Raw genomic sequence first — 57,671 nt, 5'->3', positions numbered from 1 at the left:
TCAAATCAAACAACAGACTGCCGGAATTCGGCAGAACCGAGATCAAACGGGTCACTTAACGACGAAGGGAATCGTTGACAAGATCAGTAATGTTTTGATCGTGATCATCGTGGTCACCTTGATCGTCTTGTTTGGGATGCTTGCAATTGGCCGGAAATTATACCTGCGAATGTTTAAGAATCGAAATTTAAAACGAACGAAAGGAGCGAAGAAGAAATGACAAATGTTTGGAACGGAATGGTAATTTTTTCGACGACCATTATTTGGACGTTGTTGTTAGTGTCAATTGCCTTAGTAACATTTGGCTACATTTATTATTTAAAATGGGCCAAAACACCGTTGCCGCAACTTGATGATCAGCACGCACCGTTTGTGACGATCATGGTTCCGGCTCACAATGAGGGGATCGTAATCGTTAAGACCGTTCAGGCGCTGTTGAATTTCAATTATCCGCATGACCGGTATGAAATTATCGTGATCAATGATAATAGCGATGATAACAGTGCGGAACTGCTCGCCAATCTGCAGAAAGAAAATCCGACTCGCAATTTTAAGGTGATCAACACGGACAGTGTTACTGGGGGGAAAGGAAAGTCAAACGCGCTAAACATTGGGTTCAAGTCGGCAATTGGGGACGTCATTGCAATTTACGATGCGGATAACACCCCCGAACCGAATGCGTTGCGGTACTTAGTTGCGGAATTGGAACAAAACGATGAATACGGGGCGGTAATTGGCAAATTTCGGACGCGGAATAAGGACGTTAATCTGCTTACCCGGTTTATCAACGTTGAAACCTTGTCATTCCAATGGATGGCCCAGGCTGGTCGCAGTCAGATGTTCAAGTTATGTACGATCCCGGGAACGAATTTTGTAATTCGGCGGAAAATCATTGAAGAAATTGGCGGCTGGGATGAAAAGGCTCTAGCAGAAGATACCGAAATCAGTTTCCGAATCTATAAAATGGGCTACCGGATCAAGTTTCAACCAGCAGCGGTTACCTGGGAACAGGAACCGCAGACCGTTGACGTATGGTTCCATCAACGGACACGCTGGGTCAAAGGAAATATTTACGTGATCGTCAAAAACGTTAAGTTGTTGTTTGATCCGAAAGCTAAACGGATTCGCTTCGATATTTTGTACTTCTTATCAACGTATTTTTTGCTGTTAACGGCGTTGATCATGTCCGACGTGACGTTTATCATGTCGGTTTCAGGATACGCGAAGGTGACGGTCCCGGGATTCAGTAATACGTTGTGGTTACTCGCAATCATCCTATACGTCGTCAGTGTTTTTGTTTCGATCACGACGGAGAAGGGCGAAATGAAATGGTCGAACATTTTGGTGATTTTACTGATGTATGTGATTTATACGCAGATGTGGCTGATCGTTGCATTGCAGGGAATGTACTTATACATCAAGGAAAACGTCTTTCACCTCGAATCGGCAACGAAATGGTATAAAACCAAACGATATAAATAAGGAGGCCAATCATAATGAAAAAAATAATTCGCGCAGCAGTCGTTGCATCAGGTTTAATCTTAATGACTCCGGCAATCGCGGCGGCTGCACCGGCATCAAATCAGCAGGGCTTAGTTAATCAGCAGATCGAACCGGCGCAGGTCAAAGATGCCCAGCCTCAAAATAAAATCAATAATCAGCCGGCTCAAAGCGCAAACGCCGCTTCGTCAAATTCAAGTTCACAGGCAAGCGATCAGCATTCTTTCAATCAGGGAAATGGTCAGGGAAGTCAAACATATACCCAACAGTTTCAGAATACCAATACAACGTTAAGCGGGAAGAGTGTCCGGTCAACGACCTACTTTAATAAAATTGATTATTGGGATGTAAAGAAAGCAACGTTTAACTTAACGTATGCAACAACGCAATTACGTGATGATCAAACATCGAACATTACGGTATCGCTTAATGGGGTTAAGTTTTATTCATTTAAGCCAAGCAATAATGATGGTCAGCAAACGATCAGCATTGACTTGCCGTTAAATTTACTTCAAAGTTCAAATGTGTTAACGATTCAGGGGCAAATCATTGATCAAAACCAAAGCGGTGATCCGGAATCAACGCCGGCTAACTGGTTAACGATCTATAACGGCAGCAACGTTAATTTTTCGTATGACGTCAAGCAGCCAGATAATCAAATTAGTGCGTTTTATAACCATTTTACCGGTAACGATACGGTTTCAAATCACCAAAGTGTTATTTTGGTTCCGGCTAAAGCATCAAATGATGAACTTGCAGCTGCAACCTATGCCTTAACGGGAATCAGCCGGGTTTTAACAACGAATGATGCAAAGGTCAATATCAGCAGTTTGGCAGATTCATCAATGAATGATCAACCGTACCAAATCGTGATCGCTAAATATGACCAATTGCCGCAGGAATACCGCAAAGCAGTCAACGCAGGCGATTTACAAAACGGGAAGGCGGTGTTGAAATTCGTCAATGGCAAAGATAAGAAAGTGCTGGTTGTGACGGCTAAAAATGCTTCAAGTTTGATCCAAGCCGGAAAATACATTTCAAATGAAGAGTTGATGAAGCAAACGACTGCCGATTCGAAGATGATCGATACTGATACGGAAGTGTTCAGTTCGCAAATGCAAAATAATGGCGATTATCCGCTTGCAACGGATGGAACGAAATTAACGGGAAGCGGTCATCAGGAACAGGTCTTTTTCATTAACTTGCCGCACCACCAAAATAATTCGAAGGGCAGTTACATCAATTTGAACTTTAAGTATGCCGATAACATTGATTTTAAAACGTCATTGATAACGGTGTATGTGAACGGCAAACCAATTGGAAGCAAACGGTTGACGGCAGCGAAGGCCAACGGGGATCATTTGAAAGTCAACATTCCAAATAACACGAATTTAAGTAGCGCATGCACCGTTCGGGTCGCATTTGATTTGAATATGAAAGATGACCACGTTAATGGTCAAACGCCGTGGGCATACATTGAGAATGATTCAAATGCCTACATTAACTCAACTGATAAGACGGATTTGCTGTTTAATAATTACCCGTCATGTTTCATTAAGGATTCCACGTTCAATAACATTGCCGTTCAATTACCGCGTAAAATGAACCAAGATTACTATCAAGCACTATCAAACATTTTTAATTTGATTGGATGTTATGCAGAAACAAACGTGGGGAATATTACATTCCATTCAGGTGAAATGGCCGATAGCGAACTGGCAAACCATAACGTAATTGTTTTGGGAACGCCGAAAGATACATCGTTGATCCGAAAATGGAACTCAAAGTTATTCTTCAAGTTTAATAAACACTTTAACCGTTTTGTTTCAAACGAAAAAATGAGCATTGAATCGGATTACGGAAAGCAAATTGGGGTCGTTCAATTGCTGTTTAATCCTGAAAATAAGGATAAAGCAGCGTTAGTCGTTTCAGGAGCAACGCCGAAAGATGTTGAGTTGGCTTCGACCCAAATTGATACCCAGGCGCATGCGGGAACCTTAAAGGGCGATGCCGCGGTGATCGATCAAAATGGTCAGCAGTTCATGTACCGCTTCAAGAAAAAGGTCAATAACCAACATGGACCATCAATTTATAAACGGATCAAATCTAACCCAGCGTTTATGACCTATATGATCATTGGAAGTCTAACCTTGATTTTGATTGCGGTCATCGTCTACCTCTTTATCCGGAAGAATTTTAGAAGAGAGGAGCAAGCAAATCATGAATAAGAAACAGAAGAAAATGGATATTGAACTTCCAGAAAAGCATAATGCCAGCATGGCAACCGATTTGGCAATGCTGGCAATGGTTACGGAATTTGTGATCATGTTGTGTTTTGATATGTTTGTTCGCAATGACCTGTTCGGAAATCTGTTATGTACGATAATTACTCTTTTTCTAGTTGTGATTACGTATTTTATCGGGCTTGTTCCGGCACTAGCAACGAGCTTGATTTTCTTACTGGTGCTGATTCTTGAAAGTGCGCGGGAATTTGTAACTGGACACCATTTCTTTGGAACGGCATTTTTTTGGACCATTTGGCCGCCATTGATCTGCATTACGTTTTACATCTTGACGGTTCAATTGCGAAAACTGCAAGGTGAAAATCTTCGCTTGCAAAACCGATTGAATCAGGCAAGTACGTTGGATTCAGAAACTAACTTGCGGACGGTGGAAATTTTCCGGGAACATTTCCATGTTTTTACGAATTTGTCAAAAGACTATCATTTTCCGTTGTATTTATTCTCATATCGAATTAAATATTGGAATTCGATCAGTGGAATTTTATCGCGCAAAGAACAGCACCATTTAATTCAAGTTGTAACGGAGGTAGTTAACGATATTACAACAGGCCATGAATTTGTTTACAGTATTGGAAATCAGCCGCCGACATGGGCAGTGTTGTCTTCCGAAGCAATCGATAGTAACAAACGGCGTTTCCGGGATGAAGTCAAGCAGGAGTTGGCTCAACGGGTTAACGATGATCCGCTTTTGAACAAGGTCGATATTCAACTGGAAGCTTCACGGGTTCAGTATGATCCGCAAGAACACCCGGATGCATCATCATTCTTGCAAGATGGAATTCATGAATTACAATATGACGTTTCAGCCGGAAGTGCGGATAACCGGTAATTGTGAAAGTTGGGCTTATTGAACTCCAAGAAAAAGTTATGATTTCGTAGCAGAACGTTCACAGATAATTCATAGGTCGTCATTAGTATTATAGACATAGTAATTCATAAATATATTCCACTGATTTCTATCCCTCTTGAAATGGTGGAAGATGAAATTACAATCCTAAAATAATATCCTAAATATACTTCCTTTTCACAAGGTCTGGTAGTTGGCGTCATTGGAGCGCTGGCTGACAGGCCTTGTTTTTTTAGAACATTTTGGGCGATAATAGGAAAAGTGATTTAAAAAGCAAAGAGGTAATATCATGAAACAGAAACATGGCAAAGGAAGTTTCTGGGGACTTGTTCCGTTGCTTACTTTCTTGGTGCTGTATATTATTACAGGCGTTTCAACTCAAAATTTTAACAGTATGCCATTGATGATTGGGATTCTGATCGCATCGGCTGTGGCATTGATGATGCATCGAAAGGGTGAAATCGACCGGACAACGTTTGCGGAACGGGTGACAAAGTATTGCGTCGGCGGCGGAGATGATGGCTTGATTTTAATGGTGATCGTCTTTTTGCTTGCTGGTGGATTCTATGGCGTGTCGAAGGGGATGCACGCGGTTGATGCAGTTACCAACCTGGGATTGGATATTTTACCAGTCAAGTTAATATTACCCGGGTTATTTGTGATCGGTTGTATTATCAGTTTCGCAATGGGCACATCAATGGGGACCGTGGCGGCATTAATGCCGATTGGAGTTTCCTTAGCGTTGAAAATTCACGGCAACATGGCATTGTTTTGCGGAACGGTCGTTGGAAGTGCGATGTTTGGCGATAATTTGTCGATGATCTCGGCCTCGGTAATTGCGGCAACGCGGACCCAGGATGTTAGTATGATGAAGAAGTTTAAAACGAACATCGCGATGCTTTTGCCAGCAATCATTGTTAACTTGGCTTTATTAGCGATGCAACCGGTCGGCCAGGGCGTTCATTTAAGCGAAAATCACCCGTATGACTTGTTGAACCTTTTGCCGTATATCTTGGTTATTATTCTTTCATTTACGGGGATGCACGTTATTTTAGTATTGACCTTGGGCATTTTGACTGGGGTTGCAATTGGCGTCTTCCATGGCGATTTTTCACTTGTAAAATCAATGACGGTTATTCACAACGGAATGATGAGCATGGAAGACATGGCATTGATTGCGATTTTGGTTGGCGGCTTAGTCGCCTTAATGGATTATCTGGGCGGAATCGACTGGATCATCAATGCACTGACCCGCAAAATTAAGTCCGCAAAGGGTGGCGAATTTGCAATTGCCGGGCTGGTAAGTTTACTGGACATTATTACAACGAATAACACCGTTTCAATCATTACGGCGGGGCCGCTTGCCAAAGATATTGGCGATCAATTTGGAATTTCAGCCCCACGGATCGCAAGCGACCTGGTTACCTTTTCATGCGCCTTTAACGGATTGATTCCATACGGCGGGCAGTTACTGGTCGCTGCGGGGTTGGCGAAGATTTCGCCAATGCAGATCGTGCCGTATAGTTGGTACTGCTTGCTAATGCTGGTATCAAGTATCGGATTTATTTTGTTGAGTCGGGATAGGAGAAAATAATGAAAATAAAGAACCAAATTCAAAGAGTAATTTATACACTAGCATTTGTTATTGGTGTGATTATTTTTTATAATGCTTGTTTTTATCCAGGGCAAATTTATGGGGATAATCGCAGTTTACCGGATGTTTTATTAATAATTTGTTCTGCAATTGTTCTATTTATTTCAATTCTACGTTTTTCAAATTTTTTCAATAAATTCAAATACCGAAAAGTTATTTATGGAATAGTTATTGCTTTACAGATTGTTATTCAAGGTTATTTGGCTTTCCATATGATTGGGGTACTGGGAACTGATGATATTCATGTACGATTACAAATAGGAAAACTTCTTCAAAATAAGTATTCATGGCTGCCTTATTTTTCGTACGCTCCCAATAATATTGGAGTGGTTATTTTTGCAACCTGGTGTGTTCGATTTATTAAGTTATTAGGATTTTCTACAGGTGTTGCCATTAATATTTTCAATTTGGTCTGCATTGACATTGCAATTATTTGTGGGTGGATAACTTTAAAGAAATTAAAGCATTTTAAAGCTGCAGACATCTATTTTGTATTGGTAAATTGTTTTAGCCCACTTGTCCTAATGGCATTTATTATGTATGCAGATGTTCCTTCAGCAATGTTTTGTATCTTAGGAATCACATTGTTTATTTTTTATTTGAAGGGAAAAGAAAAAATAAAGTATTTGTGGCTTGTTTTATCAGCTTTCTTTATTGCGTGGGCTTCCTTTACTAAAGAAAATGCAATTATTTTATTAATTGCAGCGATATTAACAATCTTGTTGGCGCTTAAACCGAAAAAAGCAATTATTACGTTAGGAATATTTTTGAGTGTTTTTGGGATTACCTCAGCAACGCAGCAAACTTTAAAAAAAGCAGATAACTTTCAAATGATAAAATCAATGAATTTTCCATATACATATTGGATAGCTTTAGGATTAAACCCAGGGACAAATGGGACATGGAAACCTAATTCACCGTCGATTCCAGATCCGAATAGTGATACCGCGCGCTTTGCGACGAAGGAAGAGAAAAATCGCCATGATGTTTACTTAATAAAAAAAGAAATACATGAAATGGGATTTCGCGGTCTTCTCGGTTTATATTCCAAAAAAGCTAATGAACAATATTCTATGGGAACAAATGGAGTAGAAACAAAAAGCTATTCGACTCGGAGTAGTTATTTTCCAATTTATGAATATTTATATGGCAACAAAAGAGATTTCTTGTTCTTTATTGATCAGATTATTTGGTTGATTTTTCTGATTGGATTTATTATTGAAACTGTTTTTTTGGCTAGAAACTTAAATGAAGATGGTAAATTTTTACTTATATTAAGCCTTTTTATTATCGGAATTTTCTGTTTTCATATTTGTATGTGGGAAGTTCAACAAAGATACGGTTTCATTGCATTATTGCCATTAATCATTATGGCATGCTTAGGATTAGAAAAGATTTCAATGGAAAAAGTTTCGGTGAAACAACATGTTTTGCTTCCAAGTACTGGAGTAATATTAATCGGATTAGTGTTAGGGACAATTAATTCTTTCCCATTGACAAATAATACTCAAAGTACAGAGATTGTTTATGGTCACAATTTCCCAACAGATTCAATTGAGCTGAAGCCGGGAGAAAAGATAACGGAATCCAATACTGTGAATACTTGGTTTAATCGGGTTAATCTTAATGTTCCTAATGATAAGAAGTTAGAGATGGCTATTCAACGAAAAAATTCATCAGATATAAAGATAAAAAATGGGGTAGTAAAACATTATTTTCCTGCAGGGACTTATAATATAACCATAAAAAATAATGGAACAAAACCAATTAAAATTGGAGTTCTAAAAAGTTCGCCATTGGATGTTTTAGGAAATCCAATATCTGGAAGTAAGGAAAATTATTTGTGTTATAATTTCTTCCAAAATAAAAAGGTTGTTCCAATTTCAAGTGTAGATCTTTATGGATGGTTAATTCTAATGATGATATTATTGTGGTCAAACTATTTAGAAATTAAATCAAATGAATAAAAATCAGTTGTAATTCATTTTAGGGTGAATTACAATTATTTTTTTGTTACCGTGCAAGAATAAGATAAATTATATCTGTCAAGTTGCTTTTGATGTGCATTTAATAAAACAGCTTTATTACTATGGTAAGGATAGATATATTTTTAAGGAGAAGATAGTCAATATGGAAAGAAAAGGAAAGATCGTTAGCTTTATTAAAATACTGTCGATCATGGTGGCCTTTTCAATAGTTTTTATAATTGTTGGCGGTGGCCGGCGGTGCTTAACACTTTATAATTCAGATTTAGCTTTTCATCTTAATCGAATAATTGGAACAGAAAATGTTCTTACTCACCCAATAAACTATGCAGTGTTTCACCAATTGGGTCTCGGAGTAAATTATTTTTATCCATGGTTAACGATTTTGCCGATTATTTGGCTAATGAAATTGACGCATTCGATGGCAATGGGGTACATGTTATTTCTGATACTGTTTAACACAGTAACGGGAGTCATCGTGTACTATTCAATGAAACCGATATATAAAGACAATTTGAAATCTTTAACCTTTTCAATTTTGTATCTCTTTTTATTTTATCGTGGATTGGATTTGTATCGAAGAGCTGATATTGGAGAGTTTATTGCAATGACATTTATGGTCGTTGTTTTTAGTGCTTTATATCAACTGATAATGGGGGAAAAGAAAGCTTGGATGCCATTATCATTAGGAATGGCCCTGATAATTTATTCGCATCTGTTATCAGCGATAATTACAGTTATCATGTGCTGTTTAATGCTTGTTTTGACTTGGAATTACGAAAAAAATTGGAAATTTGCGATTGTTGAATTATCTAAGAGTATTGGTGCAACTTGCTTATTAAGTTTGGGATTCCTGTTTCCATATTTGCAACAAATGAAATTCGGAATAAATCCGCCTGCTACTGGAAACTTGCCTAAACTGGCTTTAAGTGTAACAAACTTGGTTAACAATTCTTTGAATAATTCCTGGGGCGATAGTTTATATACCGTTCCATCTTTGGGAATTATCTGCTTGATCTTCTTGGTGATTGGAATCGTTAAAGCCAAAAACACAAAATTTGAAAAGACAATTTATTTGTTAGGCATTATTAGCGTAATTTTGTCGACAAAGCTATTCCCTTGGAATTTATTTCAAAAGCATTTTGCTTTATTACAGTTCCCATGGAGATTTTTGGAAACGGCCTCGATCTTTTTATTGATGTATGGGGTTTCTGCTACGATAAGTTCGAAGAGCTTTTTCAAATCGATTGGATTAATTGTTTGTTCGATCATGTTTTTCTATTTTAGTGCGAATAGTATTGAGAATACAGTTAAAACGAGTGATCAGGCATCAAGCCAAAATATCACTAGTATTTTGTCCTACGATACCGCCGACTATATTCCTCAAAGAGCTGTAAACAATCACAGTATAAACGAACACCAATTTTTTAATGAGAAAAATGAAAAAGTGAAATTGGCTCATACCGAAACTTCTACGAAATCCATAATTAATTTACATTCATATAAAGGATCGGTAATTAACACGCCAATCTTATATTACAAAGGTGAAAAGGCGATGATTAATGGTAAAGAACTTCCAGTCAAAGAATCATCAAGAGGAACAATTGAAATTTTAAATGTTCCTCAAAATGGAAAAATCGAAATAACGAGTCAGTATACAAAATTTGCAAGAACGGGGCAGATTATTTCTATTATTTCGCTTCTTGGCTTAATGGTTTTAATGACTCGAAGTTATTTTAGAACTAAGAACTATTAAGAAGTAAATATAAAAGAAGGTGTGACAAAACGTTAAAAACGAGCGTGGTGGAAGCAGAAAAGCGAACGAATCGCGCAGCATAGATTCGGAGGTTTTCGAACTTCCAAGTAGCTCGTTTGTTTTGGAACCCGATTATGCGGATATAACAAAGAGGTTGCGACTTAAGTCACAACCTCATTTTTTATGCTTTATATATATTTTTTAACGCTTCCAACGTATGCTTTCCTGCTCTTAATTCTTCTGCAACGCGGTGAACATTCTTTTTCATTTCATCGTATTGTTCAGGTGTGATTTGAGCGATTTCATTATCCAAGTTAGCTAGATCATCAATTGCGATTCCAAGATTATTTTTAGTAATGAAATCAGCTAAAGCAGCCTGTTTCCATAGGATTACCGGAAGACCAGAACTTAAGTATAACGAAACTTTATGCGGGTCATTGTACTTTTCGTAGTTTCCCATTAACCCGTCACATTCGTGAATACTGTCGCCATCCCAAACGAGTCCAAAACTTTGAGTAAGAAATTTCGCCAGTTCGTCAGGCTTTTTAATTCCTTGGTAAGTGATATTTTGCGGGTAATGTTCAGCCGGTTTCGGGCCAAACAAATCAATTTGGGTGTTAACATTCAATTTCGTTAAAAACGTTGATTTTTCCAGGTTACCGGCAAAAACAACTTTCCGGTTAAAGTCATTATCGTTGATTGGCAAGTCAGTCAAGTAATCAAAAATTTGAAGAGTGACCATTGGCGTTGTGATTCCATGATCTTCAAGCCAGTGCTTCATTTTGCTGTTGTGAACGATCAGGCCGTCAACAGAATTGAAAATTTTTGATTCACGTTGCCAGTCCTTATCTTGTTGATAACGTAATGCTGCAACGTCATGAATTAGTAAAACAAGTTTAGCGTTCGGGTTATATTTGCGCAATTCTTTCAACGAAATATCGGTTGTGAAATTAAAGTAACCGGCATACTGGAAAACAATCAAATCAGCATTAGTTTGGTATTGCTTTTTCAATCCGCCGCAATAAGATTTAATTAAAAATGCAAGTTTGCTTAAATGTGAAGGCGGGTTGGTAATGATCATTGGTTTGAACCCGGCTTTTTGGGAAATTTGAATAATATCGTCTTTCGCTTTAGATCCAGCGTTTGTCCCGTTAACGGCACTTTCGCTGATCGTTGCGATTATTTTTTCCATAACTAAGAAACCTCGTTCTTTTTAATATCTTCAGTAATCTTACTATACTTCAACAAAAAAAGGAACAACGGCCAGAACCGCTGTCCCCTTTGAAAAATTTAATTAGTCGTTCAAATCATAAACATCATTGATTGGCTTAATGATAATTGAATTAATGTCATTCAACAATTGGTTTAATGATTGTTCAGCTGCCATCAAGTTCTTAACGGCATCCATGTCGTTCATCTTTTTAGCCAATTCTTGAAGTTTTTTAACGTCTTCTTCTTTTGGTTGTTGACCGTTTAATTGAGCGTTGCGTAAAACTTCTTGTAATTCGCTGAATTCTTTGTACATGCTGAATGCAACTTGGTCTTGTTTTAAAGCTGCAAATGCGTTTTGAACAGCCATAAATTGTTGGGTTTGTGGTAAGTCACTTGCAACTTGGTTTACTGAATCATAAATATTTACAGTCATGGATAATTCCTCCTTTGAGCTTATATCTAATTCTATCATAATGTGAAAATAGTTGATAGAATCGCGATTGCCGATGTTGACCGTTAAATGAAATCATGCTTTAATAAAAACAGAATATCAGCATCGGAAATTCAGTAGAGCATCACCCACTGGTTCAGAAAGTTAGCGGTTGCTGGAAGCTAATCCATGGTGAGAATCGAATTACACTTTCATTTAGTGATGCACCGGACTGGCGTTTTCCAGTAAGAGGCACGTTTGTGTAAAGTTGGGTGGTACCACGACTGAGTTCGTCCCTGGATTAATTTCCGGGGACTTTTTATTTGGATGCGAGGTAATGGAGGTCAAACATGGACATTTTAGAAGATTTAAAATGGCGCGGCGCAATCAATCAGGAAACTGATGAAGAAGGTTTACGCGAATTATTAAACGAAAAGAAAATTTCATTATACTGCGGAACAGATCCAACCGGTGATAGTTTGCATATTGGGCACTTGATTCCGTTTATTATGTTGAAACGGTTTGAAATGGCTGGGCATCACCCATACATTTTAGTCGGGGGCGGAACCGGTTCGATTGGAGATCCCAGTGGACGTAAGACTGAGCGGCAACTCCAAACCAAGGAACAAGTTGAACACAACGTTCAAGCATTAACAGAGCAGGTTACTCGGCTTTTTGGCGGCAGCGGTCACGTAACATTTGTGAATAACTTTGATTGGCTTTCACAATTTAACTTGTTAGATTTCCTCCGCGATTATGGGAAAGAATTTAACGTTAATACCATGATTCGGAAAGACGTTGTTGCTAGCCGGTTGGAAAACGGAATTTCATTTACTGAATTTACATACCAAATCCTGCAATCAATCGACTTTTTGACATTGTATCGTGATCATGATGTGCAATTACAAATTGGCGGTTCTGATCAATGGGGCAACATCACTGCCGGAATTGATTTGATCCATAAAAAGGAAGGTCAGGATGCCAAAGTCTTCGGTCTGACGATTCCATTGATGTTGAAGGCTGACGGAACTAAATTTGGAAAGACTGCCGGCGGAGCGGTATGGCTTGATCCAAAGAAGACATCACCATATGAATTCTACCAATTCTGGTTGAACCAAGATGACCGTGATGTTGTGAAATACTTGAAGTACTTCACTTTCTTAAGCCATGATGAAATCAATGCGTTGGCTGAAAAGGTGCAGACCCAACCTGAAAAACGGGAAGCACAACGTGCATTGGCTCGAGAAGTTACAACCTTTGTCCACGGTGAAGAAGCAATGCATGAAGCTGAAAAGATCTCTGAAATTTTATTCAGCGGCGACATTAAAGAATTAACGGCTGAACAAGTTGAACAAGTCTTTGGTAAAATGCCATCCGTTGAAGTTTCACGTGAAAAACAAAACCTTGTAATTTGGTTGGTTGATAATGGCATTGAACCATCACGGCGGCAAGCCCGGGAAGATGTTAAGAACGGGGCGATCCGAGTCAACGGTGAACGGATCCAAGACCTTGAATATGAACTTGACCCAACCGCTGCTTTTGACGGTAAATACGTTGTTATCCGGCGCGGAAAGAAGAAATACTTCTTGGCAAAGGTTAAGTAAGAAGGTGTGACAAAACAGTAAAAACGAGCGTGGTGGAAGCAGAAAAGCGAACGAATCGCGCCAGCGTAGATTCGGAGGCTTTCGAACTTCCAAGTAGCTCGTTTGTTTTGGAACCCGATTATGCGGGTATGGAAAAGAGACTGTGATTGTCACAGCCTTTTTTGTTTTACATTTAAAATATCATCACCGCCGATTGACAAAGTTTTTAATGTTAAAAATATGAGTTAAAACAATCTGCGGTGTCTGCCTGATTTTCTTTATGATATACTTCTAAGCGATAAGTCAGAATATTATTTAGGTAGGAAATTTAAAATGGACGAAGCAAAGAAAAATAATTCAAACCGAATCAATAACCTAATTGCGGTCGTCATTTTCGTCATTATGGCGATCGGAATGGTCTTACCCTTGATTCATACTGGAAAAATTGCAATCGATATTGACTGGTGGTTCCACTCTTCAAGGGTTGAGCAGATTTACCGGAATTTAAAGGCGGGAGTGCCATTTACGTACATTGCAACGTCGACGTTTGGGAAGACAGGTGTTGGTTCATTCCTGTTTTATCCGGATGCCTTCATGTATATTTGGGCGCTTTTACGGTTTATTTATTCACCAGTGACCGCGTATTACCTTTGGGTTGGAATCATCTTCTTTATGACCTTGACGGTTAGTTATTTTTGTATGCAAAGCTATGCTCATCGACCGCTTCGAAGTTTTATCTTTGCAGTGTTATATACGGTCGCACCGTATCATTTGTACTTAAGCCCGGTAAACTGGGTTTTAGGGGAATTTGTTGCATATGCATTTTTACCGCTTGCCTTTTTAGGAATATACAAGATTTTAGTTGGGGATGCCCGTCAATGGTATCTTTTGGCATGCGGAATCGGATTGATTTTTTATTGTCATATTTTGAGTGTTCTTTTAACTGGCGAAATCATGGCAGCGTTTTTGATTTACCGGATCATTAAGGAAAAGGGGATGGAACTTGAACGGTGGCTCGCATTGGTCAAGGCGGGAATCGTTGCATTAATTCTTGCTTTGCCAATTATTATTCCGTTGATCACTGACTTCTTTGGAAAGGGAATTACCGGAACGTATTCTGGTGTTCGAATCGTTCAACAACTCGGAACAATTACAACTGATTCGATTGGAAACGTGGCAACAAGTGGAAGCATCGGATTAGTTTTGTTGCTAGTAATTTTAACGGGATGGAAATGGGTTGACCACAAGAGCCTTGAAATGCCGATGTATATTGCGGCGGTTGCCTTATTGATTTTGGCTTCATCGGTTTTCCCATGGGAGAGTTTTAACCATACACCATTAACGATTTTACAATTGCCTGTTCGTTACCTGTCATATTCGATTCTTTTTGCTGCCGTCGTTGGTTCGCAGGGAATTGTAAAAATCTTGGATACGCATTTTGTCTTTGCACGGGCGAAAGTCCCGGTGTTGATGATGGCAATTCTTGCGGTTGCTGGAACAATGAGTTACTTCGGTTCAATTCTTCCAATGACAACTAAATTGCAAAACCGGCAGATCAATAAGCCGTTAATGCTGAATAAATTAAACCCTGGGCAGCATCAAGTATTGATGAACAAAGTTGTTACGAATGCAAACTATCAGGATCAGTTTGCATATTGGGGATCAACCGGGACCGCGGATTATTATCCAACGACGGTTTTAAAACATGGTCATTTCTTTGATTACACGGTTTCACAACCACAACAGGCTTTAACCCGGGATAAGCCGTTAAATGATTTGCTGTTGAGAAAAGCATATCTCAACGGAAAGTCGTTAGTCGTTGATCCGGTTGCTGATCCAAATCGGTTGACTTATGGAATCGATTTAAAACATCAGAGTAGAGTTGATTTACCAGTAATTTGTTATGTTCATACGACTGTCAAAGTTAATGGCCAAAAGGTTACGCCACATCTAAGTTCACGCGGAACGGTCGAGTTGAATCTTGCGCCTGGAAGTTACAAAGTCGAAGTTGGCTATCAACCTTCGAAGGCCTACTTTATTGGTTTAGGAATTGCGTTGATTTCCTGGGTGCTGATGCTTATCCGGGTGATTTTTCGTCGGAAAATAGATCATCGCGCTAAACATTGAATTTAAATTATCAAAGAATAATTGTTATTTAGCCGATTAACAAATAACGCTGGCATTAAAGTGCTTGATACCAAGGATAATTCGATTTATCCTTGGTATTTTTTTATAAAAAAATAATATTAAATTTTTTACCTGTATGTTATACTTTTAACCGTTAGTAAAAAAAGGAAAGGGATATTTTTACATGTTTGACGAAAAAACACACTATAAGATGTATAAGAGTGGTAAAAATTGGGTATTTGGCGCAATTACAACGGCAACCTGTTTACTGGGATTAAACATGGGAGCAGTAACACATGCCGATAATGTTCAGTCAAGTTCTCAAAATACACAACCAAAGAATGAATCAAGCGTTCAATCAAAACAATCACAATCATCACAACGGGTAGTATTAAAGAGCAGTCAAAGCTTGCAATCACAAACATCTTCAGTTGCAGCTAAGACGCCAGTCCAGGGACAACCTCAAGGAATGAACTTTGCAGCTGTTCCTTCACGTAGTTCACAAGCTAGCTCAGTTCAAAAACAATCAAGTGTTCAAACGAATAAGCCAGCTGAAGTTACAGTTCAAAAGAATCAACCGGAAGTAACCAACTTCGCAGCTCAACCAACTAAGGTAACCAACCAAACACAAACGGCACCGAAGAGCAATTCGGTTTCTTCATCAAAAACAAACAATCAACAAGAAATCAAAAACCAACAACCAGTTCAAGCACAATCAAGTTCACAAGCCCAACAATCGAGCTCACTTGATAAACATCCTTTTGCTGAAAGTCATCCAGAAGCAAAGCAAGTCAGACAAAACAATAACTGGTATTTACAAGAAAACGGTAAGAATTTAACCGGTTTCCAAAAGATTGCTGACCAAAATAAGATTTGTTATTATAATCCATCAAACGGTGCGATGGTTTATGGTCAACAAAGAATTGATAACAAGTGGTATCTTTTTGACAAGGTAACTGGTGCTTTACAATTCGGTTATCAATGGATCGGTGATCAAAACAAGGAAGTTTACTATGATCCAAATAAAGGTAATATGGTCTACGGTCACCAGAAGATCAACGGTAAAGAACAATACTTTGACCCGGTAACGGGTGCGCAAGTTAAAAACAGTTATGTATGGGATAAGGATGCCAATGCAGAATATTACTATGATGGCTTGGGCAATATGGTTTATGGCCAACAAAATATCAATGGCAAGTGGCAATACTTTGATACAAAAACTGGGAAACAAGCAAAGAATAGTTATGTTTGGATCGGTAACCAAAACAAGTGGGTTTACTATGACGGCGTTGGTAACATGGTTTATGGTCAACAAAAGTTGAACGGTCACTGGCAATACTTTGATCCAATTACTGGTGCGCAAGCAAAGAGCAGTTATGTTTGGATCGGTAATCAAAATAAAGAAGTTTACTACGACCAAAACGGGAATATGGTTTACGGCCTTCAAACTGTTCAAGGTAAGAAACAATACTTTGATCCCGTAACCGGTGCCCAAGCAAAGAACAGTTACATTTGGGATAAAAATACAAATGGTGAATATTACTTTGATGGCTTAGGCAATGCGGTTTACGGCCAACAGAAGATCAATGGTCACTGGCAATGGTTTGATTTACAAACTGGTAAACAAGCAAAGAGCCAATTTGTAAATATCAAAGATCAAAATAAGACGGTTTACTATGATGGCTTGGGTAACATGGTTTACGGTCAACAAAGAATCAATGGCCACTGGTACTTATTCGATGAGGTAACCGGGGCTATGCAAACTGGTTTCCAATGGCTTGGAAATTACGGTCAAAATAAGACTTGTTACTACAATCCAGCAAATGGCCAAATGGAATACGGTCAACAAAAGATTAATGGTAATTATTACCTGTTTGATAATGTAACGGGAGCAATGTATCGTGGAACATACGTTGACTATAATCACGGACGTGCCCTTGAATTTTATAACAATGGCGGTCAATTAGTAACCGGATCTTACAATAACAATGGTCAAACATACCACTTTGCGACGGAACAAGAAGCTGCAAGTTCAAACGGCAAACTTGTTGTTGGTCAATTAATTGCTAACGGAATGATTAAGTTCCAAGGTAATACATATGACATGATCGATAATCAAGTTCAAACTGGTCAACAAAAGATCGATAACAACTGGTACTTATTTGATAAGAATTCAGGTGCCATGCAAACTGGCTTCCAAAACTTGGATCCATATGGTCAAAATAAGATTTGCTACTACAACCCAGCAAATGGTCAAATGGAATACGGCCAACAAAATATTAACGGTCACTGGTACTTATTCGACAAGGTAACGGGTGCACGTTTAACTGGTTGGCAGAGTTTGGCTCCATACGGTCAAAACAAGGAATGCTTCTACAACCAAGACGGAACGATGCATTACGGCTGGTTAAATACTGACCGGTATGACTACTACTTTGACAATGTAACCGGGGCAGAATACATTGGCGGAAGCCACAATATTGATGGCCGTTGGTATAACTTTGATAATCAAGGTCACTGCCTTGACTTTAATCAACGGGTAATCAACTGGTTTGAAAGCCGGAAAGGCCACTTAACATACTCAATGTACGGTTCACGGAATGGTTCAGATGGAACAGCTGATTGCTCAGGCTCAATGACCCAAGCAATCCGGGATGCTGGTGCAGGTTCATACTCATACCTTTATAATACAGATTCACTCCATGGGTACTTACGGGCTAACGGCTACTACCTTGTAACGGCGAATGGCAACTTCATTCCTGAACGTGGGGATGTTATTATCTGGGGTCGTCAAGGCGAAAGTGGCGGTGCAGCAGGGCACACCCTTGTAATTTCACAAGGTGGGAACGATGCTCAATGTATCTCAACTTGCTACTACACAAACGGTCAACCAGGAACAGCAGTTCAAGAATTACCATATAACTGGTACTGGCATTTAGACGGTTGCCCATACTACTATGTATATCGTCAAGGTGACCAACACCGAAACTAGAATTTTTCAATGTTCTAATTAAATATAAATAAGATAAAGGCTCACTAAATTTTATTTAGTGGGCCTTTATTGAAATTTTACGAATAATATAAATAATAAAATTCATTTATAAGAATAAGTAAAGAGTTATTGCTATCAATTTATATCTAAAGCCCATTTTGCTACCATGAAAGTATAAATAGGTTTTAGAAGGTGAAATTTTGAATAAGGAAATTAAAAAAAGATATAAGATGTATAAATCTGGTAAAAACTGGGTTGTTGCACCAATTGTCTTTTTAGGATTAACTGCTGGGTTAGGTTATCAGGCAAATGTTAAAGCTGATAATGTTTCATCATCAGCGGGTAGTAATAGTGAAAATACTCAACAATCAAAAGCAAGCTCGTTAAGCAGCCAAAATTCAGTTTCATTGAAGAGCAGTAGTGCATCAACGCAAGCACAATCAGTCTCAAAGGAAGAAACTGTCAACTTTGCTGTTCAGCCGCAATCAACGACAAAGACGGCAACGAGTTCATCAAAAGCAAGTTCTTCTGCAAGTTCAAGCAGTCAAGTAGCAGCCAATGCTGCAACTGCAAATGAAAAGGACAACCTTGCAGTTACTGATCAACAAAATAATCAAACTGCACAGGATCAAACCCAATCAAATCCTGATCAGCAAAAGAATCAAAATGCAACGAGTTCTTCAAAGAAGGATGATGCTGTAAAGGCAGATACAACGACTTCATCGTCAAATTCGGCTTCATCATCTTCAAGCAGCGTTCAATCACAAAAGGTTGAACAGGCGCAAGAGCATGACGATGCCGTTCAAATTAACCAAAATGGTCAATGGTTCTTACAAAACAAGGAAACCCATCAAAATTACACTGGTTTCCAATACATTAAGGATCAAAATAAGACCGTTTACTATAATCCAACAGACGGTGCAATGGTTTACGGCCAACAAAAGATCAACAACCAATGGTATTACTTCGATAAGATCACGGGTGCCATGAAACTTGGTTACTACTGGATTGCAGAGCAACAAAAAGAAGTCTACTATGATCCAAATAAGGGTAACATGGTTTATGGTCAACAAAAGATCGATGGTAAATGGCAATACTTTGACGGGGTTACCGGTGCACAAGCTAAGAACCAATATGTTTGGATCGCTAACCAAAACAAGGAAGTTTACTATGACGGCCTTGGTAACATGGTTTACGGCCAACAAAACATCAAGGGCAAGTGGCAATGGTTTGACACGGTAACGGGTGCCCAAGCCAAGAACCAATACGTTGGGATTGGTAACCAAAACAAGGAAGTCTACTATGACGGCCTTGGTAACATGGTTTACGGTCAACAGTATATTAATGGCCATTGGCAATGGTTTGATACGGTAACGGGTGCCCAAGCCAAGAATCAGTTTGTCGATATTAAAGACCAAAATAAGACGGTTTACTACGACGGCCTTGGTAATATGGTCTATGGTTGGCAATCGATCAATAACGGCAATTATTATTTCAACACGGTAACCGGCGCGCTTGAAATGTACCGTGGAAATGAACTTCCAGCTTCATTAGATTCAAGCTCAATCAATGAGGTTGACGGCTATTTAACATGGGACGGCTGGTTCCGGCCAACTCAATATCACCAAGATGGTAAAACTTGGGTAAACTCAGGTGTTACCGACTGGCGGCCAATTTTAATGTATGCTTGGCCATCAAAGAACATTGAAATTCAATACATCCAATATTTTACAAACCATGGATACAGTGATAGCTCCCTTGGATTGACTTCAGATGCAGTTAAGAGTTTATCTGATTCAACTCCGGACCAAATTGTAAATAACTACGCTGAAAATATGCGTGATTCAATTGAAAAACAAATTTACAAGGATAATTATTCAACAACGCAACTTGCAAATACGATGAAAGATTTCATGGCAACGATTCCTGATTTTTCATTAGCTTCAGAATTGCCAGTTGAAGATCAACCAGGATATCATCCAGACAATAGCGGTTCAATTGATAATGACCAAATTATCTTTGTAAATAATGATTCGAATAATCAAAAAGTCGGGAACACATCATATGCTGATAGTAATTACCGGTTAATGAACCACACAATTACAAATGAAGGCGGCTATACCAACGTTAACGATACATCACCAGAACTTCTTTTAGGGATCGATATCGATAACTCAAATCCGGTTGTTCAAGCTGAAAACCTTAACTGGGAATACTTCTTGTTGCACTACAGCACGATCATGGGTCAAGGTGACGACGGAAACTTTGATGGCTTCCGGGTCGATGCTGCTGACAACATTGATGCAGATGTATTGTTGCAATTAGGCCAATTGATGAATGATATGTATCATACAAAGGACAGTAACGCCAATGCTGATTCCCACCTTGTATATGATGAAAGTTACCATTCAAATTCAGCGCAACTTTTAAATGAACACGGTAACCCGCAATTGTATATGGATTCAGGATTGTACTGGACATTGAATAATGTTCTTGGCGCTCAACCGGGATCGCGGAACAATATCATGAATATTGCAAGTAACAGTGTGGTTAACCGGACGAACGACACTACTGAAAATCAAGCAACACCAAACTGGTCATTTGTAAATAACCATGACCAACAAAAGAACATCATTAACCAAATTATTATTGATGATCACCCAGGTGTAACGGATATCATGGCCGCAGGATATAAGGCTGAATATGCTGATGAAGCTTGGAAACAATTTTATGAAGACGAAGCTCAAACCGTAAAGAAGTATACTCAGTATAATGTTCCTGCAAAATATGCGATCTTATTAACGAATAAAGACACCGTTCCTGAAGTATATTATGGAGATCTTTATAATGAAACTGATCCATATATGCAATCAAAGGGAATGTACTACAATGCCATTACGACAATGTTGCAAGCACGTAAGAAGTACGTAAGCGGCGGTCAATCAATGACAAAGTACAACGACAATTTGATGGCAAGTGTTCGTTATGGGAAGAACATCATGAACGCTGATCAAACCAATAATGATTCAATTAGCCGGATATCCGGAATTGCCGTAATTGTTGGTAATAATCCATCAATGGATCAACAGACGATTACCGTTTCAATGGGGAAAGAACATGCTAACCAAAAGTATGTCAACTTAATTGGAACAACAGCTTCAGGACTTTCATATAATAACGGTGAAACATTAACAACTGACGCAAATGGTGATCTTCACATTACGGTTAAAGGTTACGCCAACCCATATGTAAGTGGTTATCTCAGTGTGTGGGTTCCAGATGGGGCAGCAGCTGACCAAAATGTAACCACGGAAGCATCAACTGCTCAAAATACAAGCGGCAAGACATATCAATCAAATGCGGCATTGGATTCACACGTTATTTTTGAAGACTTTAGTTTATTCCAACCACATCAATCAGTTGGTGATGATACTTACACAACGATTGCAAAGAACGCTCAACAATTTGCAAACTTAGGAATTACTGATTTCTGGTTTGCTCCTCCATACCAATCATTCAGCATGAGCCGGTATGATGAAGGGTATGCAATTACTGATCGTTACGATTTAGGCCAAAGTTCTCCAACCAAATACGGAACGAACATTGAAATGATCAATGCAGTTAAGGCATTGCATAAGGTTGGAATCAGTGCTCAAGTTGACTTGGTTATGAACCAATTGCTTGGATTGTCAGGGAAGGAAGTCGTTACTGCAACGCGGACAGATAATCACGGACAACAATTAACCGTTGGCGGCAAGACATTTGCTAATAAGTTATATGTTGCGTATGTAGATGGTGGCGGAAAAGGTCAGCAACAATACGGTGGAGCTTACCTTGATTACTTGAAACAAAACTATCCAGATTTGTTTACAACCAAGGCAATTTCAACTGGCGTTGCGCCTGATCCAAATGTCCAAATCAAGCAATGGTCAGCTAAGTATGAAAACGGAACGTCATTGCAAGGAACCGGAATGGGCTTAGTTGCTCAAGCACCAAATGGCGATTACTATTACTTGAATAACGGTAAGAATGATAAGAGCTTCCCAACAACTGTTCCGACCCAATTTACCCAAAGTAATTACTGGGTTCAAAATTCTGCTCAACCAGGTTGGCACATGTATGGAACTTCGAAGTACTACATCAACTCAAATGGTTCGATGGCGCTTGGTCATCAAACGATTGATGGAAAAGATTACTACTTTAACCCTCAAGGAGGACAGTTAGTTTCAGTTAATGGTCAACCAGCTGATGGACAAAAGCTTGTTAACGGTCATTGGCAATACTTTGATCCGGTAACAGGTGTTCAAGCGAAGAACCAATACGTTTGGTTAGCTGACCAAAATAAAGAAGTTTACTACGATGCTAATGGCAACATGGTTTACGGCCAACAAAACATCAATGGTCACTGGCAATACTTTAACCCGGTAACCGGTGCGCAAGCGAAGAACCAATACGTCTGGATTGCTGATCAAAACAAGGAAGTTTACTACGATGGTTTAGGCAACATGGTCTATGGCCAACAAAAAATTAATGGTAAATCACAATACTTTGATCCAGTAACTGGTGCACAAGTTAAGAATAAATATGTTTGCCTTGGCCAAAACAAATGGGTTTACTATGATGGCTTAGGTAACATGGTTTACGGTCAACAACACCTTAACGGTCACTGGCAATACTTTGACCCGACAACCGGTATCCAAGCGAAGAATCAATACGTTTGGATTGCTGATCAAAATAAAGAAGTTTACTACGATAATTCAGGCAATATGGTATACGGTTGGCAAACGATCAACGGGTACAAGCATTACTTTGACCCGGTAACCGGTGCACAAGCCAAAAATGTAACGCTTGTAATTGACGGCAAGAAATACACATTTGATGGCTTAGGCAATATTGTTGAATAGTTTTTAATGAAGAAGAGATTGGATTTGATCCAATCTCTTTTTTTAATTTTTTATTAAAATTTAAAACAGAACATTGGACCTTAAAACGGCTTAAAATGGTTGATTTTATTGAAAAAATAAAACGAATATTACAATTATTTAACAATGTAATTTTTATCTAAAAAGTAATTGCGGTATAATGATATTGTGCAAACGATTGCGGAAATTTTTTTAAGGAGTGAAACTATGAACCGAGAAGTCAAAAAAAGATATAAGATGTACAAGGCCGGTAAAAACTGGGTCGTTGCACCAATTGTCTTTTTAGGATTAACTGCTGGATTAGGCTATCAAGCAAACGTTAAAGCTGATAATGTCTCATCATCAACAAGCAGTAATAGTGAGAATACTCAACAATCAAAAGCAAATTCATTAAGCAGCCAAAGTTCAGTTGCATTGAAGAGCAGTCGTTCTGCTGTTCAAGCTCAAACTGCTTCAAAAGAAGGAATGGTGAACTTTGCCGTTCAACAACCAACTGCTAAAGCAGCAACAAGTTCATCAAAAACAAATGTAACTAATAACAAAGCAAATCAAACAGAAAATCAATCAAACGCAACCGCAAATGACGCACCAGCAACCAATAAGACAGATAATCAGACACCAGAATCTGGAAAACAAAATGCTCAAGATCAAATGAAGCAGGCGAATGATCAAACCAATAATCAACCTGCTCAAGATCAGGCACAACCAAATACTGGTCAACAAAATGGTCAAAATACGCCAGATAACACTGCCAAGAAAGACAATTCTGTAAAGGCTGATGCTTCAACTTCATCATCAAGCTCAGTTTCATCATCTTCAAGCAGCGTTTCACAAAAAGTTGAACAAGCGCAAGAACATGATGATGCTGTTCAAATTAGTCAAAATGGTCAATGGTTCTTACAAAACAAGGAAACTCACCAAAACTATACCGGTTTCCAATACATTAAGGACCAAAATAAGACGGTTTACTACAATCCGACAGACGGTGCCATGGTTTATGGCCAACAAAAAATCAACAACCAATGGTACTACTTCGACAAGATTACGGGTGCCATGAAGCTTGGCTACTACTGGATTGCAGAACAACAAAAAGAAGTTTACTATGATCCAAATAAAGGCAACATGGTTTATGGTCAACAAAAGATCAACGGCCACTGGCAATACTTTGATGATGTAACTGGTGCCCAAGCTAAGAGCAAGTATGTTTGGATCGGCAACCAAAACAAGGAAGTTTACTATGATGGCCTTGGTAACATGGCTTACGGTCAACAAAACATCAATGGCCACTGGCAATACTTTGACGATGTGACTGGTGCCCAAGCTAAAAACCAATATGTCTGGATTGCTAACCAAAATAAGGAAGTCTACTACGACGGTCTTGGCAACATGGTTTATGGCCAACAAAAGATCAACGGTCACTGGCAATGGTTTGACCAAGTTACTGGTGCCCAAGCTAAGAATCAATTTGTAACGATTAAAGATCAAAACAAAGTTGTTTACTATGACGGTGTTGGTAACATGGTTTACGGTTGGCAAAAGATCAATGGTGGAAACTACTACTTCAACACCGTAACTGGCGCCTTAGAAACTTATTCTGGGGATGAACTTCCAGCTACATTAGATTCAAGTTCAATCAATGAAATTGACGGTTACTTAACATATGACGGCTGGTTCCGCCCAACCCAATACCACCAAGATGGTAAGATGTGGGTCAAGTCAGGCGTTACTGATTGGCGGCCAATTTTGATGTACGCTTGGCCATCAGCCGCAGTTGAAGCCCAATACATTCAATACTTTGTAAATCACGGTTACTCAGATGAATCATTAGGATTAACAGCTGATAACGTGAAGGCATTGTCTGGAAACACGCCAGTTGATATTTTGAACAATTATGCTCGTAATATGCGGGATTCAATTGAAAAGCAAATTTACAAGGATAACTACTCAACCAAGCAATTAGCCGATACAATGAAAGGCTTTATTGTAACGGTTCCAGACTTTACTCGGGCTGACTTGGATCCAGTAGATCTTCTTCCAGGATACAAGCCAGGAATCTTTGGACCAGATAAGCAAAACCAAGTTAAGTTTGTAAATAACGATTCGAATAACCAAACAGTTGGTAATACATCATACGCTGATAGTTTATGGCGGTTAATGTGCCGGAATGTGTTCAACCAAAACGGCAGTCAAGGAAATCACCCAGATAACATGGAAATGTACGTTGGAAACGATATTGATAATTCAAATCCAATCGTTCAAGCTGAAAACCTTAACTGGGAATACTTCCTTACACACTATGGTTCAATTCACAGCAACAATGCAGACGGCAACTTTGATGGCTTCCGGGTCGACTCGGCAAGTAACATGGATAACGATGTTCTTGATCAAATGGCACAGTTATTCAATGACATGTATCACACTAAAGAAAGTGATGCGAATGCCGATGCCCACTTGATCTACGATGAAGTTTGGGATCCAACCTACGCAAAGTGGTTGAAGTCAAAAGGTTATGAAAACCTTTATTATGACACCCAAATGTATTATTCAAATGTAAATGCATTAGGAAACAAGCCAGGTCAACGGGGCAGTCTGGATGAATTGATCAATAATCCAGTCGTAAACCGGGCAAATGACACAACTGAAGATCAGGCAGTTCCAAACTGGTCATTTGTTATGAACCACGATCAACGGGCTGATATCATTAAGCAAATGATCATGGACGAACATCCAGATGATCCATCAGTAATGGGAAATGGTTATAAGGCTGCATATGCTCAACAAGCATTGGATGCGTTCTTCAAGGATCAAGCATCAACGAACAAGCAATATGCCCACTACAACATGCCATTGCAATATGCGATCCTCTTAACAGATAAGGACACGATTCCAACTGTATACTATGGTGATCTTTACAAGGAAGATGCACCATACATGCAAGTTAAGGGAATGTACTATGATGCAATTACAACCTTGCTTAAGTTGCGGAAGATGTATGTCAGTGGTGGCCAACAAATGAAGACATATGATAACGGTTCAGTGTTATCAAGTGTTCGGTTTGGTAAGGGTGTAATGTCTGCCAATGATACTTCATCAGATCCAATCGCACGGACTTCAGGAATTGCAGTTGTAATTAGCAATAATCCTTCATTAGGACAACAAACGATTACGTTCTCAATGGGGAAAGAACACGCTAACCAAAAGTACATCAATGTCATGAACACAACTGATTCAGGCTTGAGTTACAATTCTGGCGATGTGCTTACAACTGATGCAAATGGTAATTTGACAGTTACGCTTAAGGGTTATTCAAACCCATATGTAAGTGGCTACCTTGGCGTCTGGGTTCCAGAAGGGGCTGCAGCAGATCAAGACGCAACGACTGCGCCATCGACTGCCAAGAATACTTCAGGCGATACATACCAATCAAATGCAGCGCTTGATTCACACGTCATTTACCAAGACTTTAGTTTGTACATTCCAAACACAACGAAGGATACTTTGAGTACTGATACGTATGCTCAAATTGCTAAGAATGCTTCATTATTCAAAGATCTTGGAATTACAAACTTCTGGTTTGCACCGCCATACCGGAACTTCACAATGAGTTGGTACAACGAAGGATACTCATTGACTGACCGTTATGACTTAGGGTCAGCAAGTGATCCAACGAAATATGGTTCAGGTGACCAATTAGTTGAAGCAGTTGCAGCATTGCATAAGCTTGGTATCCGGTGTGATGTTGACTTGGTACCAAACCAAATGGTAGGTCTTTCTGGAAAAGAAATCGTTTCAGCTACGCGGGTTGATGACAATGGTTATCCAACAATGATCAATGGTAAGACCTTTAGCGATGAATTGATTCCGATGTACACGAAAGGCGGTGGAAAGGGTCAGGAACAATACGGTGGTGCCTTCTTAGACTACTTGAAGGAAACTTACCCAGACTTGTTCACAACGAAGGCTGTTTCTACAGGGGTTGCTCCTGATCCAAACGTGAAGATCAAACAATGGTCAGCTAAGTACGAAAACGGGGCAACGATTCAAGATCTTGGACCAGGATTGATCATGAAGAATGCGAACGGCGACTATGACTACTTGAACAGCGATGGAAACACGAAGTTTAAGACAACGTTGCCGGCTCAATTCACAGACAGTGATTACTGGATCAAGAACTCTGCCCAACCAGGTTGGCACACTTACGGCAATGGCCGGTACTACATTTACGCAAACGGGACAATGGCTGTTGGGACTCAAACGATTGACGGTAAGAGTTACACCTTTGATTCAAATTCAGGTAAGTTGATTTCAATCAATGGCGCCCCAACAGACGGTGAACGGCTTGTTGACGGTCACTGGCAATACTTTGACCCTGCAACTGGCAAGCAAGCTAAGAATCAATATGTATGGCTTGGCGATCTTGCTAAGGAAGTCTACTACGATGGCAACGGCAATATGGTCTATGGCCAACAAATGATCAACGGTCACTGGCAATACTTTGATCCGGTAACCGGAGCTCAAGTTAAGAGTCAATACCAATGGATTCCAAATCAAAACAAGTGGGTCTACTACGACGGCCTTGGTAACATGGTTTATGGTCAACAAATGATCAACGGTCACTGGCAATACTTCGATCCAGTAACTGGAGCTCAAGCTAAGAGCCAATATGTCTGGATTGGAAACCAAAACAAGTGGGTTTACTATGATGGCCTTGGCGACATGGTTTATGGATTGCAACAAGTTGACGGTAAGCTGCAATACTTTGACCCAGTAACTGGAGCTCAAGCTCGCAACCAATACGTTTGGTTAGCAGACCGGAATGGTGAATTCTACTTCGATAAGATGGGCAACATGGTTTACGGCCAACAAATGATCAACGGTCACTGGCAATACTTTGATCCAACATTTGGAAACCAGATCAAGAGCAATTATGTTTGGATCGATAATGAACACAAGGAAGTTTACTATAACGGTTTAGGCAACATGGTTTACGGTTGGCAAACAATTAACGGTCAAAAGCAATACTTTGATCCAACAACCGGTGCCCAAGCTAAGAATGTAACCCTTACGATCGATGGCCAACCACACTCATTCGATATGTATGGTAACCTTGTTCGCAATCAATACGTCTGGGTAAACAGGGAAAACAAAGAAGTTTACTATGACGCTGATGGTAACATGGTTCGCGGCTGGCAAACGATTGATGGTCATAAACAATACTTTGACCCAACAACCGGTGCCCAAGTCAAGAGTGCAACCATTACGATTGATGGCAAGCAATATACATTCGATGGCATTGGCGACCTTGTTGATTAAAAAATAAAATAATTAAAATCGGACTTCATTCGTGAAGCCCGATTCTTTTGAGTAAACAAAAGCAGGGATTCAAACGAATCTCTGCTTTTCTTATCTATTTTCGAATTCTAATCAGCCGTCCATGTTAACGTTGCAGTAACGTTGACGGTAATTGGTGAACCGTATGTTACATTTTCGTTAGCCTTGGTTGCATCAAATCCTTGTTGGACGTAGTACTTGTAGAAGTAGTGGCCCTTACCGTTTGGATATTGAACGGATTTTTGTGATTGAGTTCCATCAACGCCGTTGCTTCCAATTGCACTGGCAACCTTGTTCAAGTCGCTTGCCGAAAGCTTGTCGCCCTTGGTTCCAGAAACTGATGTTGGAACTGAGCTTGGCATGTCTTTAACAATGTTACCAACTTTGAGAGCATCTGGAACAGTAACGTTCTTAACTCCTGGAGCATCGTAAACAGCCGTTACCTTGTATTGAATGTTTGAGGTTGCTGTTTGCGTTGCTGGTTTTTGGTTGTTGTTGGTGTTTGAATTACTATCTGTTGTTGGCTTACTGTTATTTGTGTTATTGTCTGTTGCCGGTTTTTGATTGTTGTTCGTTGTTGAAGAACTGTTATCCGTTGCCGGTTTGCTATTATTTGTTGTTGAAGAACTTGAACTACTGTTACTGCTGCTATTTGAGTTCGAGCTTGAGCTGTTTGATGAGCTGTTGCCTGAATTAAATGGCGGCGTTGTAACAGTTGTTGTTTGTTGTTTCAACGGAGCGTAGTTGATCGTATCTGGTGATGTATAACCATCAAGCATGCCCTTGAAGACATTCAGTGATTGTAATGCATAACCGTGATCATCAAACATTGCCATGTTATCCCACGTTGTACCACCCCATGCAGGCTTGCCGTTGTAGTACATTACACTGTCTGGTGAGTAACCAACTGAGTGGCTGTTTGCCCAACCGGTACCAAAGACTTCTGACATGGCATCGTTGTATTGCCAGTTGACCCAACCAGCTTTGTCAGGAATCCATGCTGGTTCCCAGTAGAAGGCACCTAAACCGTTGCCAGCGACAAGTGCTTTGTAGAGGGCTTCGATTTCGTCAACTTGACCTTGAGGACCTACAGGATACATGTTTGTGTTTTGCCATGGAGAATTGTTATCTCCAATTGAGTTTCCGGTACCATCAGCATCTTGCGTTGTGCTTGCCCAGCTTGTTTCAAGAACAACGAATTGTTTGTTGAACTTCTCGGCAACCATCTTTTCAACGGCCAATAAGTTATTTGGCGTATTAGCGCCTGTTCCTAAGCCGTGACCGTTATTATCTGCACATGACCAGAATGGGTAGTATGAAGAACCTAAAACATCGTAGTCAACGTCATGTTGTTGAAGAACGGTCATGATGTTTGTGTACTTATCGATGTTTGGTGTTTCCAACTGGATCGTGATCTTAGTTGATGGCAATTCTTGGCGGATAGCCTTTGCGCCGGCATTCAAGTAATTGCAAATGTTAAATGCCTTAACTGGATCATCCCATGCACCTTGGTATGAACCACCATGATCACGGTCAGTTGACTGACCGAGCATTCCGTTTGTAATTTCGTTCCCGGTTTGAACCATTCCAACGTCAATGCCGGCATTCTTGAAGTCATTCATGATCTTCCGGGTGTATTGGAAGACTTCAGTTTGAATGTCTGTCGGATTTAAGTTTTGCCATGCCTTTGGAACGATTTGCTTGCCTGGATCTGCCCAGAAGTCTGAGTATTGCAAGTCAAGCATTACTTTCATGCCATACTTAGCAGCTTCTTTGGCAATTGCCATTTCGCTTGCTTCGTCACAGACACCGCCACCGTAGTTTTGGTTTGAAGCATTGTATGGATCGTTCCAGAGACGAAGACGAAGATAGTTAATACCTGCATCATGGAGGATTTTAACAAGGCTTGCTGGGTTACCGTTGAAGTCGTAGAACGTTACGCCGGCATTTTCAAGTGACTTGTAACTTGAAATATCAACCCCGCGAATCATGTCGTTTGTCATTCCTTTGATTGGGGTAACAACGACTTTGTCATAACGTAAACCAGTTTCGGTTCCGTTCTTGAATGCATTGGTGATTTCATCAGCAGTCATTTCTGTTGATGGCTTGGTTGATTCAGTTGTGGTTGTATCTTCAGCCTTGCCGTATACCAAGGTTGCATTGTAATCAAGCGTTACGGTATCGCCAAACTTGACGTTCTTGTTGTCATTTGCAACTTCTTGTTGCTTACCGGCTTCTTGGTTACCATCCAACCAGTATTCATAGTGGTAAGGATTGCCGTTCTTGTCGTAGTAAGTTGTTGTTCCGACAAATGCCTTTGTCATTCCGCCAACAGCGTTTGCGAGGGCTTCAAGATTTTCACTTGAGATCGTGTCGCCTTGGATACCTGTCAATAATGTCTTAGCAGTATCTGAAAGGCCAGCGTTCACAAGGTCAGCTGGGTTCATTGCACCGTTTTGGAGGGCGTTTTGAACATCGCCGGCATTGTTGTATACGTTTGTGATCTTGTATTGAACGTTTGAAGTCTTCTTTACAAATTGGCTTTCTTGACTTGGGTTGTAGAAGATTACCGTTGTATTCCAGTTCTTATTGTTATTACTGTCTTGGATCGTTGCGCCGACACCCAAAGCTTTCCAATTTGAGGTGTTGTTGCCAAGCATTGAAACGATCTTTTGAGCAGCTTCTTGAGCAGCCTGTTCCTTTGTTGGAGCAGTAACGGTTACTTGGTAGGCCTTGGCTGTGCCGTTCATTAACTGGTTATTTTGCAAGTTGATTTCAATTGATTGTTCATCATTATTTAATTGTCCTTGAGCAACTAATTGAGCTGTATCATGCAATCCAAAGGCTTCGAAGTTGTTTTGATCGCCTGTCCAGTTGGCATCCATTTGGTCCTTGCCTTCATTTTTAAGGATTGCGTTGATTTGGCTTGCAACGTCATCCCGATAGCTTGCAAGTTCTGAAGTTGGAATTTCGTAAGCGCCAGTAACGGTGTTGAAGTAGTCTTGTTGACCATTGATCGTTTGTTGACCGTAAACCATGTTACCTAAACCATCATAGTAGCAAAGCTTTTGTTGGTCAGTGATCCATTGGAAATTGCTCTTTACTTGGGCACCAGTAACCGTGTCAAAGTATTGCCAATGACCATTGATGTACTGTTGGCCGTAAACCATGTTGCCTAAGCCGTCATAGTAAACTTCCTTCTTTTGGTTATCGATCCAAATGTACTTGTTTTTAGCTTGAGCACCTGTGACCGGATCAAACCATTGCCATTTGCCATTGATGTATTGTTGACCGTAAACCATTTGGGCAGTTTGAGGATCATAGTAAACTTCTTTATTTTGATTACCGATCCAGTAGTAGCCTGTAACCGGGTTACCGTTATTGTCGAAGTAGTACCAGTGGCCGCCAATATTTTGTTGACCGCGAGCTTCAACTGCGCCGGTAACATTGTTCAATGTGTATGTTCTTCCGTTAATGGTTTGTCGGCCGTATAACATTTGACCGTCATTGTTATAGTAAACAAGTTTGTTTTGTTCTGGAATATATTGGAAACCGGTTTGCATTGCACCAGTAACCTTATCAAATAAGTACCAGTGGCCGTTAATGTTTTGTTGACCATAGACCATGTTGCCTAAGCCGTCATAGTAAACGGTCTTGTTTTGATCCTTAATGTAAACGAACTTGTTCTTGGCTTGGGCACCTGTGACCGGATCGAACCATTGCCACTTGCCGTTGATGTTTTGTTGACCGTAGACCATGTTGCCTAAACCATCATAGTAGACTTCTTTATTTTGGTTACCGATCCAAACATATTGGTTCTTAGCTTGGGCACCAGTAACGGTATCAAACCATTGCCATTTGCCATTGATGTTTTGTTGACCGTAAACCATGTTGCCAAGGCCATCATAGTAAACTTCTTTATCTTGATTCTTGATCCAGATATATTGGTTCTTAGCTTGAGCACCAGTAACGGTATCAAACCATTGCCATTTACCATTGATGTTTTGTTGACCGTAAACCATGTTGCCGAGGCCGTCATAGTAGACTTCCTTGTTTTGGTTGCCGATCCAAACATATTTACTCTTGGCTTGAGCACCCGTGACATCATCAAAGTATTGCCAGTGGCCGTTGATCTTTTGTTGACCATAAACCATGTTGCCTTTATTTGGATCATAGTAAACTTCTTTTTGTTGTTCGGCGATCCAGTAGTAACCAAGTTTCATGGCACCTGTGATCTTGTCGAAATAATACCATTGATTGTTGATCTTTTGTTGACCGTAAACCATGGCGCCATCCATTGGATTATAGTAAACAGTCTTGTTTTGGTCCTTAATGTATTGGAAACCTGTATAGTTTTGGTGGGTTTCCTTGTTTTGTAAGAACCATTGACCATTTTGGTTAACTTGAACAGCATCATCATGTTCTTGCGCTTGTTCAACTTTTTGTGAGACGCTGCTTGAAGATGATGAGACTGAACTTGATGTCTTATCAGGCTGTGTTTGAGCTTGACCATTTTGACCTGCAGTTTGAGTTGCTGCAGGTTGCTTTTGATCAGCTTGAGTAGCAGCCGTGGTTTGGTTTGTTTCTTTAGCGGCAGTTTGACCATTAGTTTGTTGTTGGTCATTTGCTGTTACAGCCGTTTTTTCCGACTTATTTGCTGTATTTTGATCGTTCTTTGACGAACTTGCTGCAGCTTTTGCAGCTGGTTGAACAGCAAAGTTAATCGTTTCTTCAGTTGCTTGAGTAGTTGCCTTTGTTGAAGCACTGCTCTTTAATGCAACTGCTTTTTGGTCATTCAGCGAAGTGCTGGTTGCCTTTTGGGTAGTTTCATTATCAGCCTTTGCGGTTGATGAAACGTTGTCAGCCTTGACGTTGGCTTGATGACCAAGTCCGGCAGTTAATCCTAAGAAAACGATTGGTGCAATAACCCAGTTTTTACCGGATTTATACATCTTAAAACGTTTTTTCTCTTCCATAATTTTACCCCTATGTAAATTAGTACGGCTTCCATTTTAGCATGAAATTATTAAGCTAATGGTTTTTTTGAATAAAAATTAGATTTAATTAATAGAATGTTAGGATATTTATCAGATTTGACTAAGATTTAGTTGTAAACTAACATAGCACTTGAGTCTTAAAAATTAGGTGAATAACTATTATGGAAAATAAATTACAATCAAAAGTGGAGAAAAGGAGTAAAGCTGATCGTCTTTACTTAATTCTAAAAGGAGCAATCGTAACATTAGGCTTTGCGGTCTTAATGTTGTTAGTTTTGACAACGTTGTTACGCCGAGAATTTATTGCAGCCTATTCGGAATGGCCGTATGTTCACAAAAATAGTTTCAGGTTCATTCTTTGCGCCCTCGTTACAATCGTGATCATCGTGATGGGACGCAAGGTGTTAAAAAAAGTTGATCCGCGCCGTGCATTTTTAGTTTTTGCGGGTGCCTTCTTGATTGCGGGGCTTTTTTTAGTTATCAATATGCCGACAAAATTAAATGAAGCAGACCAGTTATTTACATTAAAAGCTGCTAATCAGATGAATCACGGAAACTTTATTTCACTGCAATTGGATAAGTTTCATCCCTCGGTGTTACCATTTGAAAAAAATCTTGGCGGATATTTGGCAATTTATCCATTTCAGTTGGGATACGTGACTTATTTACGATTATTAGAATGTTTTACTACGAATATCCGTTTCTTTTACTTGTTAAATGTTTTAATTTTTCTTCTTATTAATTATCTTCTATACCGGATCGTAAAACTTGTTACTCAAAATAATGGGCTTGTTATGAATTGGACACTGCTTTTAAGTTTTGCGTTTTTACCAGAATTATTTTTTGTCCTGTTTATTTATGGTAATATTCCTGGTTTATGCGCATGTTTGGCAGCCGTCTATTTTGGATTAAAGCTGATCATGGACGATTCGCACGGACGCTTTACATGGCTATGGTGTGTCCTGTTATTTATGCTTGCATATCAATTAAAGAGCAATTACCAAATTGCAGTGCTTGCCTTAGGAATTGTATTTGTTTTGCATGCTATTAAGCATCGGCGTTATAAGTTGATTGCAATGCCGTTGATCACGTTTGCTTTGATGTTGGGATCAAATAAGCTTGTAACGGCAGCTTACGAGGCTGAATCAGGACTTCATCTTTCGAAGGGGCTTCCAATGATCACGTATGTAGCAATGGGATTAGAACCGCAAAATGATCGGGGACGCGGAGCAGGATGGTACGATGGCTATACGCTTAATGTGTATCTGGCAAACCACTTTGATTCCAAGAAAACGTCTCAGGCAGCGAAGGCCAAAATTAAGGATGAACTGAAATATTATTCAAATAATCCGCATGAAGCAGGTCAATTCTTTAAAGATAAGTTTGTCTCAACATGGTCTGATCCAACCTTTGAATCGGTGTGGATCGCACCATACTTTGCAAGACCGCGAACGGCGATTTTGAATAACATTTATTACGGTAATCGTTATTCAATAAAACATCCCAAAATTGTTAAGTGGTATCAAAAATCCATGAAACCAATTTCAGCATGGTGCAATATTGTGGTTGTTACAATTTTGGTATTGGCAGCAGGATTTGTTTTATATAAAAAGACAAAGTTAAATCCATATGCTACCTTTGCGATCCTCTACTTAATGGGAGGAATGGCTTTCCATTTAATGTGGGAAACCAAGAGTCAGTACGTCTTTCAGTATATCGTCTGCTTGATTCCAGTGGCGGCAATGCTGTTAGGTGAGTTTGATAGTGTTGAATCACGGAAGGCTACGCAAAAAGAAAAATAAATGCTATGAGATTGTGACATTGGTCACAATCTTTTTTTAGATTAGGTTATAATAACTAATATTAATAATCAGTAAAGGGCGAGTTATGATGCATCGAAAACAGGAAAGAAGACAATCCGGATACCTGTTAAGTTTTATTTTTCCAAGTGTGCTCCTTCTTGGACTCTACATTTTTCATCAAGTATTTCCATTTGGAAACCATACGATTGCAACGGGAGATATGGCCAATCAGTATCTCGCGATTATGACATACTTTAAACATAATATTTTGCATCCGCAAAACTTTTTATATTCGTATCAAGTTTCAATTGGAGGCAATTTTTTCTCGGTTCTGGCATATTATTTAATGTGCCCGTTTAATTTCCTTACACTTTTATTTCCCGAGAAATATATTCCATTGTTTTATGCAATCAATACGATTGTGAACGTTGGCTTGATTGGACTCATAACGTACACGTATTTAAAGAAATCCGTTTTTCTTAATCAAAAATTGCCGCAAACGGGAACGGTAGAAAAATGGCGCCTTTTCTTGGCAACGCTTTTTCCATTTTCGGCATTTTTTGCGAATTATATGCACTGTGTCATGTGGTCGGATGCAATTGTGCTGATGCCGCTGGTTGTTTTAGGCTTGGATCGAATTTTATACGGCAATCGGAACTCAACTTGGCTTTATTGGGGAGGATTAACTTACCTCCTAATTTCTAATTACTATATCGGAGTAATTGTTCTGATCTTTTTGTTTTTGCTGACCCTATTTTGGGTGATCGATCAGCTTTGCCAGTTGAATTGGATGAAAATTTTAAAAAAGGGACTTACGGTTTTGGGATTGACGGTCGGCTCGATTTTAGGAGCAGGAGTTGTCATGTGGCCGAGTTTCCTGGCTCAGCAAAATGTTACGCAGGCCCAAATGCCGACTGAGAATTTATTTAAGCCGGTTTATCAATTTCAATCGTTTTGGAGCTCGCTATTAGCCGGAAATCTTGCGCCGGATGGAAAGTTAGCCCCATTAATTTTTGTGGGGTTACTGGTGGTTATCCTGTTTTTCAGCTTCTTTTTTGCTCGAAAAGTTTCACTTCGCGAGAAAGTGTTGACCGGGATTTTAACGGCGGCACTGATTGCCTCAAGTTACTTCCTGTACTTTTATATGATCTGGCATTCACTATCGATGCCAAACGGCTATGCGCAACGGGAATCATTTGTGCTGACGTTCTTTATGATTTGTGTTGCATACCGCGGATTGCTGGTTTTTGAAAATCATTCGCCACTAAAGGTATTGTTACCAATTATTGCTGCAATGGCAGTGCTAACTCTTAGCTTGCAGGGAATGGAACCTGGATTATTTAAACACGATCAGGCACTTCAAATTATTTTGATCCTTGTGATTTTTGGAATTGGATTCAGCTTGATGATGAACCAAATTTCGGCCGGAATGTGGCTTGTGATGGGCGTTAGTTTGGTAAATGTTCTGGCCTATAACTCCCAGATTCAAACCCAGGATTTTAATGTGGTCCCAAATAGTGCTTATTCAAAAGTTGTTAGTGAAAACCAAACAGTTTTTAATGCGTTGAAACAGTACGACCGTTCGTTTTACCGGGTAGGAACGACTGCGCAGATCAACGAGTGCGATCCGCTGTTATATGGGTATAATGGTGTTCAAACTTATTTGTCGCAACAACCAACTTCTGAAACGGATTATTTATCGGCGTTAGGTTTTTATCAAAAACAAGGATGGATTCGCTGGAGTGCTTTTAATAATGGTTCGACCGGGATGATCAATGATATGTTGGGAATCAAATATATCGTTAAGTCGGATAATTCGATTTTGAAGGCCACTGAGCAAATCAAGTCCATGCCGACGTACAATAACCAGGCGAACGTTCCGGCTTTGAAACCGGTCTTGGAAAATAAACATACGGTGGTTTATCAAAACTCCAATGCCTTTCCGCTAGTTTTTGGTGCCTATGATGGGCATGGTCACGATTCTGTATTTAATGGCAAGTATGCATATGTTCCGGAAAGCAATCCATTTATTGCATATGGATGGATGTTTAAACGGTTAAGCGGGAAGCAATGGCTGTATGGAACCCAACCAGGATTTAAGCTGATTGCGCGAAAACATGCTAAAACGGCTTCTGCTCAAGGATATTTAAATAGTAGTGGGGACGTTTACTGCTACATTACAAAGCCGCAAAATGTGATTCCGGGAAATCAGCAATATCTTCCAATTGAAGTTAATGGACGGGAAGTTGCCCGTTACAGTAACCGTAATGTTTATGGCGAAAATGGCGTTATTTACCTTGGCCATTTCAAGAAGGGCGATCATTTAAACATTCAAATTAAAAATGCTGAAAAAGACCCGACATTACCTAAAGATAAGATCTACGTTGCAGTTGAAAATCAGCCAATGCTGCATCAAATTCGAAAAGATGCAGTAACCGGAATTGGGAAAATCAACGTTAATGGTCCGCAAATCAAGATGAATACGACGGCAGCATTTAAACGGCATATTTTGATTGCTTCAGTTCCGTATGATAAGGCTTGGCAAGCAACGGTTGATGGCCATCCAATCAAGGTAAGAAAAGCATTGGATGGATTAGTTGCAATTAAAGTAACTCCGGGAAAACATAACATTCAATTTAATTATGTTGTTCCAGGACTGAAAATTGGAACGATTGTAAGCTTAATTACAATTTTGGCAATGATTATTCTTGAACTTTTTAAATTTTACGGTTTAAAGAAGTTTCATCAAATGCCCAGCCATAAAAAACATTAAAGATTAAAAAAGCCGATTTAGGAATCGGCTTTTTTTTGTTACAATAAGTGTTGATATGTAAAAAAACGAGTGAGAGGAGACCATGATGGAAAAGAAACGTTTTAAAATGTATAAAGCAGGAAAGAAGTGGGTCTTTGCCCCAATCGTTTTCTTCGGATTAACAGCCCTTGGAACCACTTCGGCATCTGCTGACACAATTCAATTTGCTACGCCATCTTCTTCAAGCCAACAACAGATTCAATCAACCAACGATGAAAAACAACAAGCAATTCAATCATCATCAGTTGCATTAACAAGCAGTTCAGAAAAGCCGGTTAGTTCAAGTAACAGTCAACCAGTTGCAACTGTAAAAAGTAATGAAGTTTCAAGCGTTAAAAATCAAGCTTCAACAGTCTCAACTTCAGCTAAGACTTCAACCCCAGCTGAAAGTGTTCAATCAGTAAAGCGGGAATCTTTAAGTTCTCAAGCAAAAACAAGTGTTAGTTCATCACCTGCAAAGGCTCAAGTAATGAATTTTGCGGTTCAACCAGCACAATCAACAGCCGCAACCTCAAAAACAAATAGCCAAGCGGCTAAGAGTAATTCAAAGGAAACTTCAAAGGTTGCACAATCAGCTTCAGTAAAGGCTGCTAAGAGTAGTTCTCAATCAGTTTCAAGCTCGATTAAGTCATCCGTTGCAAATACACCGGTTGAAAAGACGATTCAAAACGAAAACTCAGCCGTTAAGAATTCACCTTCAGTTTCAAATGATGCAAACATGAAGGTTAGTCAAGTAACACCAGTTAACTTGACTCCTGCAAATGATGCTCAGTTGAAACAAAATCCATCAACTGAAGTTTCAACTGTAAAGGCAACGACGAATTCAACCAGTACGACCCAAGCAGCAACGCAAACTCAACCAGTGATGCCGGTTTCATTTGCTGCATCAGGGACACCGTACATTGATATTAGTCAAAACCAGGGCTATGTAACTCCTGACACAGTTGATATTTCAAGTTATCAACCGAATATGTCAGTCAGTGATTTCCAACAATTGAAGAAATACGGCATTAAGAATGTAATCGTTAAGACATCTCAATATAGTGATTATGTTAACCCATATGCAACCCAACAAATCCAAAATGCTGAAGCAGCGGGATTGAATGTTGCAGTTTATCATTATGCCGGATTTGCTAATCCAGCTCAAGCAACCCAAGAAGCTGACTATTTAGCAGGTGTTCTTCAAAAGTTAAATGTTCCAAAGGACATGGCCGTTATTTGTGACTTGGAATCAGGTTACACCAAGAACGGCCAAGTTGGTTCATCATTGAGTGCTTTCTGGAAAGAATTAGGCAATCGGGGATACACGAACCAAGTTCTTTATACATACCAAAGCTATGCAAACGAATACCCACAAGTATTGAATACAATTGCGCATAACAAGATTTGGATGGCTCAGTATCCATATTCACCAACGAACTACTGGAACAGTCAATATGGAGCATGGCAATACAATGATGACGGTCATTGTCCAGGAATCAGTTATACATTTGATTTGAGTCACTGCTATAACCCAAGTATTTTTGCGCGTGGCGGTCAAGCAGCATTGAATGGCCAACAATTTGTAAATGGTCACTGGCAATTCTACAAGAACGGTCAGGCTGTAAGAAACCAATACGTTTGGATCGGTAACCAAAACAAAGAAGTTTACTATGACGGCAATGGTAATATGGTCTACGGTCAACAAAATATTAACGGCCACTGGCAATACTTTGACACTGTAACGGGTGCGCAAGCGAAGAGCCAATATGTTTGGATCGCAAATCAAAATAAGGAAGTCTACTATGACGACTTAGGCAATATGGTCTATGGCCAACAAAAGATCAATGGCAAGTGGCAATACTTTGACACTGTAACGGGTGCGCAAGCGAAGAACCAATATATTTGGATCGGTAACCAACACAAGGAAGTCTACTACGACGGTTTAGGTAACATGGTTTATGGCCAACAATACATTAATGGTCATTGGCAATACTTCGATCCGATCACGGGTGCGCAAGCGAAGAACCAATATGTCTGGATCGGTAACCAACACAAAGAAGTCTACTATGATGGTTTAGGCAACATGGTTTATGGCCAACAAAAGATCAATGGCAAGTGGCAATACTTTGACACTGTAACGGGTGCGCAAGCGAAGAACCAATATGTTTGGATCGCAAGTCAAAACAAAGAAGTTTACTACAATGGCTTAGGTAACATGGTTTACGGCTGGCAAGTAATTGGTGGTCATAAACAATACTTTGATCCGGCAACGGGTGCGCAAGTTAAAAACACAACAATTACGATCGATGGTAAGAAATACATCTTTGACCGGGTTGGAAATTTGATTTAATTTGAATAAAGATGAGGTGTGACATTCGGTTGCACCTCTTTTCTTTTGCTAAATAATTAACTATAATTAAAAAAGCTGATGTTAAGGAGAGTGTAAAATGACGAAGATTTTAGTAACAGTTCAAGAACAAACGAGCCAAGCTAATACAGCGGGTTCAAAGGCCAAAGATGACATTATTACGATTGCAAAAGATCAGGGCTACCAAAGTATCGTGGTTGAAAATCCGCAAGGGAAGAAGGCCCGGTTGTCATACCTTTTTAAAGCAATCAGTGGTCAGTTAAAGTCATTTTACAAACTTGATCCGGAATTAATCGTCTTTCAGTATTCTGGATATAATCGGTTTATGAGCTACATTGCATTGCACGAACTGAAGAAGTACAATAATTGTCCGTTTTATCTCTTGGTTCACGATGTTAAGACTTTGCGGACCAATGAAACGGCGAAGTTAAACCAGGGTGACTTTTCTAAAAACGAAATCAAGCTTTTTAATAAGTTTGATGGGTTGATCGTTCACAATGAAAAAATGAAAAAGTGGTTGCAAGATAATGGGGTCAAAGTTCCAATGATTTCCCTTGAAATTTTTGACTACATTAACCCGCAACCAATCAATGAAATGCAGAACTTTGACAAGAATGTTAACTTTGCAGGTAATTTATACAAGCCAGTCTTTTTGACAAAGTTGAATACGAAGACCAAGTTTGTTGTTTACGGCGTTAATCCATTAAAATATGGGGATTCAATTGACTATCGCGGCAGTAAAACGCCAGAAGAGATCCCCGCTTTCTTAAATGAAGACTTTGGCCTTGTTTGGGACGGCGAATCGCTTACGGAATGTTCTGGAATCGATGGCAATTACATGCGGTACAATAATCCGCATAAGACATCGCTTTACTTAAGTTCAGGAATTCCAGTCATCACGTGGAGTCAAGCGGCAATCGCTGATTTTATTAAACAGCACAATGTTGGAATTGTAATTGATGACTTGAATCGGATTGATGAAGTATTAGCGAACGTAACGAAAGACCAGTATTTGGAATTGAAGCACAATGCTGAACAGTTAGCGGCTAAATTACGTGACGGGTTCTATACGAAGACGGCATTAGCCAAAGTTGAAGCCTTAGCACATAAGAACAATTAAAAAATGATGTTGGAAATTCCAACATCATTTTTAGTCATTGTGATAGTAATGATTTAATTTTTGAATTAACTCGGTTGAGTATTCAGGTTCGAATTTGCGTGCAAATTGATAATCAGGGTTTCGAGTGATCAATTCAAAATCACGGTTATCAAGGTTAGCCGGCCAGCCGCCGTTTTGATGTTCCCATTTAACATATCGGTGGAAATCATTTACGATTCGCGACCGGAATTGAGAACGATTGCACAAAATCGTTTGAACCCAGAATTCATCTGAAAATGCGCCGGTTTCAAGCATCTTAATAAATTCAGGATGATTATCCATATAATCAATGCAATATTGGGCTGCATCGCGGGGCAAGTCGCACCAGTTAGCGCCGTGATAAAGTTCTAAGTTGATTCCAAGTTTTTTGAGTTTATTAACATGGAACAGCATTTGCCCATACAGTAAGAAACGATGGTAGAACTTGCCGAAGAACGTTCGCCGGTTCACGGTATCGTAGTTAAAGTAGAACTTCTGCCACCATTCAGGTAATTCGTTGGTGATCCGATATTCACTGGCTTTGTGATAGACACAGTAAATATGATTATTATTTTCGTAAAAGTTGTATAGGTCATCAATGTTTATTACCGGCCAATCTTGCCCGGAAATCAAATGAACGTGGGTGATTTGCGGATTACTTAAAGCGAGTTTCATTAACCGGAAAGCAGCTTCACCAATTGACCATCCGCCCCAGTGGACTTCAATTTCTGAAATGTAATGAATTGAGTTTTTTTGCAACCACTCAATTTGTTGCGCGGTCAATTTGTATTTTTTATCAAAATGAATGTAAATTTCAAATTTTCGTTGCAGCAACTTTGAAAGCTGGGCAACCTGATCAAAATTCTTATGAGCTAAGATTAAAACAGCTTGCATAAGGGATCCCTCTTTATTCCTTTAAATCATAAAGCGATTTTAGCACAAGTGAAATTGAATTACTATTTGATTGGGAAGTAAGTTGCAATAAATTTAGATAAATATTTGAAAAAGATTAAAAACAAATTAAAATCGTGCTATAATATAGAAAATTTAATCAGATAAGGAATGGTTTTAATGGACGACAACCCCGGACAGAACAAAATTAAGTATGGTAGTTTAGTTTTAATGATTTTCTCAGCGATCTTTGGATTCAGTAATTCGCTAACGGCGTTTTACCAGATGGGTTACTCGAGCGTAATTTGGTATATTTTGGCAGCCCTATTATTCTTCCTGCCGTCAGCGTTGATGTTTGCTGAATACGGTGCTTCATTTCGGGAAGCAAAAGGTGGAATTTATTCATGGTTGCGCGGCTCAACGAATGAAAAATTTGCATTTATTGGGACGTTTATTTGGCTTGCATCATGGATCATTTGGCTGGTTTCATCAACGAACTTCTTTATCGTTTCGGTATCAACGATGCTGTTTGGATCAGATAAAACCCAAAGCTGGCATTTTTGGCACTTCTCATCAACCGAAGTTGTGGGGATGCTCGGGGCACTGTTCATTTTAATCGTTACGTTTGCGGCCAGCCGCGGGGTTGATAAGATTGCCAAGGTGGCAAGTATTGGCGGAATTTTTGCGTTTGCAATCTCAATCTTATTCAGTTTGTTAAGTATTGTTGTGCTGATCATGCACCACGGAGTATTAGCTGAAAGCATTTCAGGAACCAATAATCTTTTGCGGTCACCAAATGCAAGTTTCCAAAGCCCGATTGCAATCATTTCATTCCTTGTATACGCAATCTTTGCGTTTGCGGGGTTGGAAACAACTTCAGGCGTGATCGATTCGGTTGACCGGCCTGAAAAGACTTATCCGAAGGCTTTAGTTACGGCGATGCTGTTGATGACGAGTCTTTATATTGTAATGATCGTGATGTGCGGTTTTTCAACTAACTGGAGTCACGTTTTAGGAAAGAGCAATGTTAACCTTGCAAACTGTGAATATGTCATTATTAACAACTTAGGGGTTGAAATCGGTAAGGCATTCGGCATGTCAGCCAGCGGAGCTCAAGGAATCGGCTTAGCGTTTGCCCACTTTGCCGGGTTAACGGATGTTTTAGCCGGAATCGGCGGCGCATTTATGATGATTTATTCACCGATTAAGTCATTTGTCCTAGGGTGCGATACGCACTTACTACCAAAGGAATTGACAAAATTAAATGATAAGGGAATGCCGGCGAGTGCAATGTGGCTGCAAGCCGTTGTGGTAATTGCCATCATTTTATTTGTTGCCTTTGGTGGGGATGCAGCCAGCACATTCTTTACCGTTTTGACAGATATGATGAATGTTTCGTCAGCTGCCCCATACCTCTTCTTGATTGGGGCTTTCCCGTTCTTCAAGATGAAGAAAGACATTGACCGGCCATTTGTTTTCTATAAAAAGCAATCAACAACATGGATCGTTTCAATTATCGTGTGGATCGTAATTGCAGTAAGCATTATTTTCACATGTATCGAACCGGTTTTGCAACATGATTATTCAACTGCCTTTTGGACAGCATTCGGGCCGATCTTCTTCGGCTTAGTTGGGTGGGCATTATATGCACATGCAACTCACAAGCAAAATGAAGAAATTGTTTCTAATCGGTAAAATTTATTAAGAAAGATATAAACTCGAATTTTAAGTTTCCAAAATCAACAAAGATGGGTAAAATGATGATAGAGAGTTGAACGGTAAAAAAGGATGGTTAGAATGAAAAAAAATAAAATTGTTCTTTTTACCTTGCTACTATCAATCATGGGGGTCGTTGGTAGCACAAATGCTGCAAGTGTAAATAATTCAAGCAGAAGTGCTGATTTAATGCCTTCTGCAGCTAGTCAATTAATTCAAAATTCATCGTTAAGCGAAACTAATATTGAAAATTCAGAGAGCGGAAAGTGTATTCTGTGGTCACCTCGGATTCGGAACTTTAAGAAGGGTGATCAGGTAAAAGTATTGCTTCCACACGGGAAGTACACGGGAAAGACACTTTCCGTTAAAGTCGTTAGTCACGGAAAAGAAATTGCAACGTTGACGCTCGAATACGGGAGCGATTACGGGGTAATTACATTTACGGTTAACGCAAATAGCGGCGAGATTGCCCAAATTATTGCTGCTTTTGGCAGCATGGACTTTGGGGCAATCGGTGCTGGCGGCGTGATCGATATTGGTGGCATGACTGGCGGATGCACTGGAAACACTGCATCAAAGGCTCCAGTTGTCCCGGTTATCGGACTTTCAAGCTCATTGTCAAACCGAAATGACGACAATATTGGAAGTTCATCAATTAATGCGCATTCGGCGGTAATTAAGGCAAGCTCATCATCGTTGAATTCGAAATCAAGTCGGATTTCAAGTTCGTCAGATGATGAAGATGGAAAAGCAATTACCCGCAGCTTTCCGCATGTGAACTCAGGATCAAACAGTTCCTCATGGTCTTCAAGCTCGTCATACCATGGAAAGGGAATCATTATTGACTATGGCCCAGGACCAGTGTCGATTATTATTCCATCTCCATTAAGCTCGAAGTCAAGTTCGAGTTCATCACTTATTTCTGCATCAAGTACGGATAAAGATACTCATCGTCATCCGGGCTGGTGTTCAGAAAAATCAAACAGTCGGAGTAAAGGTTCATCTTCGAGATTGAGTTCGTCATCAAGTAGTCTGGTGAAGTCAAGCTCGTCATCATTGACAGCAAGTTCATCAAGCTTGAAGAAACTACCGGTTTCAAAGAGTTCAAGCACGTCTTCATCAGTTGATTCATCGCAAAGTTCAAAGCGAAGTGAATCAAAGGTTAAGAGCTCTTCAATCGACAAGCACTCTTCAATGATGAGTTCGTCACTGTTAAGCTGGTCAAGCAATCGAAAATCTTCATCGTCAATTTCGAAGTCAAGTAAATGGGCCAGTTCATCTTCAGTAAAGGGAAATGGACACCATTCACGTGAAAGTATCATTATCGTTGTTCCGGTGCCTGAACCAGGACCGGTGAAGGAGAACTCGGTTTCAATTAACTTGAATCATTCTTCATCAACGATAAAGATTCCGGCAAAAATTGATCATTCTTCAAAGAAGTTGCCAAAAATTTCCAAGAAGATCAAACCAGCGGAATCAAAATCACATAAAAATGCCAAGGCGAAGACCGAACATGCAAAGGCTAAAGCAGTCAAGTCAGCCAAGACAAAGACTGAATCTGCAAAGGCAAAATCAGTCAAAGCAGCTAAAGCAAAGACCAAAGCTGAATCGCGTTCGACGCGGAAAGAACGGGTCGCTGGATTGGCGAAGAACCAAGCAGCCAAGAGTGCTGTTCGACAGGCTTCACAGCCAATGGTCGATCAAAACGGCAATCTTCATTTGAATCCACAACAGATTCGGACATTGAAGCATGAAATGCACTTTTCAAATTCAAAAGCCGCTAAAGCTGTAAAGAAAATGGATAAGGCTGCGGCGCTTCATGAGGCAAGCCATGAATCAGCAAAAGCATCAAATCCTTCAAAACAAGGATTGACGCTGAAACATCGGAATGCTGCTCATCCGGTTTCAAATGTTCGCCGGGTCACATTGCCGATTCAAGGGATTTTACCGGCAACCCGAATGGATCCGTATACTTGGGTATACAGTCTAGTAGGATTGGCAATTATGATCGTTTCAGGAAGAGCATTCTTCTCAAAGAAACGAAAATAATAATTGAATTTTAAAATTAAAAATGGAATAATAGTTCACAGAGCAAAATAAAGGATGTCAGTGAGCATTCATTTTACAACGTGGACGAATAATAGCTATTGAATTAATCGGACTATTGGATTTTGAATGCCAGTAGTCCGATTTTTTTGATGAGAAAGGGTGGCTGATTAATGGAAAAACAGAAAACTTATCCAATTGAACAGATTCCGGTTGCGAACCGGCATATGTCGCACTGGGATATGTTTGCAACGTGGATCGGTGCGAATGCAAATAACGGAACATGGTACATTGGCGGGGTCGTTGCGGCGTGCGGCTTGGTGCTCGCAACTAAGGTTTTGATTGCATCATCGGCATTGTCATATGTTCTGCTTTCGCTCGTTGGTTTAATGGGATACATTACCGGCGTTAGCACGATGGCGTTGACCCGGAGTTCATTTGGAATTCGCGGTAGTTATGTGCCATCGGTGATCAACGTGGTTCAGTTTGTCGGGTGGACAGCGGTAAATACTTTTATTGCGGCAACATCGTTAAGTATCCTCTTCCATGATTTCTTTGGTTGGAAGACGTACAATGCAACTTCAAATACGGGGATTTTCGGCGTGATCGTCGGAGTATTAGTAATGAGTGTCTTGCACTTGATCAGCGTTTCAATGGGCGAACGCTCAATCCAAATTATCGAACGGATCGGAATTATCTTTGTCATTGGTTTTGTGATTTGGGAATCGATTGTTGTTTTCCGGACGGTGTCATTTCACCAGTTAGTAACCTGGGTCGTTCCGCATTCAGAACAATTGAAAGCTGGCCACGCAATGGACATTTTAGCGGCCTTTAACCTTGCCTGGGTCACAGCCGGAGCTGATTTTACCCGTTTTACGGCCAAGAAAGGGGCGGCAACGCACGCTTCGTTCTGGGGAGCTTTGATTGGTGTTCTGTGGTTTGCATTGATTGGAGTGGTTTCAACGATCAGCATTGCGATTACATCGGGCCAATTTAATCCGAACAACTCTGATCCAAGTACGATTGCGAATAAGCTTGGTTTAGGCGTGTTAGCGATGATCGTGATCGTGTTAACGAGTATGACGGCGAACGCAGCCAACCTAATGGCAGCGGCCTCGGCGTTAAACAACCTGTTCCATAAGATCAAATTACGTAAGGCATTATGGATCGTTACGATTCTTGCCACCTTTGTAACGTTTATTCCGTTGATCGTCGGCAGTTTCTTGGACACGTTTGAGGCATTCTTGAATTACATTGGTATGATCTTAGGCCCAATGATCGGAATTATGATCACCGACTTCTATGTGGTTCATCATCAAAAATACGAAATTGATGAGCTGACAAAGGTCAACGGCAAGAACTGGTATCACGGTGGAGTTAATTACTTTGCCTTTGCAGTATGGATCATCGGAATTGTGATCTACAACCTTCTTCAACACGTGCCGGTGATCGTGAATGTAACCGGCGCCACCTTCATTGCAATGATCATTAGCGCAGTGTTATACGGAATTGGCCAACATTGGATCTTACAGAAAAGGGGATAACTATGTTAATTAAAAACGTCAAGTTAGCGGAAAAGAATGAAAATGTTGATTTACGGATCAAAGACGGCAAGTTTGTTGCGATTCAAACGGGATTGAAACCGAATGAGAATGAACAGGTGATTGACGGTAACGGAAATTTAGCTTTACCACCGTACATTGATTCACATGTTCACTTAGATACCACCATGACGGCTGGTCAACCGCGATGGAATGAAACGGGAACGTTATTTGAAGGAATTAATATTTGGGCTGAACGCAAAGAAACGTTATCGATTGAAGACGTTAAGGAACGGGCTCGAAAGGCGATTCGGCGGCAAGTGGCAAACGGAATTCAAGTAGTTCGAAGCCATGTCGATGTGACTGATCCGCAACTGACGGCTTTAAAAGCATTGCTTGAAGTTAAGGAAGAAATGCAGGATGTTGTGGAATTGCAGCTGGTTGCTTTTCCGCAAGAAGGAATTTTATCATTTCCGCATGGAAAGGAATTGATGGAAGAAGCCGTTAAGATGGGTGTGGATGCGTTAGGCGGCATTCCGCATTATGAATTTACCCGCGAATACGGGGTTGAATCACTGCACTTTATTGCTGATTTGGCAGCGAAAAATGACTTATTGATCGATGTTCACTGTGATGAAATCGACGATCCGCAAGCGCGGGGATTGGAAACCTTGGCAACTTTAGCTTATGAAACCGGACTGGGTGATAAGGTAACTGCCAGTCATACAACGGCAATGGGGTCGTATAACGATGCCTATACGTTCAAACTGTTTAAGTTGCTTAAACTTTCACATATTAATTTCGTTGCTAATCCATTGGTCAATACGCATTTAGGCGGCCGGTTCGATACGTATCCGAAACGGCGTGGAATGACCCGCGTTAAGGAATTACGGGATGCCGGAATCAATGTTTCGTTCGGGGAAGACGATATTAAAGATCCATGGTATCCAATGGGAGACGGCAATATGCTTGATCCGGTGTACATGGGAATGGTCGTTGGTCACATGATGGGCTACACTGAATTGAAAAATGCTTATCAGTTTGTCACGACGAATGCGGCCAAGACGTTGCATATTACCGATCATTACGGCATTGAAGTTGGTAAACCGGCAAACTTCCTGATCGTTAATGGGCCAAACTTCTATGACGTGTTAAATCAACATGCCGAAGTTTTATATTCGATTCGGAACGGAAAGATTTTGGTTGAGACCCAACCGAAAAAAGTTCATCTCAACTTCTAGTTCCTTGCAAAAAATCTTAAATTTTTTTGAGGAATCTTGACAAAGCAAGCGAGATTATCAATAATGATTTAGTATTACATCAGTTTTGATAAGTGAAAAAAACAACGAAATTAAGGAGATTTAACTCAATGACAAATTATTTAGTTGTTGGTGCCGGCCTTTTCGGCGCAACATTTGCTCATGAAGCAGCTAAACGCGGTCACAAGGTTCATGTAATTGAAAAGCGGAACCATATCGCAGGAAATATCTACACAAAGGAAATTGATGGCATTCAAGTTCACCAATACGGGGCTCACATTTTCCATACTTCAAAGAAGGAAATTTGGGACTATGTAAACCAATTTGCTGAATTTAACCGTTACACAAACAGTCCAATTGCAAACTTCCATGGCGAAATCTACAACATGCCGTTTAACATGAATACTTTCAACAAGCTTTGGGGCGTGATTACTCCTGAAGAAGCTGAAAAGAAGATCGAAGAACAACGGGCAGTTTTGCATGGTAAACGGCCTGAAAACTTAGAAGAACAAGCTATTTCACTTGTTGGAACGGACATCTACAAGAAGCTTGTTAAGGAATATACTGAAAAGCAATGGGGTCGGGATGCAAAGGAATTACCACCATTCATCATTAAGCGACTTCCAGTTCGGTTTACATACGATAACAACTACTTTAACGATCCATATCAAGGAATTCCGATCGGCGGTTACACCCAAATCGTTGAAAAGATGTTAGATGATGACAACATCACGGTTGAAACGAACACCGACTTCTTTGACAAGAAGGACGAATACTTGAAGGATTACGACAAGATCGTCTTCACCGGAATGATCGACCAATTCTTCGACTACAAGTTAGGTGAATTGGAATACCGAAGCTTACGGTTTGAAACCGAAGAACTTGACGTTGACAATTACCAAGGAAATGCCGTTGTTAACTATACGGATAAGGAAACTCCTTACACCCGGATCATTGAACACAAGCACTTTGAATTCGGAAAAGGTGACAAGGGTAAGACAGTCATCACCAAGGAATACCCTGCAACATGGCACCGCGGTGACGAACCATACTACCCAATCAATGATGCCAAGAACAACGCATTGTACAAGAAGTACGTTGAACTCGCTCAAAATGAAGCCGACAATGTTATCTTTGGCGGTCGGTTAGGTCAATACCGTTACTACAACATGGACCAAGTTATTGGTGCTGCTTTAGTAACCGTTGAACAAGAATTTGGAAAATAATTGATTCGAAAATAAAATCAAGGAAGAGAGTAGGTGGGATTGCCGCTCTCTCTTCTTTTATAGGTGATTAGATGAAAGTTTTAAAGAATTACTTATATAATGCTGGGTACCAGATCTTAGCCCTAATCGTTCCGCTGATTACGGCTCCGTACATCAGCCGGGTCCTTCACCCAGCCGGGGTCGGGTATAACGCATATACTAACTCAATTATTCAGTACTTCGTATTGATGGCCGATTTAGGAATCGCAATGTATGGGCAGCGGGAAATTGCGTATGTCCGTGAAGATCCGGAAAAAATGTCGCGGACTTTTTGGGAAATCCAATTTCTTAAGTTTTTTACAACAACGATTGCATATTTCGCATTTGTTATTTTTCTTCATGTTTATGACCGTTATACGGTCTTCCTATGGATTCAGTCATTAAATATTATTGGGGCTGCCCTTGATGTTTCATGGTTATATCAAGGAATTGAAGATTTCAAACGGACTGTATTGCGGAATACGATGGTGCGGCTGTTATCATTGGCTTTGATTTTTATTTTGATTAAAAAACCAAGTGATGTCAGTTTATACATTTTTATCATTGCATTTTCAAACTTATTTGGAAACTTGACCCTGTGGCCGCATTTGCGAAAATTACTTGTTTCGATCAAAGGCATAAAGTTGCATGTATTTAAACATTTAAAATTTGTGATTGTCATGTTTATTCCGCAAATCGCAATTTCAATTTATTTGCAACTTAACAAAACGATGTTGGGATCAATGATGGGGGCTAAATATTCAGGATTTTATCAAAACTCAGATAATTTGGTAAAAATGGTCCTATCTTTAGGAACTTCTCTTGGAACGGTGATGCTTCCCCATATGGCCGCCGCTTTTTCTAAAGGTGATGAAGATGGAATGAAACGAATGCTATATCGTTCATTTGATATGATCTCATTTCTTGCAGTTGCAATGGCCTTTGGAGTGGCTGCAGTTGGTTATAAATTAGCACCCTTCTTTTATGGACAAGGCTTTGGCCCGGTCGGACCGGCAATGATGATTGAATCGATTGTAATTGTGATGATTTCATGGAGTAATACAATTGGACAGCAGTATTTAGTGCCGACTAATAGAATGAAAGACTATACAATTTCAGTTGTTTTAGGATCAGTAATAAACTTAATCGTTAATTTCCTTTTTATCAGACTTTGGGGATTAGATGGAGCAATGTGGGCAACTGTTTTGTCAGAAACAATTGTTACTGGCTACCAGTTAGTATGTACGCGCAAGATTTTTAAATGGCGTCAATTATTTAAAAATGTTCCGAAATATATTATTGCGGGGATTGCCATGTTTATTCCGGTGTTTATTATGAATGTGAGATTACATCCAAGTGTGGTAACGCTTAGTTTGGAAGTGCTTATCGGAGCTGTAATTTATGGAGGAATGATTGTTCTTTTGCGGCCAACGAGTTTAGACTTTATTTTCCGATCAATCAAAAAAAGAAAATAAATAAATTGGAAAAATTAAAGAACGAGGAATCGTTCTTTTTTTTATTTTTGAATATTAAGAAAAAATAAAGGAATTTACAAAACAATAAATATCGAGCATTAAAGTTTGAACTCTATAAAGACTAGGAATATCACTAATAATGGTAATTGAATTTACTATTAAATAAATAGAAGGGGATAAGTGAGAATGAAGAAAAATATTGTAAAATCTTTGTATTCATTCGGAACAGCTGTACTTGCTTTCGGGACATTAGCTACTGCTAGTATGCCAATTGTAAGTGCAACAACAGTTTCTAGCTCACAAGAAGCAGCAGTTTCACAAGTTGTTGCTTCTTCAAAAGCAAAGAGCTCATTACAAAATTCACAAATGAGTTCTCGGGTATTAACAACGGTTGCTTCAAGTAAAGCAATGTCACAACCGTCGGCATCGTCATCGACAGTAAAAGGGTCACAAACTTCTGCTTCTAATGCAAGTGTTGCTCAACACTCAATGAAAGTAATGCATTTAGCAGCGAATGCTTCTTCTGAAGAAGGACCATATGTTATTTCAGGAACAATGCCAACACCGGCAACAGCAGATGATGGTTGGGAAGTAACTCAAGGACCGGATCATGATGGTGAAGTGGTATATTGTTACGATCCCGACAATTTTAACCCAGAAGCAAACGGGATTAATGGCAATCCATTAATTGAAAACCCGGCAGGGGGAGTTCATTACAACCGTTCAGATTTATGGAATGGTTCAGAAGCCAATGGTTATAGTGCAGCATCAGTCGATAAAGTTGCTGCGGTATTGTATGCCGGTTATCCAAATAATATTGGCGGTTCCCAACATAACGGACCAATCAGTCAAGCTCAAGTTGACCAATGGTATCAACAATATCTTGCTAAAAATAAATTATCATCATCACAATATTCAGAAGCTCAATATGAATATGATATGACTCAAGATGCCATTTGGGGCGTTGAAGGAAATGTGCCAGGTGATAACGTTGCAGATTCACAATGGAGCAAGCAATATCAAGAAAATCCATTATCAAGAGCACTTTACAACTATGCTCAACAACATCCGTTAGATTCACAAAATGCGGCTAAAAATGGAGTTACTCTTGAAAATGCTCAAGGCCAACCAATTGGCGCTAATGACACATTGACCGTTGATCCATCAACTCACGAATCAGAAGGATTCCAAGTTAAGGGTGGAGACGTAACATTACCTTCAAGCATGAATGGCTACAAAGTTGTTAATGCTCAAGGCCAAGCAGTTTCAACACTTGAACCAGGTGAAACATATCATGTAGTATTTGAACCTTCAACGGATCCTACAAAGATCAACATGCTTTGCCCATATCTTCATGTTGCAACTGCAGACTACTATCACTCAAATGAAGCTGAAGGTACAATGACTTACGGACCAGATAAAGGTCAAAAGAAGCCATGGCAAAACATGGTTGGGTTGGAAACTAACATGGCAAGCCTTAACATTAAGTTTGCAATGAGTTCAAGCCAATCATCAAGTTCAAGCAGCAAGCCAAGCTCAAGCAGTGTAAAGAGTAGCTCAGCTGTATCAAGCAGCAAGTCAAGCTCAAGCTCATCAGTTAAGAGCTCATCAAGCAGCAAGAAGAGCTCAAGCAGTGTAAAGAGTTCATCAGTTGCAAGCAGCAAGAAGAGCTCAAGCAGTGCAAAGAGTTCATCAGTTGTATCAAGCAGCAAGAAGAGCTCAAGCAGTGCAAAAAGTTCATCAATTGCAAGCAGCAAAGCAAGCACAAACAGTGTAAAGAGTTCAGCTGTATCAAGCAGCAAAGCAAACTCAAGCAGTGTAAAGAACAGTTCAGCTGTATCAAGCAGCCAAAAGAACATATCATCAACTAAGCAAGCAGTTGTAGTTGGTGTTCACAACAACACAAACTCTGGTAAGGGAACAGGTCAAGGTCAAGGTGAAGGTCACGGCATGCCACAAACCGGTGAAGCCGTTGCAACATCATTGATTGCAGCAGGGGTAGTTCTTTTAGCAGCAGCTGGAGCAATTACATTACGGAAACGCAATTAAATCAATTTGATTAAATCTCGAAAAAGAGGGATGTGAAAACATCCTTCTTTTTTTATCTTCAAAATTTTTAAAAGGGTTATTATAATTGTTAATGATTTAGATGAAAGTAAGCGATCTGAATTTTGATTCATGGAACGAATGGAAAAGGATTTTTTTTAATGACAGGTAGGTTAATGATTAAATTTATTATGCAAATCAAAGGAGTTTATCTTGAAAAAGATCAAAATTATAATTGTTACGATTTTTAGTTTATTACTCGTCCCAATATCTGTATATGCAAAAACAAATCAGCAAGTTATGCAGGAAGAAAATCAAACGAATGCTGCTAAAATAAGTGAAAGAAACGGAATTTTGCTGGATGTAGCCCGGTGTCCGTTAACCAAATACGAAATTGAGCAGGTTATTGCGCAAATGAATCCACAGCGATTTAGTTATTTGATCCTGCATTTAAATGATGATGAACATGTTACATTTCAGTCAAAAATACTAGGAAATGTTGGGGCGCCGAATACTTTGAGTGCGGAGGATTTACAAGCCATTACAGCTGATGCGCGGAAGCATCACATTATTTTGATTCCAGACTTTGATACTCCGGGACACTGTAAAGCATTACTATCTTTATTAAGTGAGCATTCGCCGAAGCTAGCCCGCAAGGTTAAAATGGATGATGATACTCTTGATTACACTAATAAACAAACGATAAAGCTGGTGGAACAAATCAATAACGAATTGAATAAAGCTTGCAGTAAACAAAAATATCCTTATATGATGCTAGGCGGCGATGAAGTTGCTGGAAACGGGACCCATAATGAGGCATTAATGACTTATTTTAATAAGCTAAATGCTTATGAAAATCAAAAGGGTTTTCGCTCAATTATTTGGAATGATTCAATTATGAAACATAATAATTTAAGTGATAAAATCACCGTTGCATATTGGGCACAAGGAGGAGCGAATACAGCAAGTCCAGAGTTGCGTTTGCTTTTTAAAGAACGGGCAACAGTCGAAAATTTAATTCATCATCCACTGATTAATGCCAATGTTACCTATAATTATTTAAATCTAAGCGATTTAAATAATGAAAAACTTGTGCAGAACTTTATTACTCGCTTTAATCAAAATGATTATCAAAATTTTAATATGATCGATAGGCAAACATGGTCAAACAATCCTGACAGTCATCAAAATGAAGTTCCAACAACGGGACAGTTAATTTGTTTTTGGGGAGATAATCCTAAAATTGATGTTCAAAGGCTAATTCAAGTGGTAAAAGAATTAAATAGTACAGAAAATAATAATCCTAATTAAATTAATACCAATTAAAATCTAAGAATAGTTATTTATAATTGAGGAAAATAAGGGAATCAACTAGGTAACTCAGTAACTCGAATACGAAATTAATATTTTTAAATAAAAATTATCTAAATTTAGCTTTGAATATTGAACATTTTGTGAAATGATCTTCTAAAGAATTTATTTAATAACTATAAACTGATATTTTAAAATAAAGTACGGATTCATCACAAATTTACAATCTTGACTTAATTAAGTTAAAGACTAAAGATTGACATATGCCGATGTACATATATATAATTAATTCGTGTACCAGATAAAGAAAATTCAACTAATTTACTGCAATGTTTTCTTCGTCATACAATTTATATTTTGTAAGACGAAGATTGAAATTTCTTTCACAATAGGTACTAAATAAAAAGAAAGAGGTAAGTGTAAAATTGGATAAAGTAAAAGAAAAGCTTTTACGGCTAGTTACAGTGATTGCTTCGATTTTGCTTGCAATTTCTCCGGCGTTAAGCGGAAGCAATTGTGGTGAAATTAAAGCAGATGACGTAACGAGTTCCATGGTTGATTCAGTCACAACTAATATTGGAACAGCTAAGCCAGGTTCAAAAGTTACATTTCATGTTCACTTCAGCGGGAAGAAGGATTACCCTGTTAAAGCAGGAGATACAATCACAATTAACTTTCCCAAAGCTACTCAAAATGGTGCAGGGATTCAAGGGATTCCTCATCAACAACCGTTAATTTATAACAATCCTGATAATCCTAATGATCCTGATAACGGAAAAGATATGGGTCGAATTGATGTAACTAAGACGGGGGTAACAATTACTTTTAATAAAACTGCTGCTGGATTAAAGACAATTGATGGTGGAGATTTCCAATTTACTGGAACTATCTCTGTTGAAAGAGGTACAAATCCAACGCAGACTAATCCGTGGCCGCAAGGTGGCGAACTTCCTACGCCAACAATTTCGGTAGGTCAAAAAGTTCCATCATGGAATGATCCTGGTATTCAACAAGGCGGAACACCTAATATTGTTATGCCAACAGGTCAAGTATCAAAGTCAGGGGCTATTGACACCCGGACAGGTAACATTAATTGGCAAGTTCATGGTGTGTTAGGTAAACCAGGAATTACAACGATTTCAGATACTGCTCAAGATGGGCAAACCTTCTTACCAAATACATTTCATATTAAATTTTTTGGCCAATTACCAAATGGTCAATGGGAAAACATCACAATTGTGCGTGATATGAGTGGTGCAACCGGAATTTCAAGCAATGATTTGAAGAATAGTGGACTTGGTTCTTATACGACAAGTGCAAATGGATTTAATTTGCAAATTAATGATAATAATGTGGCAATTGCTTTAAGTGATAATAATAACATTAGTTCTAATGGTGCATCTGGTGGAATTTCGTTCGGCCCTAATGTTTCATATAAAACAATTGCATATACAATTACTTATCAAACAAAGTTGTCACCTGATCAAGTAGTAAAGCAGTGGAATAACGAGGCTAATCAAACAAATCCAGACGGAACGAAGACGAATACGGCCCAAGGAATAGTTGTAAATACGTGGAGCAACGATATTTGGGGAACCCAACCTAAAGATGGAGTTGTGTTTGACAAACAAAATACGGATGGTCAAGCTTTGCCAGGAGCAGTATTTGAATTAACTGGTAACGGTCAAGATCAAAAAGTAACATCGACTGCAACGGGAATGGTTAAATTTACGAATTTGACAAATGGTGAAACTTATACTGTTAAAGAAATTAAGGCCCCAACAGGTTACAAGCTAAATAATGAAACAATTACTGTAGAAATTGTTAATAATAAGCCTATTATTACAATTAATGGTAGTGAAACAAAGAATAATATTATCATTGACAAATCAAATGAAAGTTCAAGTTCATCAATAAGTAATAGTTCGAGCAAGCAATCAAGCGCAGTTAAGAGTTTAAGCATTAAGAATTCATCAAGCAAGAAGTCAAGCTCAAGCATTAAGAGTTCAAGTGTAAAGAGCTCATTAAGCAAGAAGTCAAGTTCAAACATTAAGAGTTCATCAAGCAGCAAGAAATCATCAAGTTTGAAGAGTAGTTCAAGCAAGATTTCAAGCAGCAGCAAGAAGAGCTCAAGTGTAAAGAGCTCATTAAGCAAGAAGTCAAGCTCAAGCATTAAGAGTTCATCAAGCAGCAAGAAATCATCAAGTTTGAAGAGTAGTTCAAGCAAGATTTCAAGCAGCAGCAAGAAGAGCTCAAGTGTAAAGAGCTCATCAAGCAAGAAATCAAGCTCAAGCAAGATTTCATCAAGCAAGAAGTCAAGCTCAAGCAAGGTTTCATCAAGCAGTAAGAAGAGCTCAAGTGTAAAGAGCTCATTAAGCAAGAAGTCAAGTTCAAACATTAA

At 39.5% G+C, this 57,671-nt stretch carries 29 protein-coding genes (1 of these 29 running past the window's edge); 25 read left to right on the top strand and 4 right to left on the bottom strand.

Features of this window, described 5'->3' with window-relative positions; all coding sequences use genetic code 11:
• The 7 genes from FC33_RS02855 to FC33_RS02825 form a co-directional block, all read left to right on the top strand.
• On the top strand, positions 1-220 hold the end of the coding sequence (locus FC33_RS02855) for a hypothetical protein (RefSeq protein WP_057827116.1). It extends 1,421 nt beyond the left edge of the window; the window shows 220 of its 1,641 coding nt (coding positions 1,422-1,641); its start codon lies off the left edge, out of view; it ends in the stop codon at positions 218-220.
• Positions 217-1,482 carry a glycosyltransferase family 2 protein gene (locus tag FC33_RS02850; protein WP_057827115.1) on the top strand — a complete coding sequence of 422 codons (1,266 nt, stop codon included), beginning with the start codon at positions 217-219 and terminating at the stop codon, positions 1,480-1,482. The genes FC33_RS02855 and FC33_RS02850 overlap by 4 nt, the downstream gene beginning before the upstream one ends.
• A gap of 14 nt (positions 1,483-1,496) precedes the next feature.
• Complete coding sequence (locus FC33_RS02845; RefSeq protein WP_057827114.1) at positions 1,497-3,728, top strand: cellulose biosynthesis cyclic di-GMP-binding regulatory protein BcsB; 2,232 nt, start codon at positions 1,497-1,499, stop codon at positions 3,726-3,728.
• Positions 3,721-4,632 (top strand): hypothetical protein, encoded by a 912-nt coding sequence (locus FC33_RS02840; RefSeq protein WP_057827113.1) that lies wholly within the window; start codon positions 3,721-3,723, stop codon positions 4,630-4,632. The genes FC33_RS02845 and FC33_RS02840 overlap by 8 nt, the downstream gene beginning before the upstream one ends.
• Before the next feature lie 307 nt (positions 4,633-4,939).
• On the top strand, positions 4,940-6,244 hold the full coding sequence (locus FC33_RS02835; protein ID WP_057827112.1) for a Na+/H+ antiporter NhaC family protein: 1,305 nt from the start codon (positions 4,940-4,942) through the stop codon (positions 6,242-6,244).
• Positions 6,244-8,271 (top strand): glycosyltransferase family 39 protein, encoded by a 2,028-nt coding sequence (locus tag FC33_RS02830; RefSeq protein WP_057827111.1) that lies wholly within the window; start codon positions 6,244-6,246, stop codon positions 8,269-8,271. Before FC33_RS02835 ends, FC33_RS02830 begins: the two co-directional genes overlap by 1 nt.
• Before the next feature lie 163 nt (positions 8,272-8,434).
• A complete protein-coding gene (locus tag FC33_RS02825; RefSeq protein ID WP_057827110.1) occupies positions 8,435-10,045 on the top strand; it encodes a 6-pyruvoyl-tetrahydropterin synthase-related protein in 1,611 nt (536 codons plus the stop codon).
• 181 nt (positions 10,046-10,226) lie between these two features.
• Here the strand turns inward: FC33_RS02825 and FC33_RS02820 are convergent, their stop codons facing one another.
• Both FC33_RS02820 and FC33_RS02815 read right to left on the bottom strand, forming a co-directional pair.
• On the bottom strand, positions 10,227-11,237 hold the full coding sequence (locus tag FC33_RS02820) for a glycosyltransferase (RefSeq protein WP_057827109.1): 1,011 nt from the start codon (positions 11,235-11,237) through the stop codon (positions 10,227-10,229).
• 102 nt (positions 11,238-11,339) lie between these two features.
• Positions 11,340-11,690, bottom strand: coding sequence for a YlbF family regulator (locus FC33_RS02815; protein ID WP_057827108.1), 351 nt, complete (start codon positions 11,688-11,690; stop codon positions 11,340-11,342).
• 347 nt (positions 11,691-12,037) lie between these two features.
• Here FC33_RS02815 and tyrS point away from each other — a divergent pair, with 347 nt between their 5' ends.
• The 5 genes from tyrS (at position 12,038) to FC33_RS02790 (ending at position 28,624) form a co-directional block, all read left to right on the top strand.
• Positions 12,038-13,291 carry a tyrosine--tRNA ligase gene (gene tyrS / locus FC33_RS02810; protein ID WP_057827107.1) on the top strand — a complete coding sequence of 418 codons (1,254 nt, stop codon included), beginning with the start codon at positions 12,038-12,040 and terminating at the stop codon, positions 13,289-13,291.
• A gap of 312 nt (positions 13,292-13,603) precedes the next feature.
• The gene (locus FC33_RS02805; protein WP_057827106.1) at positions 13,604-15,397 is read left to right on the top strand and encodes a hypothetical protein; all 1,794 of its coding nucleotides are present in this window, start codon (positions 13,604-13,606) and stop codon (positions 15,395-15,397) included.
• Between the two features lie 184 nt (positions 15,398-15,581).
• Positions 15,582-18,389 (top strand): peptidoglycan amidohydrolase family protein, encoded by a 2,808-nt coding sequence (locus FC33_RS02800; protein ID WP_057827105.1) that lies wholly within the window; start codon positions 15,582-15,584, stop codon positions 18,387-18,389.
• Positions 18,390-18,589: 200 nt separating this feature from the next.
• The gene (locus FC33_RS08170; RefSeq protein WP_235803880.1) at positions 18,590-23,293 is read left to right on the top strand and encodes a glycoside hydrolase family 70 protein; all 4,704 of its coding nucleotides are present in this window, start codon (positions 18,590-18,592) and stop codon (positions 23,291-23,293) included.
• Between the two features lie 225 nt (positions 23,294-23,518).
• Positions 23,519-28,624, top strand: coding sequence for a glycoside hydrolase family 70 protein (locus tag FC33_RS02790; protein WP_057827104.1), 5,106 nt, complete (start codon positions 23,519-23,521; stop codon positions 28,622-28,624).
• Positions 28,625-28,731: 107 nt separating this feature from the next.
• On the opposite strand, the gene FC33_RS02785 is transcribed toward FC33_RS02790, so the two are convergent.
• Complete coding sequence (locus FC33_RS02785) at positions 28,732-33,618, bottom strand: glycosyl hydrolase 53 family protein (protein WP_057827103.1); 4,887 nt, start codon at positions 33,616-33,618, stop codon at positions 28,732-28,734.
• Between the two features lie 182 nt (positions 33,619-33,800).
• Here FC33_RS02785 and FC33_RS02780 point away from each other — a divergent pair, with 182 nt between their 5' ends.
• From FC33_RS02780 to FC33_RS02765, 4 genes are all read left to right on the top strand, one after another.
• The gene (locus tag FC33_RS02780) at positions 33,801-35,441 is read left to right on the top strand and encodes a hypothetical protein (RefSeq protein ID WP_057827102.1); all 1,641 of its coding nucleotides are present in this window, start codon (positions 33,801-33,803) and stop codon (positions 35,439-35,441) included.
• A gap of 85 nt (positions 35,442-35,526) precedes the next feature.
• Positions 35,527-38,214 carry a YfhO family protein gene (locus FC33_RS02775; protein WP_057827101.1) on the top strand — a complete coding sequence of 896 codons (2,688 nt, stop codon included), beginning with the start codon at positions 35,527-35,529 and terminating at the stop codon, positions 38,212-38,214.
• Between the two features lie 85 nt (positions 38,215-38,299).
• Positions 38,300-40,585, top strand: coding sequence for a GH25 family lysozyme (locus FC33_RS02770; RefSeq protein WP_057827100.1), 2,286 nt, complete (start codon positions 38,300-38,302; stop codon positions 40,583-40,585).
• A 97-nt stretch (positions 40,586-40,682) separates the two neighbouring features.
• Positions 40,683-41,723 carry a glycosyltransferase gene (locus tag FC33_RS02765; RefSeq protein ID WP_057827099.1) on the top strand — a complete coding sequence of 347 codons (1,041 nt, stop codon included), beginning with the start codon at positions 40,683-40,685 and terminating at the stop codon, positions 41,721-41,723.
• Between the two features lie 30 nt (positions 41,724-41,753).
• On the opposite strand, the gene FC33_RS02760 is transcribed toward FC33_RS02765, so the two are convergent.
• On the bottom strand, positions 41,754-42,635 hold the full coding sequence (locus FC33_RS02760; protein ID WP_057827098.1) for a beta-1,6-N-acetylglucosaminyltransferase: 882 nt from the start codon (positions 42,633-42,635) through the stop codon (positions 41,754-41,756).
• A gap of 177 nt (positions 42,636-42,812) precedes the next feature.
• On the opposite strand from FC33_RS02760, the gene yjeM reads away from it, so the two are divergent.
• From yjeM to FC33_RS02715, 9 genes are all read left to right on the top strand, one after another.
• Entirely contained in the window at positions 42,813-44,327 is a 1,515-nt protein-coding gene (gene yjeM / locus FC33_RS02755) for a glutamate/gamma-aminobutyrate family transporter YjeM (protein ID WP_057827097.1), read from the top strand.
• Positions 44,328-44,429: 102 nt separating this feature from the next.
• Entirely contained in the window at positions 44,430-46,397 is a 1,968-nt protein-coding gene (locus tag FC33_RS02750; protein ID WP_057827096.1) for a hypothetical protein, read from the top strand.
• A gap of 170 nt (positions 46,398-46,567) precedes the next feature.
• Positions 46,568-47,938: a cytosine permease gene (locus FC33_RS02745; protein WP_057827095.1), complete on the top strand. Its 1,371-nt coding sequence runs from the start codon at positions 46,568-46,570 to the stop codon at positions 47,936-47,938.
• A 2-nt stretch (positions 47,939-47,940) separates the two neighbouring features.
• Complete coding sequence (gene codA, locus FC33_RS02740) at positions 47,941-49,176, top strand: cytosine deaminase (protein WP_057827094.1); 1,236 nt, start codon at positions 47,941-47,943, stop codon at positions 49,174-49,176.
• Positions 49,177-49,304: 128 nt separating this feature from the next.
• Positions 49,305-50,420 carry a UDP-galactopyranose mutase gene (glf, locus tag FC33_RS02735; protein ID WP_057827093.1) on the top strand — a complete coding sequence of 372 codons (1,116 nt, stop codon included), beginning with the start codon at positions 49,305-49,307 and terminating at the stop codon, positions 50,418-50,420.
• Between the two features lie 71 nt (positions 50,421-50,491).
• On the top strand, positions 50,492-51,913 hold the full coding sequence (locus FC33_RS02730) for a flippase (RefSeq protein WP_057827092.1): 1,422 nt from the start codon (positions 50,492-50,494) through the stop codon (positions 51,911-51,913).
• Between the two features lie 186 nt (positions 51,914-52,099).
• Entirely contained in the window at positions 52,100-53,962 is a 1,863-nt protein-coding gene (locus FC33_RS02725; RefSeq protein WP_057827091.1) for a Cys-Gln thioester bond-forming surface protein, read from the top strand.
• Between the two features lie 210 nt (positions 53,963-54,172).
• Positions 54,173-55,270, top strand: coding sequence for a family 20 glycosylhydrolase (locus FC33_RS02720; protein ID WP_057827090.1), 1,098 nt, complete (start codon positions 54,173-54,175; stop codon positions 55,268-55,270).
• 425 nt (positions 55,271-55,695) lie between these two features.
• Positions 55,696-57,671, top strand: a 1,976-nt coding sequence (locus tag FC33_RS02715; protein WP_155519389.1) for a prealbumin-like fold domain-containing protein, incomplete at its 3' end; no start/stop codon positions are given.

The organism is Ligilactobacillus aviarius subsp. aviarius DSM 20655 (assembly GCF_001436315.1).
Taxonomy (GTDB): domain Bacteria; phylum Bacillota; class Bacilli; order Lactobacillales; family Lactobacillaceae; genus Ligilactobacillus; species Ligilactobacillus aviarius.
The sequence above is the reverse complement of the archived record's forward strand: the minus strand, read 5'-3'. Positions and strand labels throughout refer to the sequence as shown.

Coding starts and splice junctions, on each gene's coding strand:
- FC33_RS02850 (WP_057827115.1), top strand. CDS start 217: ATGACAAATGTTTGGAACGGAATGGTAATTTTTTCGACGACCATTATT.
- FC33_RS02845 (WP_057827114.1), top strand. CDS start 1,497: ATGAAAAAAATAATTCGCGCAGCAGTCGTTGCATCAGGTTTAATCTTA.
- FC33_RS02840 (WP_057827113.1), top strand. CDS start 3,721: ATGAATAAGAAACAGAAGAAAATGGATATTGAACTTCCAGAAAAGCAT.
- FC33_RS02835 (WP_057827112.1), top strand. CDS start 4,940: ATGAAACAGAAACATGGCAAAGGAAGTTTCTGGGGACTTGTTCCGTTG.
- FC33_RS02830 (WP_057827111.1), top strand. CDS start 6,244: ATGAAAATAAAGAACCAAATTCAAAGAGTAATTTATACACTAGCATTT.
- FC33_RS02825 (WP_057827110.1), top strand. CDS start 8,435: ATGGAAAGAAAAGGAAAGATCGTTAGCTTTATTAAAATACTGTCGATC.
- FC33_RS02820 (WP_057827109.1), bottom strand. CDS start 11,237: ATGGAAAAAATAATCGCAACGATCAGCGAAAGTGCCGTTAACGGGACA.
- FC33_RS02815 (WP_057827108.1), bottom strand. CDS start 11,690: ATGACTGTAAATATTTATGATTCAGTAAACCAAGTTGCAAGTGACTTA.
- tyrS (WP_057827107.1), top strand. CDS start 12,038: ATGGACATTTTAGAAGATTTAAAATGGCGCGGCGCAATCAATCAGGAA.
- FC33_RS02805 (WP_057827106.1), top strand. CDS start 13,604: ATGGACGAAGCAAAGAAAAATAATTCAAACCGAATCAATAACCTAATT.
- FC33_RS02800 (WP_057827105.1), top strand. CDS start 15,582: ATGTTTGACGAAAAAACACACTATAAGATGTATAAGAGTGGTAAAAAT.
- FC33_RS02790 (WP_057827104.1), top strand. CDS start 23,519: ATGAACCGAGAAGTCAAAAAAAGATATAAGATGTACAAGGCCGGTAAA.
- FC33_RS02785 (WP_057827103.1), bottom strand. CDS start 33,618: ATGGAAGAGAAAAAACGTTTTAAGATGTATAAATCCGGTAAAAACTGG.
- FC33_RS02780 (WP_057827102.1), top strand. CDS start 33,801: ATGGAAAATAAATTACAATCAAAAGTGGAGAAAAGGAGTAAAGCTGAT.
- FC33_RS02775 (WP_057827101.1), top strand. CDS start 35,527: ATGATGCATCGAAAACAGGAAAGAAGACAATCCGGATACCTGTTAAGT.
- FC33_RS02770 (WP_057827100.1), top strand. CDS start 38,300: ATGGAAAAGAAACGTTTTAAAATGTATAAAGCAGGAAAGAAGTGGGTC.
- FC33_RS02765 (WP_057827099.1), top strand. CDS start 40,683: ATGACGAAGATTTTAGTAACAGTTCAAGAACAAACGAGCCAAGCTAAT.
- FC33_RS02760 (WP_057827098.1), bottom strand. CDS start 42,635: ATGCAAGCTGTTTTAATCTTAGCTCATAAGAATTTTGATCAGGTTGCC.
- yjeM (WP_057827097.1), top strand. CDS start 42,813: ATGGACGACAACCCCGGACAGAACAAAATTAAGTATGGTAGTTTAGTT.
- FC33_RS02750 (WP_057827096.1), top strand. CDS start 44,430: ATGAAAAAAAATAAAATTGTTCTTTTTACCTTGCTACTATCAATCATG.
- FC33_RS02745 (WP_057827095.1), top strand. CDS start 46,568: ATGGAAAAACAGAAAACTTATCCAATTGAACAGATTCCGGTTGCGAAC.
- codA (WP_057827094.1), top strand. CDS start 47,941: ATGTTAATTAAAAACGTCAAGTTAGCGGAAAAGAATGAAAATGTTGAT.
- glf (WP_057827093.1), top strand. CDS start 49,305: ATGACAAATTATTTAGTTGTTGGTGCCGGCCTTTTCGGCGCAACATTT.
- FC33_RS02730 (WP_057827092.1), top strand. CDS start 50,492: ATGAAAGTTTTAAAGAATTACTTATATAATGCTGGGTACCAGATCTTA.
- FC33_RS02725 (WP_057827091.1), top strand. CDS start 52,100: ATGAAGAAAAATATTGTAAAATCTTTGTATTCATTCGGAACAGCTGTA.